At 63.9% G+C, this 57309-nt stretch carries 50 protein-coding genes (2 of these 50 cut by a window edge); 28 read left to right on the forward strand and 22 right to left on the reverse strand.

What is annotated here, in order from left to right; translation table 11 throughout:
• On the forward strand, positions 1-143 hold the 3' portion of the coding sequence (locus tag AC522E_RS17040) for an Hsp20 family protein (RefSeq protein WP_500747432.1). 319 nt of this gene lie to the left of the window's left edge; only the last 143 of its 462 coding nucleotides appear in the window; the start codon falls outside the window, past its left edge; it ends in the stop codon at positions 141-143.
• A gap of 175 nt (positions 144-318) precedes the next feature.
• Here AC522E_RS17040 and AC522E_RS17045 read toward each other — a convergent pair whose 3' ends face one another.
• Positions 319-1395, reverse strand: coding sequence for a threonine aldolase family protein (locus tag AC522E_RS17045; protein ID WP_500747433.1), 1077 nt, complete (start codon positions 1393-1395; stop codon positions 319-321).
• Between the two features lie 502 nt (positions 1396-1897).
• Between AC522E_RS17045 and gltB the strand changes: the two genes are divergently transcribed.
• Both gltB and AC522E_RS17055 read left to right on the forward strand, forming a co-directional pair.
• Positions 1898-6610: a glutamate synthase large subunit gene (gene gltB, locus AC522E_RS17050; RefSeq protein WP_500747434.1), complete on the forward strand. Its 4713-nt coding sequence runs from the start codon at positions 1898-1900 to the stop codon at positions 6608-6610.
• Positions 6611-6628: 18 nt separating this feature from the next.
• Positions 6629-8050: a glutamate synthase subunit beta gene (locus AC522E_RS17055; RefSeq protein WP_500747435.1), complete on the forward strand. Its 1422-nt coding sequence runs from the start codon at positions 6629-6631 to the stop codon at positions 8048-8050.
• Positions 8051-8185: 135 nt separating this feature from the next.
• Here the strand turns inward: AC522E_RS17055 and AC522E_RS17060 are convergent, their stop codons facing one another.
• The gene (locus tag AC522E_RS17060) at positions 8186-9457 is read right to left on the reverse strand and encodes an SGNH/GDSL hydrolase family protein (RefSeq protein WP_500747436.1); all 1272 of its coding nucleotides are present in this window, start codon (positions 9455-9457) and stop codon (positions 8186-8188) included.
• A 58-nt stretch (positions 9458-9515) separates the two neighbouring features.
• Complete coding sequence (locus AC522E_RS17065) at positions 9516-10715, reverse strand: lytic murein transglycosylase (protein ID WP_500747437.1); 1200 nt, start codon at positions 10713-10715, stop codon at positions 9516-9518.
• A 339-nt stretch (positions 10716-11054) separates the two neighbouring features.
• On the opposite strand from AC522E_RS17065, the gene galU reads away from it, so the two are divergent.
• Complete coding sequence (galU, locus tag AC522E_RS17070; RefSeq protein ID WP_500747438.1) at positions 11055-11921, forward strand: UTP--glucose-1-phosphate uridylyltransferase GalU; 867 nt, start codon at positions 11055-11057, stop codon at positions 11919-11921.
• A 50-nt stretch (positions 11922-11971) separates the two neighbouring features.
• Positions 11972-12967: a KpsF/GutQ family sugar-phosphate isomerase gene (locus AC522E_RS17075; protein WP_500747439.1), complete on the forward strand. Its 996-nt coding sequence runs from the start codon at positions 11972-11974 to the stop codon at positions 12965-12967.
• Here the strand turns inward: AC522E_RS17075 and AC522E_RS17080 are convergent.
• The 5 genes from AC522E_RS17080 to AC522E_RS17100 all read right to left on the reverse strand — a co-directional run bounded on the left by AC522E_RS17080 (position 12964) and on the right by AC522E_RS17100 (position 19759).
• Positions 12964-13413 (reverse strand): NfeD family protein, encoded by a 450-nt coding sequence (locus AC522E_RS17080; RefSeq protein ID WP_500747440.1) that lies wholly within the window; start codon positions 13411-13413, stop codon positions 12964-12966. The two genes, AC522E_RS17075 and AC522E_RS17080, sit on opposite strands and share 4 nt — an antisense overlap.
• Positions 13403-14386 carry an SPFH domain-containing protein gene (locus AC522E_RS17085; RefSeq protein WP_500750738.1) on the reverse strand — a complete coding sequence of 328 codons (984 nt, stop codon included), beginning with the start codon at positions 14384-14386 and terminating at the stop codon, positions 13403-13405. Before AC522E_RS17085 ends, AC522E_RS17080 begins: the two co-directional genes overlap by 11 nt.
• Before the next feature lie 84 nt (positions 14387-14470).
• Complete coding sequence (locus tag AC522E_RS17090; RefSeq protein WP_500747441.1) at positions 14471-16156, reverse strand: methyl-accepting chemotaxis protein; 1686 nt, start codon at positions 16154-16156, stop codon at positions 14471-14473.
• A 191-nt stretch (positions 16157-16347) separates the two neighbouring features.
• Positions 16348-17409: a ferrochelatase gene (gene hemH / locus AC522E_RS17095; protein ID WP_500747442.1), complete on the reverse strand. Its 1062-nt coding sequence runs from the start codon at positions 17407-17409 to the stop codon at positions 16348-16350.
• 133 nt (positions 17410-17542) lie between these two features.
• On the reverse strand, positions 17543-19759 hold the full coding sequence (locus AC522E_RS17100) for an HWE histidine kinase domain-containing protein (RefSeq protein WP_500747443.1): 2217 nt from the start codon (positions 19757-19759) through the stop codon (positions 17543-17545).
• Positions 19760-20181: 422 nt separating this feature from the next.
• On the opposite strand from AC522E_RS17100, the gene AC522E_RS17105 reads away from it, so the two are divergent.
• The gene (locus tag AC522E_RS17105; protein WP_500747444.1) at positions 20182-21711 is read left to right on the forward strand and encodes a bifunctional metallophosphatase/5'-nucleotidase; all 1530 of its coding nucleotides are present in this window, start codon (positions 20182-20184) and stop codon (positions 21709-21711) included.
• Positions 21712-21719: 8 nt separating this feature from the next.
• On the opposite strand, the gene AC522E_RS17110 is transcribed toward AC522E_RS17105, so the two are convergent.
• Complete coding sequence (locus AC522E_RS17110) at positions 21720-22091, reverse strand: hypothetical protein (RefSeq protein ID WP_500747445.1); 372 nt, start codon at positions 22089-22091, stop codon at positions 21720-21722.
• 247 nt (positions 22092-22338) lie between these two features.
• Between AC522E_RS17110 and ung the strand changes: the two genes are divergently transcribed.
• Together ung and AC522E_RS17120 are read left to right on the forward strand one after the other, a co-directional pair.
• The gene (ung, locus tag AC522E_RS17115; protein WP_500747446.1) at positions 22339-23076 is read left to right on the forward strand and encodes a uracil-DNA glycosylase; all 738 of its coding nucleotides are present in this window, start codon (positions 22339-22341) and stop codon (positions 23074-23076) included.
• Positions 23077-23109: 33 nt separating this feature from the next.
• Positions 23110-24039, forward strand: a complete 930-nt coding sequence (locus AC522E_RS17120) for a bifunctional helix-turn-helix transcriptional regulator/GNAT family N-acetyltransferase (protein ID WP_500747447.1) — start codon at positions 23110-23112, stop codon at positions 24037-24039.
• A gap of 15 nt (positions 24040-24054) precedes the next feature.
• Here AC522E_RS17120 and AC522E_RS17125 read toward each other — a convergent pair whose 3' ends face one another.
• A complete protein-coding gene (locus AC522E_RS17125; RefSeq protein ID WP_500747448.1) occupies positions 24055-27555 on the reverse strand; it encodes an indolepyruvate ferredoxin oxidoreductase family protein in 3501 nt (1166 codons plus the stop codon).
• A gap of 202 nt (positions 27556-27757) precedes the next feature.
• On the opposite strand from AC522E_RS17125, the gene AC522E_RS17130 reads away from it, so the two are divergent.
• Both AC522E_RS17130 and AC522E_RS17135 read left to right on the forward strand, forming a co-directional pair.
• Complete coding sequence (locus AC522E_RS17130) at positions 27758-28402, forward strand: DUF1007 family protein (protein ID WP_500747449.1); 645 nt, start codon at positions 27758-27760, stop codon at positions 28400-28402.
• Entirely contained in the window at positions 28393-29421 is a 1029-nt protein-coding gene (locus tag AC522E_RS17135) for a nickel/cobalt transporter (protein WP_500747450.1), read from the forward strand. The genes AC522E_RS17130 and AC522E_RS17135 overlap by 10 nt, the downstream gene beginning before the upstream one ends.
• A 96-nt stretch (positions 29422-29517) precedes the next feature.
• Here AC522E_RS17135 and AC522E_RS17140 read toward each other — a convergent pair whose 3' ends face one another.
• Positions 29518-31107, reverse strand: coding sequence for a gamma-glutamyltransferase family protein (locus AC522E_RS17140; protein ID WP_500747451.1), 1590 nt, complete (start codon positions 31105-31107; stop codon positions 29518-29520).
• Between the two features lie 119 nt (positions 31108-31226).
• Between AC522E_RS17140 and AC522E_RS17145 the strand changes: the two genes are divergently transcribed.
• A complete protein-coding gene (locus tag AC522E_RS17145; RefSeq protein WP_500750739.1) occupies positions 31227-31451 on the forward strand; it encodes a hypothetical protein in 225 nt (74 codons plus the stop codon).
• On the opposite strand, the gene AC522E_RS17150 is transcribed toward AC522E_RS17145, so the two are convergent.
• The 3 genes from AC522E_RS17150 to AC522E_RS17160 all read right to left on the reverse strand — a co-directional run bounded on the left by AC522E_RS17150 (position 31448) and on the right by AC522E_RS17160 (position 35181).
• On the reverse strand, positions 31448-31816 hold the full coding sequence (locus AC522E_RS17150; protein ID WP_500747452.1) for a DUF1850 domain-containing protein: 369 nt from the start codon (positions 31814-31816) through the stop codon (positions 31448-31450). The two genes, AC522E_RS17145 and AC522E_RS17150, sit on opposite strands and share 4 nt — an antisense overlap.
• Positions 31813-34107, reverse strand: coding sequence for a TRAP transporter permease (locus AC522E_RS17155; RefSeq protein WP_500747453.1), 2295 nt, complete (start codon positions 34105-34107; stop codon positions 31813-31815). The genes AC522E_RS17150 and AC522E_RS17155 overlap by 4 nt, the downstream gene beginning before the upstream one ends.
• Before the next feature lie 105 nt (positions 34108-34212).
• Complete coding sequence (locus AC522E_RS17160) at positions 34213-35181, reverse strand: TAXI family TRAP transporter solute-binding subunit (RefSeq protein ID WP_500747454.1); 969 nt, start codon at positions 35179-35181, stop codon at positions 34213-34215.
• Between the two features lie 155 nt (positions 35182-35336).
• Here AC522E_RS17160 and AC522E_RS17165 point away from each other — a divergent pair, with 155 nt between their 5' ends.
• From AC522E_RS17165 to AC522E_RS17205, 9 genes are all read left to right on the forward strand, one after another.
• Positions 35337-36914 carry an OpgD/OpgG family glucan biosynthesis protein gene (locus AC522E_RS17165; RefSeq protein ID WP_500747455.1) on the forward strand — a complete coding sequence of 526 codons (1578 nt, stop codon included), beginning with the start codon at positions 35337-35339 and terminating at the stop codon, positions 36912-36914.
• Positions 36915-37006: 92 nt separating this feature from the next.
• The gene (locus AC522E_RS17170) at positions 37007-37159 is read left to right on the forward strand and encodes a hypothetical protein (RefSeq protein WP_500747456.1); all 153 of its coding nucleotides are present in this window, start codon (positions 37007-37009) and stop codon (positions 37157-37159) included.
• Positions 37160-37166: 7 nt separating this feature from the next.
• The gene (aztA, locus tag AC522E_RS17175) at positions 37167-37913 is read left to right on the forward strand and encodes a zinc ABC transporter ATP-binding protein AztA (RefSeq protein WP_500747457.1); all 747 of its coding nucleotides are present in this window, start codon (positions 37167-37169) and stop codon (positions 37911-37913) included.
• Between the two features lie 27 nt (positions 37914-37940).
• Entirely contained in the window at positions 37941-38807 is an 867-nt protein-coding gene (aztB, locus tag AC522E_RS17180; RefSeq protein ID WP_500747458.1) for a zinc ABC transporter permease AztB, read from the forward strand.
• 56 nt (positions 38808-38863) lie between these two features.
• Positions 38864-39793 carry a metal ABC transporter substrate-binding protein gene (locus tag AC522E_RS17185; RefSeq protein ID WP_500747459.1) on the forward strand — a complete coding sequence of 310 codons (930 nt, stop codon included), beginning with the start codon at positions 38864-38866 and terminating at the stop codon, positions 39791-39793.
• A gap of 64 nt (positions 39794-39857) precedes the next feature.
• The gene (locus AC522E_RS17190) at positions 39858-40820 is read left to right on the forward strand and encodes a CobW family GTP-binding protein (protein ID WP_500747460.1); all 963 of its coding nucleotides are present in this window, start codon (positions 39858-39860) and stop codon (positions 40818-40820) included.
• A 226-nt stretch (positions 40821-41046) separates the two neighbouring features.
• Positions 41047-42051 (forward strand): WD40 repeat domain-containing protein, encoded by a 1005-nt coding sequence (locus tag AC522E_RS17195; protein ID WP_500747461.1) that lies wholly within the window; start codon positions 41047-41049, stop codon positions 42049-42051.
• Between the two features lie 7 nt (positions 42052-42058).
• Complete coding sequence (locus tag AC522E_RS17200) at positions 42059-42337, forward strand: hypothetical protein (RefSeq protein ID WP_500747462.1); 279 nt, start codon at positions 42059-42061, stop codon at positions 42335-42337.
• A gap of 25 nt (positions 42338-42362) precedes the next feature.
• A complete protein-coding gene (locus AC522E_RS17205) occupies positions 42363-42878 on the forward strand; it encodes a DUF2937 family protein (protein WP_500747463.1) in 516 nt (171 codons plus the stop codon).
• Here AC522E_RS17205 and AC522E_RS17210 read toward each other — a convergent pair whose 3' ends face one another.
• The 4 genes from AC522E_RS17210 to AC522E_RS17225 form a co-directional block, all read right to left on the reverse strand.
• The gene (locus tag AC522E_RS17210; protein WP_500747464.1) at positions 42879-43217 is read right to left on the reverse strand and encodes a hypothetical protein; all 339 of its coding nucleotides are present in this window, start codon (positions 43215-43217) and stop codon (positions 42879-42881) included.
• Positions 43218-43273: 56 nt separating this feature from the next.
• Positions 43274-44704, reverse strand: a complete 1431-nt coding sequence (locus tag AC522E_RS17215) for a homospermidine synthase (RefSeq protein WP_500747465.1) — start codon at positions 44702-44704, stop codon at positions 43274-43276.
• Positions 44705-44813: 109 nt separating this feature from the next.
• Positions 44814-45386: a GNAT family N-acetyltransferase gene (locus tag AC522E_RS17220; protein WP_500747466.1), complete on the reverse strand. Its 573-nt coding sequence runs from the start codon at positions 45384-45386 to the stop codon at positions 44814-44816.
• Between the two features lie 182 nt (positions 45387-45568).
• Positions 45569-46723, reverse strand: coding sequence for a type III PLP-dependent enzyme (locus AC522E_RS17225; RefSeq protein WP_500747467.1), 1155 nt, complete (start codon positions 46721-46723; stop codon positions 45569-45571).
• Positions 46724-47364: 641 nt separating this feature from the next.
• Here AC522E_RS17225 and AC522E_RS17230 point away from each other — a divergent pair.
• From AC522E_RS17230 to AC522E_RS17260, 7 genes are all read left to right on the forward strand, one after another.
• On the forward strand, positions 47365-48918 hold the full coding sequence (locus AC522E_RS17230; RefSeq protein ID WP_500747468.1) for an OpgD/OpgG family glucan biosynthesis protein: 1554 nt from the start codon (positions 47365-47367) through the stop codon (positions 48916-48918).
• Between the two features lie 103 nt (positions 48919-49021).
• A complete protein-coding gene (locus AC522E_RS17235; RefSeq protein ID WP_500747469.1) occupies positions 49022-50017 on the forward strand; it encodes an ABC transporter substrate-binding protein in 996 nt (331 codons plus the stop codon).
• Positions 50018-50048: 31 nt separating this feature from the next.
• Positions 50049-50819 (forward strand): ABC transporter ATP-binding protein, encoded by a 771-nt coding sequence (locus AC522E_RS17240; RefSeq protein ID WP_500747470.1) that lies wholly within the window; start codon positions 50049-50051, stop codon positions 50817-50819.
• 3 nt (positions 50820-50822) lie between these two features.
• Positions 50823-51656, forward strand: a complete 834-nt coding sequence (locus AC522E_RS17245) for an ABC transporter permease (protein ID WP_500747471.1) — start codon at positions 50823-50825, stop codon at positions 51654-51656.
• 70 nt (positions 51657-51726) lie between these two features.
• A complete protein-coding gene (locus AC522E_RS17250) occupies positions 51727-52293 on the forward strand; it encodes a MarR family winged helix-turn-helix transcriptional regulator (protein WP_500747472.1) in 567 nt (188 codons plus the stop codon).
• 101 nt (positions 52294-52394) lie between these two features.
• Positions 52395-52700, forward strand: a complete 306-nt coding sequence (locus AC522E_RS17255) for a TfoX/Sxy family DNA transformation protein (protein ID WP_500747473.1) — start codon at positions 52395-52397, stop codon at positions 52698-52700.
• Between the two features lie 21 nt (positions 52701-52721).
• The gene (locus AC522E_RS17260) at positions 52722-53693 is read left to right on the forward strand and encodes a 2-hydroxyacid dehydrogenase (RefSeq protein ID WP_500747474.1); all 972 of its coding nucleotides are present in this window, start codon (positions 52722-52724) and stop codon (positions 53691-53693) included.
• A gap of 6 nt (positions 53694-53699) precedes the next feature.
• Here the strand turns inward: AC522E_RS17260 and AC522E_RS17265 are convergent, their stop codons facing one another.
• Genes AC522E_RS17265 through AC522E_RS17275 form a run of 3 tightly spaced genes read right to left on the reverse strand, consistent with a single transcriptional unit; the run spans position 53700 to position 56398 of the window.
• Positions 53700-54722, reverse strand: coding sequence for an AraC family transcriptional regulator (locus AC522E_RS17265; RefSeq protein WP_500747475.1), 1023 nt, complete (start codon positions 54720-54722; stop codon positions 53700-53702).
• A 16-nt stretch (positions 54723-54738) separates the two neighbouring features.
• On the reverse strand, positions 54739-55806 hold the full coding sequence (locus tag AC522E_RS17270) for an AraC family transcriptional regulator (RefSeq protein WP_500747476.1): 1068 nt from the start codon (positions 55804-55806) through the stop codon (positions 54739-54741).
• Positions 55807-55813: 7 nt separating this feature from the next.
• On the reverse strand, positions 55814-56398 hold the full coding sequence (locus tag AC522E_RS17275; RefSeq protein WP_500750741.1) for an AraC-like ligand-binding domain-containing protein: 585 nt from the start codon (positions 56396-56398) through the stop codon (positions 55814-55816).
• 191 nt (positions 56399-56589) lie between these two features.
• On the opposite strand from AC522E_RS17275, the gene AC522E_RS17280 reads away from it, so the two are divergent.
• Positions 56590-56961, forward strand: coding sequence for a tetratricopeptide repeat protein (locus AC522E_RS17280; RefSeq protein ID WP_500747477.1), 372 nt, complete (start codon positions 56590-56592; stop codon positions 56959-56961).
• A 223-nt stretch (positions 56962-57184) separates the two neighbouring features.
• Here AC522E_RS17280 and AC522E_RS17285 read toward each other — a convergent pair whose 3' ends face one another.
• A protein-coding gene (locus tag AC522E_RS17285) for an IlvD/Edd family dehydratase (RefSeq protein WP_500747478.1) crosses the window boundary here: on the reverse strand, positions 57185-57309 show its 3' portion. It continues 1681 nt past the right edge of the window; 125 of the gene's 1806 nt are visible here — the last part of the coding sequence; its start codon lies off the right edge, out of view; its stop codon occupies positions 57185-57187.

Genomic DNA, 57309 nt, shown 5'->3' on the forward strand with positions numbered 1-57309 from the left:
TCCAGGTACTGGGCGCGGCTCTTGAGAACGGACTGCTCCATGTGGACCTTGTCCGGCAGATTCCGGAAGCCAAGAAGCCCAAGCTCATTCCGATCGGCACCCAGGCCGCGGCCCGGACCATCGAGGCCCAGCAGGCCGCGTAACCCCGTCACGGCTCCGACCGCACAAAAAAGCGCCCCGGCGAAGACCGGGGCGCAATATTTTTCGTTTCTTGATTTTTCAGGCCTGATCCTGTGAGTCCCGCTGGGGCTGGAGGTACCCCGTTGTTAGGTCTCGCGGGGAGGTTTCGTCAGAGAATGCGGCAGGGTTAGGGCGAGGTCATTCCGCCGCCTGGCGCGACACGGCCCCACGGGCGATGTCCAAGAACCGCCGCACGTCCTCCTCCGGGGTGGCGAAGGACGTCACGAGCCGGACCAAGGCCTCGTCGGCGCTTATCTTTTCCCCTTGGGGCAGACTCGCTTCCGTCCAGCCTCCGAACGCGGCTCCGGCTGCCTTCAGAGCCTCAGCGACTTTCTGTGGAAGGATGGGGAAAACCTCGTTCGCCTGGACCGGCCAGGGAATGCGGACACCGGGGAGTTGCTTCAGCCCGTCCGCGAGATGCGCCGCCATCCGGTTGGCGTGCCGTGCATTTCCCAGCCAATGGTCCCCCTCGAAATAGCCCTCCAGCTGCGCGGCGATGAGACGCCCCTTGGAGATGACCTGTCCCGCCCGTTTGCATCTGTAGTCCAGCCCCTCCGCCAATTCCGGCTTGAACACCACGATGACCTCCGCCATCAGGCAGCCATTCTTGGTGGCGCCGAAGGACAGGATGTCGACGCCCTGCTTCCAGGTCATTTCGGCGGGTGTACACCCGAGCGAGACCAGCGCGTTCACGAAGCGGGCTCCGTCCATGTGGAGCGCCATGCCGCGGTCGCGGCAGACGGCGCTCAGGGCCGCGATCTCATCGAGCGCGTAAACCGTGCCGCATTCCGTCACCTGGGAGATCGAGAGCGCCTTGGGCGGCATCTGCTTGATCGATTTCGGCAGGCTCTCGAGGTAGGAGCGGACCGTTCGGGGATCGAGCTTGGCGGCGACGCCCGGCAATCCGATGAGCTTGGCCCCGTGCATGAAGAATTCCGGTGCGCCGCACTCGTCGTCGATGACATGGGCCTCCTGGTGACACACGCAAAGCCCCCAGGGCGGCACGGCGGCCGACAATGCGAGCGCATTGGCAGCCGTGCCCGTCGTCACGAGGAAGACGGAGACGTCGCGTTCGAAGATTTCGGCGAAGCGGGCCTTGATGCGCAGGGTGATCTCGTCGGCGCCGTAGGCTGCCATCGATCCGGCATTGGCCCGCATGAGAGCCTGCATCACGGGCGCGCTGGCGCCCACGATATTGTCGCTCGCAAAATTCATGAATCAGCTCCTTATGCCCTGCAGCCTCCCGACAGAAGCCATCATGTCAAGGACGTTGACCCATCGGCGAAGCCTTTCGTTCCGAAAACCCCAAACCACGCCTTTGTTACATTCCGGAGGTCCGGCTTGAAACTTTTGTCTAAAACTTTTCTAAACCCTCTTGTGCAGGGCCAGGAGTTCTGGCAATTTGCCGGCATTAGGACAGCGATGCTGTCCCATCTGGGCGCCTGCGCCCTTTCGTCCCTGAGGTTTTCTTGATGCTTCGCTCGACGCGAACGAAACGAGATACCAACAAAGCTGCCCGCAAAACGTGGGCGGAACGGGCGACTCTGGGCTGAACTCGAGCCCAAGGCAGCCCGCGAGGAGCGGGCTCCCTGCCAGGACCCGACCCTCCAAGAAACGCAAGAAGCGGCGGGCTCCGGATCTTCTTCCACATCCGGCGGACCCAAATGCCGCCCTGAACGACCTTTATGACCTGTTCGCGTGGATGCGAGGACCTGGAATGACCGATGAGCCGATGAAGAGCCTGACGACCGAAGCCTCCAGCCGCGCGGCCGCCACGACGGATCCGGCCCGCGTCGTGCAGGATCCTGCACTCCCTGTCAGGCAGGGTCTCTACGATCCCGCCCAGGAGAAAGATTCCTGCGGCGTCGGTTTCATTGCCGACATGAAGAACCGCGCCTCGCACGCCATCGTCGAGCAGGGCCTGCAGATTCTTCTCAACCTCGACCATCGCGGCGCGGTCGGCGCGGATCCGAAGACCGGCGACGGCTGCGGCATCCTGGTGCAGGTGCCGCACAAGTTCTTCATGGCGGAGTGCGCCAAGCTCGGCATCTGGCTGCCGGGGGCCGGCGAGTACGGCGTCGGCCAGTTGTTCATGCCGCGCGATCCGGAAGGTGCGAAGCTCGTCGAGGAGATCGTCACAAAGGCGATCACGGACGAGGGTCTGCATGTTCTCGGCTGGCGCGACGTGCCGGTCGATTCCAGCGACCTCGGCGACAGCGTCAAGACATCCGAGCCTCTGCACCGGCAGATCTTCGTCGGCAAGGGCAAGGGGATGGACGACCAGGAGACCTTCGAGCGCCGCCTGTTCCTGGCGCGAAAGGTGATCTCCAACGCCGTATACGACATGAAGGACCCGCGCACCACGGGCTATTACCCAGTCTCGCTCTCGTCGCGGACCATCGTCTACAAGGGCATGGTTCTGGTGACGCAGCTCGGGAACTACTATCTCGACCTTCAGGACCCGCGCTTCGAGAGCGCCATTGCCTTGGTCCATCAGCGCTTCGCCACCAACACCTTCCCGACCTGGCAGCTCGCGCATCCCTATCGCATGGTTGCCCATAACGGCGAGATCAACACGCTGCGCGGCAATGTGAACTGGATGGCGGCGCGCCAGGCCTCGGTCGATTCCGAGCTGTTCGGCAACGACATCTCGAAGCTCTGGCCGATCTCCTACGAAGGCCAGTCGGACACGGCCTGTTTTGACAACGCCCTCGAATTCCTGGTGCGCGGCGGATATTCGCTGGCCCACGCCATGATGATGCTGATTCCCGAGGCCTGGGCCGGAAATCCGCTCATGGACGAGTCCCGCCGCGCCTTCTACGAGTATCATGCCGCCCTCATGGAGCCATGGGATGGCCCCGCCGCCGTGTGCTTCACCGACGGCAAGCAGATCGGCGCGACGCTCGACCGCAATGGTCTGCGGCCGGCGCGGTATCTCGTGACCGATGACGGCCTGGTGGTTCTGGCCTCCGAGATGGGCGTGCTTCCGATTCCGGAGGAGCGGATCGTCGAGAAGTGGCGCCTGCAGCCCGGCAAGATGCTCCTGATCGACCTGGTGCAGGGCCGCATCGTCTCCGATGACGAGATCAAGCGTCAGCTCTCCGAAGCGCATCCCTATAAGGACTGGCTGAAGCGGGCGCAGATCGTGCTCGAGGATCTGAAGCCCGTCCAGGCGCGCGAGTCGCGCACGGACGTGTCGCTGCTCGACCGCCAGCAGGCCTTCGGCTACACGCAGGAAGACCTGAAGCTGCTGATGCAGCCCATGGCCGTCACTGGACAGGAAGCGGTCGGCTCCATGGGATCGGATACGCCGATCTCCGCGCTCTCCAGCCGGCCGAAGCTGCTCTATACCTATTTCAAGCAGAACTTCGCCCAGGTGACGAACCCGCCGATCGATCCGATCCGCGAGGAGCTCGTCATGAGTCTCGTCTCGTTCATCGGGCCGCGCCCGAACATCCTCGACCTCGAAGGGACCTCGCGCCGCAAGCGCCTGGAAGTGCGCCAGCCGATCCTCACCAACGAGGATCTGGAGAAGATCCGCTGCATCGGCCATTTCGAGGACCGCTTCGACACCAAGACCCTCGACATCACCTACCCCGCCGAGCTCGGCGCAGCGGCGCTCGACGGCGCGCTCGACCGGCTCTGTGACCGTGCGGAGGCCGCCGTTCACGGCGGCTACAACATCATCATCCTCTCCGACCGCATGGTCGGTCCGGACCGCATTCCGATTCCGGCGCTGCTGGCGACGGCGGCGGTTCACAACTACCTCATCCGCAAGGGGCTGCGCACCTCGGTCGGTCTCGTGGTGGAGTCGGGAGAGCCACGCGAAATTCATCACTTCGCGTGTCTTGCCGGCTACGGCGCGGAGGCGATCAATCCCTATCTTGCATTCGAGACGCTCCTCTCCATCAAGGGCGAGATGCCGCCGGAAGTCGACGAGGACGAGATCGTCCATCGCTATATCAAGGCCATCGACAAGGGATTGCTGAAGGTGATGTCGAAGATGGGCATCTCCACCTACCAGTCGTATTGCGGCGCGCAGATCTTCGACGCCGTCGGCCTGAAGTCCGACTTCGTGAACCGCGATTTCTTCGGTACGGCGACGATGATCGAGGGTATCGGCATGGACGAGGTTGCAGCCGAGACTGTGCAGCGTCATCGCGATGCGTTCGGCGAGGCGCCGGTTTATCGCAACATGCTCGATGTGGGCGGCGAATACGCCTACCGCATCCGCGGCGAGGAACATGCCTGGAATCCGGACACGGTCGCGACGCTTCAGCATGCTGTGCGCCTCAACGCGCAGGATCGCTATCGCGAATTCGCTCGACTGGTGAACGAACAGGACAAGCACCTCAAGACGATCCGCGGCCTCTTCCGCATCAAGTACGCCGAGGAGACCGGGCGGACTCCCGTGCCACTCGAGGACGTCGAGTCCGCCCAGGAGATCGTGAAGCGCTTTTCGACAGGCGCCATGTCCTTCGGTTCGATCTCGAAGGAAGCGCATGAGACGCTGGCGCTCGCCATGAACACGATCGGCGGCAAGTCCAACACCGGCGAGGGCGGCGAGGAGCCCGAGCGCTTCAAGCCCCTGGCCGACGGGCGCTCCAAGCGTTCTGCGATTAAGCAGGTGGCATCGGGCCGCTTCGGCGTGACGACGGAGTATCTCGTCAACGCCGACATGATGCAGATCAAGGTGGCCCAGGGCGCAAAGCCCGGCGAGGGCGGGCAGCTTCCGGGACACAAGGTCGACGCGAAGATCGCGCGTGTGCGTCACTCGACGCCGGGCGTCGGCCTCATCTCGCCGCCGCCACACCACGACATCTATTCCATCGAAGACCTGGCGCAGCTCATCTTCGACCTGAAGAACGTCAATCCGACCGCGGACGTGTCGGTGAAGCTGGTGTCGGAGGTCGGCGTCGGCACGGTGGCCGCAGGCGTCGCCAAGGCCCGGGCCGACCACATCACCATCTCGGGCTTCGAGGGCGGGACGGGAGCCTCTCCCCTCACCTCCCTCAAGCATGCGGGTTCACCGTGGGAGATCGGACTTGCGGAAACGCAGCAAACCCTGGTGTTGAACCGCCTGCGCGGCCGCGTCGCGATCCAGGCAGACGGCGGCCTGCGCACCGGGCGCGATGTCGTGATCGCGGCCCTGCTCGGGGCCGACGAATACGGCTTCTCCACGGCGCCCCTGATCGCGGCCGGCTGCATCATGATGCGCAAATGCCATCTCAACACATGCCCGGTCGGAGTCGCGACGCAGGACCCGGTTCTTCGCAAGCGCTTCAAGGGCCTGCCCGAGCACGTCATCAACTACTTCTTCTTCGTCGCCGGGGAAGTGCGCGAAATGATGGCGGAGATGGGCTTCCGCTCCCTGGACGAGATGATCGGTCAGTCGGACCTGCTCGACAAGAACGGGGCCATCGACCACTGGAAGGCGAACGGTCTCGACTTCAGCAGGCTCTTCCATAAGCCGGAGGCCGGGCCGGGCGTCGCCATCCGCCATACGGAGCGCCAGGTCCACCCGATCGCCGACGTTCTCGACCGCACCTTCCTGGCGAAAGCCGGTCCGGCTCTGGATCACGGTGAGCCAATCGTCATCGAGGAAAAGGTCCGCAGCGCCGATCGCGCCGTCGGCGCCATGCTCTCCGGCGCGGTCGCCAAGCGCTACGGCCACGAGGGCCTGCCCGACGATACGATCACCGTGAAGCTCAAGGGCACGGCGGGGCAGAGCTTCGGCGCGTGGCTCGCGGCCGGAATAACCCTCGCCCTCGAGGGCGAGGCCAACGACTATGTCGGCAAGGGCTTGTCCGGCGGCAAGCTCATCATCAGGCCGTCCGCCGAGACGAGGGCTGCGCCGGAGCGGTCGATCATCGTCGGCAACACGGTGATGTATGGGGCCATTGCAGGCGAGGCTTACTTCCGCGGCGTCGCGGGCGAACGCTTCGCCGTGCGCAATTCCGGCGCCATCGCGGTGGTGGAAGGGACGGGCGACCACGGCTGCGAATACATGACCGGCGGTCTCGTCGTCGTTCTCGGCCAGACCGGCCGCAATTTCGCGGCAGGCATGTCGGGCGGCATCGCCTATGTCCTCGACGAGGATGGGACGTTCGGCAAGCGGTGCAACCTCTCCATGGTCGATCTCGAGCCCGTAGAGGAAGAGGAGGACCTGATGCGCCGGGTCCTGCATCATGGCGGCGACCTGGAGACCAAGGGACGGATCGACATCCTCGCCAACATGTCGGGATCGGACGAGGAGCGGCTGATGCAGCTCATCTCCAATCACCACACCTATACGGGCTCGGCGCGCGCCAAGGAGATCCTCGACAACTGGGCCACCTACCGCACGAAGTTCGTGAAGGTGATGCCCGTCGAATATCGTCGTGCGCTACAGGAAATGGATCGGCTGCGTACCTTGCAGGCGGCGGAATAAGGACTCAGGGGCATTCCAATGGGCAAGGTCACAGGCTTTCTCGAATACGACCGTCAGGAGCAGAAGTATCAGCTCGCCGGCGAGCGCGTGCGTCATTTCCGCGAGTTCACGCTGCCGCTCGACGACAACGACCTGAAGAAGCAGGCGGGGCGCTGCATGGATTGCGGCGTTCCCTTCTGCCACGGGCCGACGGGCTGCCCCGTGCACAACCAGATTCCGGACTGGAACGATCTCGTCTGGCAGAACGACTGGGAAGAGGCGGCGCGCAACCTGCATTCCACCAACAACTTCCCCGAATTCACGGGCCGGATCTGTCCGGCCCCATGCGAGGAAGCCTGCACCCTCAACCTCGAAAACCAACCGGTCACCATCAAGACCATCGAGCAGGCCATCGCCGACAAGGCCTGGGAGATGGGCTGGATCAAGCCGGAAACCATCGAGGTCTCCACCGGCAAGCGCGTCGCGGTCATCGGATCGGGCCCGGCAGGTCTCGCGGCCGCGCAGCAGCTCGCCCGCGCCGGCCACGAGGTGCATGTCTATGAGCGTCAGGCAAAGCCGGGCGGACTGCTTCGCTACGGCATTCCCGACTTTAAGATGGAAAAGTATCATATCGACCGCCGCGTGAAGCAGATGGAGGCCGAGGGCGTTGTCTTTCATTGCGGCGTCAATGTCGGCGTCGATAAGAGCTTCGCCTCGCTGCACAACGAATACGAGGCCGTGCTCTTTGCGGGAGGCGCCGAGGATCCGCGCAATCCCGATCTGCCGGGCCAGGATCTCGTGGGCGTCCATTTCGCGATGCCCTACCTGACCCAGTCGAACAAGCGGGTCGGCAACGAGGATGTCTCGAACGAGCCAATCCTGGCTGCCGGGAAGCATGTGGTCGTGATCGGCGGTGGCGATACCGCCTCGGACTGCGTCGGCACCGCCTTCCGTCAGGGCGCTCTCTCGGTGACGCAGCTCGATATCCGGCCCAAGCCTCCCGAGCGCGAGGACAAGCTGACCGTATGGCCCTATTGGCCGACCAAGATGCGCACCTCGTCCAGCCAGGCCGAGGGTGCGGAGCGTGAGTTTCAGGCGGCGACGCTGGGCATCGAGGGCAAGAAGGGCCGTGTCATCGGGGTGCAATGCGCCCGTGTCGACGAGAAGCGCCAGCCGATCGCGGGGACCGAGTTCGTGATCAAGGCGGACCTCGTGTTCCTCGCCATCGGCTTTGCCGGATCCGTGAAGGAAGGACTTCTCGAACAATCCGGCGTTGCTCTCGACCGGCGTGGCAATGTGATCGCCAGCGATCAGGACTACAAGACAACGAGCGACAAGACGTTCGTCGCGGGCGACATGCGCCGCGGCCAGTCCCTCGTGGTCTGGGCGATCCGGGAAGGTCGGCAGGCGGCGCGCGCCATCGACGAGTACCTGATGGGATCGAGCGACCTGCCGCGCTGACGCTCAGACCTGGAATCGCTCACTTGCTCGTCCGCCCGGATCCATCCGGGCGGATTTTTTGTCGACGCGCCCCGCCGGCGGTCATGGAAAGAGGGGCCGCCGCCCGGCCTGGTTCCGAAAACCCATCGAACGATCCTACAAGGGCGGCCAACGGAAATCGTCTGCGCGGCCCGGTCTGGTGCTGGGAGCGATGCCGTTCCTCAGGGCGCGCTGAATGGGATAGGCCTGATCCCCGGTGAGCTTCGGCTTGGTGGAGATGAGGGTGCCACTCGGGGTCACCTCAGGCCGATTGAGGGGAAGAACCGGCCCGATCAGGGGTTTCGACGGTAGCGAAACAGGGCTCGCCGCCTCCGGCAGGGCCGGAAGGGCCGCTTCGATCGAAGAAGGCTGGGCCGCGTCCGGCGAGCCCTCGACTGGATGCGGCAAGGCCGCGCTCGCGGCACCGCCCTGGCCGGCGGAGATGATCCGCTTGATTTCCGCATCCGCGAAATGGGCCAGCTTGCGGGCGCCCGCTTTGGTGAAGAGCACTCCGTCATTGGTCCGGAGCTTGGCCGGCTGACCGTCAATATCGGGCCCGGTCGCCGTATAGCGATTGTCCTCGTCCACGAAGCCCGGCCAGATATCCACATAGGCCCCGCCGTTACGCTGGACGCTCTCCCGGAAGATCTCGTTCATAGCGAGCAGATCCTCGGATGCGGCCTCGCTCTTCCATGGAGGCAGACCGATCCAGATCACGGGAATGCCGCGCTCCCTGAAGACGCCCATGACGGCATCGATGCGCTGGCGATAGGCCTCACGCCATGCGCGCGACAGCGGCTCGTGCTCGCCGCTCGGGTCTTTGACCGGCACTCGATCCTTTGCGCCGATCATCATCACGGCAAGACTGGCCTTCTGGCCGCCGTCGAGGACCTCGCGGATGTATTTCGGCCATTCCTCCGCGTCCGAGTGCAAGAGACCGCCATCCTCCCTGGTCTTGCGGACGACTGCGACATCGTCCGAATCCGCGTAAAGGTCGGCAATGCCCTGGCCCGCATACCCGGCAAGCGCATCGCCGAAGACAACCACCTGCGTCGCCGCATCGAGCTTGGGCTTTTCCTGTCGGGTCACGGTCACGGGCGGGGGCGCGGGCCGGCGCGGTCGGGCGACAGGCTTCCGGACGGGAGCAGGCGGCTCCTCGGGCACGCCGAACAACCGCCGCAGGCTGAACCCCGGCTGTGCAGGCTGGACAAGCTTGCCGGGATAATAGCCCGGGGGATAGGCGCGCATGTCCCTCCGGCCTGGAGGCGGCGCGGCGCCATAGGGAGCATATTGCGGCGGATAGCCCGGCTGCGCGTACGCCGCGAGGCTGCCGGCCAGGAAAAGCGGCAGCATCGTCAGCAACAGGCGAGGCACAGACATCACACGCATCGGCGGTTTCCCTCGGGAAGCGGGCCCGGCCCTTTTATAGGGCCTCGCCGAGGTCCCGTCAGCGGGCCGCGCGCAATTCTCGCAGGACGGCCAGATCGGCGTAGCCGTCCGGGACCAATCCGCGCCTCAGCTGGAAGTTCCTGACCGCTTCTCTGGTCTTCGAGCCGAACTTCCCGTCCGCATCACCCTCATAGAACCCGAGCCCGGAGAGGTGCTGTTGCAGTTCCTCGCGTTGATCCTTGTCGAGCAGGGGCTTGTGCTTTGGCCAGGTGCCCTGGATCGGCGCTCCTCCGACGATCCGATCACCGAGATAGGCGACGCCCATCGCGTAGGCATCGGAGGAATTGTAGGACTTGATCACATCGTAGTTGTCCGTGACGAGAAAACTTGGCCCGCCCGCGCCGCCGGGCAGGAAGAGGCTCGCCTCGCCGGAGCGCGGCAGCGGCTTGCCGTCCGTACGGCGCAGGCCGAGAGCAGCCCAACTGACGAAGCCTTGCCGCAGATTGCGAAAATCGAATCCCTTCGGCAGCGTCACCTCGAACCCCCATGGGAGTCCCGGCTCCCATCCCTGGCGACGCAGGTAATTGGCGGTGGACGCCAGCGCATCCGGCACGGAGGACCAGATATCACGTGTCCCATCGCGGTTGCCGTCCACGGCATATTTCATGAAGCTCGAGGGCATGAACTGGGTCTGGCCCATGGCGCCGGCCCACGAGCCCAGCATCTTCTCCCGGTCGATATGATCGTTCTCCAGGATCTCGAGCGCGGTGAGAAGCTCTTGCCTGAAGAAGTCGCCGCGGTAGCGGGTATAGGCAAGGGTCGCAAGCGCCCGAACCACGTAAATCGAACCGGTGAATCCGCCGAAATTCGTCTCCATGCCCCAGACACCGAGCACGACGGAGCGGGGAACGCCGTAGGTCCGCTCGACCAGATCGAGGGTGCGCGACCATTCCGTCGCCATCTGCCGGCCGCGTTGCAGGCGCTGCGCCGAGACGGATCCCTCGATGTACTCCCAGATCGGCCGGACGAATTCCGACTGCTTGCGGGTCAGGGCGATGATCTTCGAATCGGGCTCGACGCCACGGAAGGCCTCGCTGAACGTGGCACGGGAGACGCCCCTTGCCTTGGCCTGGGGCCAGAGCCCGTCGACGAAGGACTGAAAGTCCGTCTGCGCCTGCGCCGGTCCTGAAGACAGGACAAGGCCCAGAAGGAGAGCACCGCAAAGGAGACGGCGCGCCAGTCGGATCGGCTGCTGCATAAGGGTCGCTCACGGTCAGGACGAGAACACGGTCCTGCTATGCGACCTTATGAAGGTTAACAGCCGGTTGAAAGGGGGGCCGATGCCGCTTTGCGCGTGCCCGGCGCCCGTCCCGAGAACGGCGCCGGCTCGGCCGGAGCCCTCGTCGGGCATCGCCCTGGACAGGTGCTCCTGCAACACGTTAACCCTGACGCTTCACCCGTAATTCAGATCCGTGCCGCCAAAAGGAGCATGCCCGGTGCAACAAGACCTTCATTCGGGCGTTGTAGGATGGTCGAACCTTGACAGTTCCGTACTCCCGTTCCTCCCTAAGGTCGTCACTTGCCAATGGCTCACTCCATGAAGCGAATCCGTAAAGCAGTCCTGCCCGTTGCCGGTCTCGGCACCCGTTTCCTGCCGGCCACCAAGGCGGTCCCGAAGGAAATGCTCTGCGTGGTGGACCGTCCCGTCGTGCAGCACGTGGTGGACGACGCCCGCGCCGCCGGCATCGAGCATTTCATCTTCGTGACCGGCCGCAACAAGGCCGTCATCGAGGACCATTTCGACATCGCCTACGAGCTGAACCGGACGCTGGAGTCCCGCAACAAGACCAAGGAACTGGAATCGCTGGCCAGGGACCAGTTCGATGCCGGCCAGACGAGCTTCACCCGCCAGCAGGAGCCTTTGGGGCTCGGTCATGCCGTCTGGTGCGCCCGTGAAATCGTCGGCGACGAGCCCTTCGCGGTCATTCTGCCCGACATGCTGAGCCGCGGTTCCATGGCGCAGATGATCGGGGCATATGACAAGCATGGCGGCAACATCATCGCCGTCGAGGAGGTGCCCCACGACCAGACCCACCAATACGGCATCGTCTCGGTGGGCAAGGAATTCGGTCAGACCTTCGAGATCACCGGCATGGTGGAAAAGCCTCCGAAGGGCACCGCTCCCTCCAACTACATCATTTCCGGCCGCTATATCCTTCAGCCAGAGATCTTCGATCTGCTCTCGAACCAGGAGAGCGGCGCGGGCAACGAGATCCAGCTGACCGATTCGATGATTCGCCTCATGAAGGACCAGTCCTTCTTCGGCATGAAGTACGAGGGCAAGACCTACGATACCGGGTCGAAGATCGGCTTCCTCATGGCGAATGTGGCCTATGCCCTCGAGCGCGACGATCTTGGGCCTGATTTCCGGAAGGAGCTCGAGGCCCTCCTGCGCCAAAAATAGGCCGCCCCCGAGATTTTGCCTCGCCGCCGCTCCATGCTAGAGGGGCGGCCATGGCATCAGCAACTCTTCTCCCCGCCTCTCCCGAGCAGGCCGTCTCCTCGGCGCTGCGAACGCTTGGTACCGAACGGGATGGCCTGTCGGCCCTGATGGACGCCCTCGATAACGGTCTGGGGCCGGTCTTCACGGCTACGGTCGAGAGGATCGCGGCGGCGCAAGGCCGGGTCATCGTCACCGGCATCGGCAAATCAGGCCATATTGCCCGCAAGATCGTCGCAACCCTCGCCTCCACGGGAACACCGGCGCATTTCGTGCATCCGGCCGAGGCCAGCCACGGCGATCTCGGCATGGTGCAGCCCGACGACGTGATCGTGGCCCTGTCCTGGTCCGGCGAGACCTCGGAGCTTGCCGATATCATCGGCTATGCCAAGCGTTTCCGGGTGCCGCTGATCGCGCTGACCTCCAATGCCTCCTCTACCCTCGGCCACGCAGCCGATCTGTGCCTGACCCTGCCCAAGGCGAAGGAGGCCTGCCCCAACGGGCTGGCGCCCACCACCTCCACCACCATGCAGCTCGCCCTCGGCGACGCGCTGGCGGTCGCGCTGCTGGAGAAGCGCGGGTTCACGGCGGAACATTTCCGGGTCTTCCATCCCGGCGGCAAGCTCGGTGCCCGGCTCAAGCTCGTCCGCGACGTGATGCACAAGAATGAACGCCTTCCCATTGTCGGCGTCGAAGCGCTCATGGACGAAGCCATCGAGGAAATCGGCCGCAAGGGATTTGGGTCGGTCATCGTGGTGAACCCGGACGGGACCCTGGCCGGAATCGTCACCGACGGCGATCTGCGGCGCAACCTGAAGCCCGACCTTGGCGCTCTCCCCGTCTCGGCCGTCATGACCAGGACGCCGCGCACCATCGCTCCCGATGATCTGCTCGCCTCGGCCCTGGAGATCCAGGAAACCTCGAAGATCACCGCCCTGATCGTGGTTGAGAACAGGCGCCCCGTAGGCCTCGTGCACTACCTCGATCTGCTGCGCGCGGGCGTGGCCTAGGGGTCGTCCACCACCAGGGTCGATCCGTCGACCCGCACGACACGGACTTTGGCACCGGCGAAACGGTCGGCGCCAGTCACGCGCCATGAACTGTCGTCGACCCGGATGCGGCCTTCTCCATCCTTGATCGGTGTCTCGAGAACGAAGACGCGCCCCACCAGAGCCTGCCCCCTGCGATTGAGGAAATCGGCCTGTGTGTCTGGCTGCAGTTTCGGGCCGGTGATGGCCCGGCCGGCGAAGACCGTCGCCACGGAGAGCAGCGCAAAGACCAAAGACGACGCCTGCCAGGATAGGTCGAGAAGCGCATCGAGCACGCCGGTCGCAAAGGCCGCGAGCCCGAGCCAGATGAAGAAGACGCCTGGCGCCAGGAGTTCGACCCCCGCGAGGATGAGCCCCAGGATGATCCAGGCCCAGGCTCCGAGGCCGGCAAGGGCGCTAGCGGTCATGGACGCTCCGTTCCCCGATGACGGTGGGAACGCTGCGCGCAGGCTTGGCCACGCCATTGCCTTCGCCGAACACGGATCTCGTGAGTTCCGCGATGCCGCCCAGCGTTCCGGCAAGGCCTGCGGTCTCGATGGGAACGATCACGACCTTTTGGTTCGGGGCGGTCGCCAGCGCGCGCAGGGCGTCGATGTATTTTTCGGCCACAAGGAAGTTCGCGGCAGCGAGATCGCCGCTGGTGATCGCCTCGCTCACCATGGAAGTCGCCTTGGCCTCCGCCTCGGCCTGACGCTCGCGGGCCTCGGCATCACGGAAGGCGGCTTCCTTCCGGCCTTCCGCCGCCAGGATCTGGGATTGTTTCTGACCTTCGGCGCGCAGGATTTCGGCCTGCCGCAGGCCCTCCGCCTCGAGCACGGCGGCCCGCTTCTCGCGCTCCGCCTTCATCTGCCGGGCCATGGCGCCAGCAAGATCCGCGGGAGGAACGATGTCCTTGATCTCGACACGGGTGACCTTGGCGCCCCACGGGGACGCCGCCGCGTCCACGACGCGCAGCAGGCGCTCGTTGATCTCGTCACGGTGGGACAGGAGCTGATCGAGGTCCATCGAGCCGACCACCGTGCGGATGTTGGTCATGGCGAGCATCAGGAGGGCCTGGTTGAGGTTGGACACCTCATAGGAGGCGCGGGCGGCATCGAGGATCTGGAAGAAGGCCACGGCGTCGATGGTGACGCCCGCATTGTCGCGCGTGAAGGCCTCCTGGCTCGGAACGTCGAGCACCTGCTCCATGACGTTCACCTTCTTCCCGATCTGCTCGACATAGGGGACGATCAGGCCGAGGCCCGGGCTGAGCGTGCGGGCATAGCGCCCGAACCGCTCCACCGTATAGGCGAAGCCCTGCGGGACGGTCCTGATCCCCATCGCGATCGTCACGACGACGACGAGGACGAGAACGATCACGAAGATATCGAAACCACTCAGCACCGGCAGGCTCCAGGCAACGAAGTTGCAGAGTCTCAGCCTAACCGAAAGCGCCGGGGACGCCTAGAGCGTCCCCGGCAACCTTTAGGCCGCCTTCACGTCGGAGAGGAAATCGGCCACTTCGCGGCTGAGGTTCTCGGAATGGCGGGCAAGCTCCTGGGCCGCGCCCAGGACCTGTGAAGCAGCGGCGCCGGTCTCTCCTGCGCCGGCCTGCACGTCATCGATGCTGCCCGTGACCTGCTCGGTGCCCCGGGCGGCCTCCTGCACATTGCGCGAAATCTCGCGGGTCGCAGCGCCCTGTTCCTCGATGGCGGCGGCGATGCCGGTCGAGATCTGCGACATCTCGGTGATGGTCTCCGCGATCTCCTGGATAGCGCCGACCACGTCCTGCGTCGCCTGCTGCACGCTGACGATCTGCGCCCCGATTTCGTCCGTCGCCTTCGCCGTCTGGCTTGCAAGATCCTTCACTTCGCTTGCGACGACGGCAAAGCCGCGTCCCGCCTCGCCGGCCCGGGCCGCCTCGATGGTCGCATTGAGCGCGAGCAGGTTCGTCTGGCCCGCGATATTGTTGATGAGCGCGATGACATTGCCGATCTTCTCGGCCGTTTCAGCCAGGGCCTGGACCGTGGCGTTGGTCCGCTTCGCCCCCTCGACCGCCTGGCTGGCAATCTGCGATGACTGGGTGACCTGCGTCGCGATTTCCTGGATCGAGATCGACATTTCCTCGGTGGCTGCGGCAACGGTCTGCACATTCGCCGACGTCTGTGCTGCAGCAGAAGCGACATTCACCGATTGCCGGTTCGTCTGATCGGCGATCGCCGTCATTCCCTGCGCCGTGACCTCCATATCGCCCGCGGCACCGGACAATGCCTGGGTGAGAGCCGAAACGTTCGTTTCGAAGCGTCGTGTCAGCTCGTCGAGCCTTTGAGCACGGCGCATCTTCGCATCCGCCTCGAGCGCCGCGGCCTCGTCGACCTCCTGCTTCGCGATCAGGGCATCCTTGAAGACCTGCACCGCATCGGCAATCGTGCCGAGCTCCGTCTTTTCACCACGGAACGGGATTGCGGTCGAAAGGTCGCCCTGTGCCAGCAGACCCATGGGCCGGGTGACGGAAGCGATGCCGTGCGAGATGGAACGGATCAACAGCGTCGCGAGCGCAATGGCCAGGATCGTGCCGACGGCGAGAACACCGAGCGTCAGCTTCTGGGTGTTGGCATAGACCTCGAATGCCTGCTGACGCGCAGCGTTGGCGCTGTCGCGGTTCCACTTGGTCAGACGGCTCAGGACGTAGCTGATCTGCTCCGCGACCGGAACCGCTTTCAGCGCGTTGTGCTCCCGGGCCTTCGCAACCTCGCCGTTGCGGGAGAAGTCGAGAACCGTCTTGGCTTCCTTCTCGTACTGGGCCCACAGGTTCTGGAAATCGGCGAATTGAGTGCGGTCCTCGCTCAGAACGATGGTCTTCTCGTAAGCCTGCATGGCCTCGGCGATGTTGCCGATGCGCCATGCAATGCCACCCTCGATCTCCTGGGCCTCCTCGCTGTCGGCGAGCATGTGCCGCAGGACCACCGTCTGGAATTCCCGTACGTCGGCGTTGAGCGCCCCGATCCGCTGCGTCGAGACGAGCCAGGTATCGGCAATCCGGCTCGTCTGTTCATTGATCTGTTGCAGGCCGCGGAGCCCGAGGAAGCCCAGGGCGAGAAGCAGCAGGACGAGGAAGGAGAACGCGCCGATCAGTCTGGCACGAATGGAGAGGGATCGAAGGGCGTGCATTTCAATTCAGGGACCTGCCACATCGCCGTGGAGGCTCGCGTCGCTCTGACGCGAAGGAATCAGGCCCGTCCTTCATGCCAAGCAAGAATGAATTTTTTCTTGAAGACTTTTGAAAGACTATTCTAATTCCAAGGAGTTATGCGGCGCTGCGAGCAACGGGCAGGCAGCGGGAGCCGCGGCCCGAGCGAGCTTCAGATCCAGCCCTGGAGTTCCCGCTCCGCGATATGCCGGATGACCCGCATTCCCTCCTCGCTGTCGTTAAGGCAGGGCAGATAGGCAAACTGCTCTCCGCCGTGATGCATGAAGATCTCCCGGTTCTCTACGTCGAGTTCCTCGAGGGTCTCCAGGCAGTCGGCCGAGAAGCCCGGCGCCACGATGGCCATACGCTTGACCCCGCTCTCGGCGAGCGCCTGAACGGTCTTGTCCGTGTAGGGCTGCAGCCATTCCGCTGGGCCGAACCTGGATTGAAAGCTCATGCGGAATGTGTCGGCTGGCCAGCCGAAGGCCTCCCGCATGAGTCGCCAGGTCTTGACGCAATGGCAATGGTAGGGATCGCCCTTGAGAAGGTACTCCTTCGGCACGCCGTGGAAGGAAACGAGGATGACCTCGGGCTCGAACGGCAGCTTGGCCAGCTCCCGCTTCATCGAGGTGACGACGGCATCGATATAGACGGGATCGTCATGATAGGGCGGGGATACGCGGACGGACGGCTGCCAGCGCATGTCCATCAGGGCCCGGAAGGCATGGTCGCAGGCGGTCGCGGAGGTCGCGGCGGAATATTGCGGATAAAGCGGCACGAGAAGAATGCGGTCGCAGCCCTGGTCGAGCAGCGCCTGGATGCGTTCGCGAACCTCCGGCTTGCCGTAGCGCATCGCCCAGTCCACCGTGATCTTGTCGCCTGCGATCCCTTTCAGATGCTGGGCGAGATCCTCGGCCTGGGCACGGGTGATGGTCTTGAGCGGCCCCTCGTTGCGCTCATTGTTCCAGATCGTTGCGTAGTCCCGGCCTTTCCGGCCTGGACGGGTCGACAGGATGATCAGGTTGAGGATGGGCCACCAGAGGAGGCGCGGCGTCTCGATGACCCGGCGATCCGAGAGGAATTCCTTCAGGTAGCGGCGCATCGGCCAATAGCTGGTGCCCTCCGGCGTGCCGAGATTGAGAAGCAGCACTCCGATCCGGCCCGTCCTGATCGGCGGGTGATCCACCGGGAGGGCCCCTTGGCGGAGATCGGCAAGCTTGACAGTTTCGTTCATCGCGGAGTCCCTTGGCGCACCGATATCCAGGCGCATTGTTTGATACGGCTCTAAATAGGATTTTCCGTCCGCTCCGCCAACGGGATACCGGGCCGCGCCCCGCACAGGAACCCTGCGCGCGTTGCGCAGGAGATCACGCCGAAGGATTGACGAAGCCTCCGGGAGTCAGGACCGTGTCGATCGACACCATCAATCCCGTCGGTTCGAAATCCATTTTCACGGCAGCGTTGAGCTGCGTCGCGAGGACGCGGTGCAGCAGGCGTGATCCGAAGCCCTGTTTCTTGGGCGGCTCTACGAAGGGCCCACCCTGCTCGTGCCAAGTGAGTTTCAGACGCAGCCCGTCGGGCTCGACGGCGGAGTTCCAGCGAACGGCGACGCGGCCAGCCGCTACGGAGAGAGCGCCATATTTGGCAGCATTCGTGGTGAGCTCGTGAACCGCCATGCCGATCGGTACCGCGGCTTCGGAAGGAAGCTCCACCGGAGGGCCCTCGAAAACGACCCGCTCACCCGTGTCGTCGTTGTACGGGCTTAGCTCCTTCTCAAGGATTTCGCGTAACGAGGCCGTCTGCCACACGGCCTCCGTAAGGAGAGAATGGGTATTGGCAAGGGAGATGATGCGGCCGACGAAGGCTGCATAGAAATCCTCGATGCTCGATGTCGACCGCGCCGTCGCCCCGACCACGGCCTGCACGGTGGCGAGCGTGTTCTTGACCCGATGGTGGAGTTCCCGGATCAGCAGGGATTGCTGTGTCTGGGCCTGCCTGCGCTCCTCGATCTCGTGTTGCGCCGCCTTGTAGAGGTCGCTGTTCTCGAGGGCGATCGCCGCCTGACCGGCAAGGCCCACCGTAAGACGTTCGGACCGGGCGGTGAAGATGCCCTCCTTCTCGTGCCCGAACAGCAGCGCGCCGTGAATGGCCCCGGTTCGCGACACTACAGGCACCGCCAGGTAGCTGCGCAGGACCGGGTGCCAATCGGGCACACGACCATGAGGCGCATTCAGCCCGAAGGACGAGTCGGCGGTGATATCGTCCAGCCGGACGATCTTCCCCTGCACCAGCGTCGGCTCGAATACCGCGGCATGCCGGACCATGGCGATGTCGGCAAAGGCGTCACGCAGGGATCCCGAGACCGCATAGGGGATGGAAAGCTCGCTATCGCTCTTGCCCGCGGACCGGACATGCTCTTCCACATGGTAGAAGAAGGCGCCGATCTGGGCGCCCGTCAGTTCAACTCCGGCATCGATCACGGATTGAGCGATCTTTCGGATATCGAGCTCGGCAGCAAGGGCGCTGCCCGTCCGGTTCAGCACCTCGAGCGCTGCTGTTTCCTTGCGCAGCTCACTCGTGCGCAGGGCCACTTCGTTTTCCAGCAAGGCCGCGTTGGCCGCCTGCTCCCGGAACTGATGGGTTGCGACCGTCATGAGCGCCAGCAGCGCGATCAGGGCGAAGAGTGCGAAGGAGCCGTAGATTCGGATCTGGTCGATCCAGGGGCTCCAATATGCATCGGAGCGAACGCTGACGCGGACATAAAGGGGAAGCTGACCGACCCGGTGATAGGCGCCGATCCACTCCCTCCCATCATTCATGGACGTATAGAGGCCTGCTTCAGGATGGGCGGAGATAGCCCGGTCGAAAGCCGGTTTGTCGATCGCATCGAAAGACAAGCCGTCACCGGGAGACGGATGCTGCACAACCACCTTTCCGTCGCCGGCCCTGATCAGGGTGACCCTGCTGCGCTGGGGCAGGCGCAGCCGGGCCCAGTAATCGTTGAAATACGACAGGGAAACGGTGACGGACACGACGCCACGGAAGGACCCATCCGGGTATTGCAGCCGGCGGCTGACCATGAAGGTCGGGGCGTTGGTGACCCGCCCGACAATCGGCTCCCCGACGAAAAGGCCCCGATCAGCCGCGACCTGGGCCTGGAAGGCATCCCGGTCGGCGACATTGGAATCCGGCGTCGGGAAGCTGGCGGAGGTCAGGCGCAGCCTTCCCTCCGCATCGTTCAGCCAGATATCGTCGATATATGGCAGCGCCTCCTTGATGGCACGCACCTGATCCCACAAGTGGTGCGACCGTTCGACGGTGTACCAGTTCTCATCTGCGATCAGGGCCGCGGTTTGCCGCAAAGTAACGTCCGTAACCTCCAAGAGACGGGCGGCATGGTCAGCCAGAAAGAATGCGTTGTTCCGGATGTCGACCTGGTCGCGCTGGATCAGGTGACTGCGCTGCTCCCAGGCGACGAAGGCAAAGGTCAGGAGAATAAACGCAATCCCCAGCAGCCCCATGACGAGGGTCATCCGCCCACGGAAGAGAGAGCGCCGGCGCCTCTCCTGAGAGGGCTTTCTCATCGGGTCCCTGGAGCGAGTGAGGGTGGAAGTCGGCAAGATTGATCACTCGCTGGAGCGGGCACAGGTGGTCATGGGTGGAGGCACACGGCGCGGCTCACGGAACCGGACACCATGGATCCTATAGGGCAAGCGAACCCAAGGCAAAGGCATGGTCTCGAACGCATCGACGCTCACATAGGGGCATGAGATGTCTCTGCAAGCCGCCCTCGAGAGGAAATGTCGGTACAGATAGCCGCAAGCGCCGCCATCGGGGACACGCAGCCGGCCAAGGATTTCAAAGCGCCCTCCAGGCGGAGGCCCATGGGCCTGTACGGCCTCTTCCGCGTGCAAAAGTTGAGCTTGCCGGAAGACGCGAAACTGATCACTCTGAGGTCGCACAAGGGCCAAAGAGCCAACCAACCTGTTACGTTGCGGAAACCACAATGACGAAACTCTCACGCCGGCAAACCCTGGGTCTTGGCCTCGGAGCGGGACTCTCCGTCACGATGCTGGGGGCCGGCGACGAAGCCCAGGCCGCTTCGGCCAACGTCACCTTCAGCCTGCTTCTCGTGAACGATATCTACAAGATGTCGGACGACAAAGGCCGCGGGGGGTTCGCGAAGCTCGCGGCCGTGGTGAAGGCCGAGCGGGCGCGCGGCGTGCCCATGCTTTTCTGCCACGCGGGCGACACCTTCTCACCCTCCCTGATGTCCGGTTTCGACCAGGGGGCGCACATCGTCGAGATCACCAACATGATCAAGCCCGACGTCTTTGTGCCGGGCAACCACGAATTCGACTTCGGCAAGGATGTCTATCTCAAGCGCATGAGCGAGGCAAAATTCCCCTTTTTCGCCGCCAATATGCGCCAGGCCGACGGCTCGCCGATACCGGGAATGAAGGACGCGGCGATCTTCGATCTCGGCCCGGTCAAGGTCGGCGTCATCGGCCTTATCCTTGCCGACGTGCCGCACATGTCGTCCCCGGGCGACCTGAGGTTCCTGCCGGAACTCGATACGCTGAAGAAGCAGGCCGCCGACCTGCGCAAGCAGGGAGCCGATTTTCTCGTGGTAGTGACCCATACGGATCGCGAGATGGACAACGCCATGGTCCGCTCACGCCTCGTCGATGTGGTCCTTTCCGGCCACGATCACGACCTGGCGATCGGCTATGACGGCAAGACCGTCCTGGTCGAATCGAGCGAGGAAGGCAATTTCGTCACCGCCATCGATTTCATGGCCAAGGTCTCGGGCGAGGGCAAGGACCGTAAGGTGACCTGGGCGCCGAGCTTCCGCGTGCACGATTCTGCGACCATCGATCCGGACCCGGAAGTGCTTGCGGTGGTGAAGCGCTACGAAGACGCTCTCTCGAAGGAGCTCGATGTCGAAATCGGCACCTCGAAATACGAACTCGACAGCCGCTCCGCCATCGTCCGGTCCCAGGAGGCCGCCATCGGCAACCTGATCGCCGACGCGATCAAGGCATCCACGGAGGGCGATGTCGCCATCACCAACGGCGGCGGCATCCGCGCCAACAAGCAGTATCCGGCAGGCGCCAAGCTGACCCGTCGCGATATCCTCTCCGAACTGCCCTTCGGCAATTCCACCTCCCTCGTCGAGGTCACGGGCACGGATATCATGGCTGCTTTGGAAAACGGCGTTTCCCAGATTGAAAATCGGGCCGGCCGCTTCCCACAGGTTTCCGGCCTGAAATTCGAAGTCGACCCGAAGGCCCCGGTCGGGTCGCGGGTCAGCAAGGTCGAGGTCAATGGCGAGGCGCTCGATCCGGCCAAGCGCTACAAGGTGGCGACCAACAACTTCATGCTCACCGGTGGCGACGGCTATTCCTCCTTCGCCAATGGCAAAGTGCTGATCGGCGTGACCGATGGAAAGCTGATGGCGAACGAAGTGATGTCGTATGTGCGCAAGCTCGGCACGGTTGAGGCAAAGGTCGAAGGCCGCATCACGGTTCGATGAGAGCCGGGCTATCCAGCCCGCACAAGCCAGATTCCGGCCATGAGGACCACGGCGGCAACCCCGATGAAGCCGACATAAAGGCCCGGGAAGCCGTCATGCTGGTGGTGGGCGGCGCCCGCGGCATGCGCACCCTTCGACCAGCGCGCGACGCTCTCCTGCGTGCGGGCCAGTGCCACCTGGAACGGAGAGGCCGGTGTACCGGCCGCTTCATCGTCTGCGCCGAGCGGCGCCATGGCTGGATCGAAGAGGGGATTTTTGTCCCCCGTCCGGCCACTGTCGATATCGGCCCTGAGCATTTCCACCGTCGGATCGTCGGAGGGCGGCGGCCGATCGATGGGCTTGATCGTGTGTGTCGGAGGACGTTCCGAACGGTCGGTCACCGAAGCCTCCCCTCACAATCTGTACCGATGAGCGCTGCCGATGGAGCTGGCTCATCCCTCCTCTGTACCTTAATGAACTGCCTCGGCACGACAGCGTTCCTGGGGGGCATCTCTCCAGTGATCCTCGACAATCGTCACAGGGCGATGCTACGCCACGGCATCACGATCCCTCCATTGACTGCAAGGCACCGGCAGATTGCGGGCCGCATGATCGAATCCGCTGCGGCGGAATGAGGATGCCCGACCGATGACAGGTCCCATCAGCGATGCTCTTGCGGCTTTCCGCGCGGATCCCCGGGCGGCCTCTTGGCTCGTGCTGCCGTTCTTTGGGGAAAAGCATGCTGACAGGATCGCCGCACGGATCGACGCTGCAGTTGCCGACGGTGCCCACGTGCTGCCGCCTCCGGAAAAAATCTTCAATAGCCTGGTTCTTACGCCCCTGGAGAGCGTCAAGGTCGTGATTCTCGGCCAGGATCCCTATCCGACTCCGGGCGATGCCCACGGGCTTGCATTCTCCTACGCCGGCGGACGCCGGTTGCCGGCGTCTCTGCGCACGATTCTGGCCGAGATGGCAGCGGATCTCGGGGTTCCGATGCCGCTGAAGGGCGACCTGACCCGGTGGGCCGAACAGGGCGTGCTGCTTCTCAACACCTCCCTGACGGTGGAAGCCGGCAAGGCGGGGGCGCATCTGAAGTTCGGCTGGTCGGCTCTTGTCGACCAGGCGGTGTCAGCCGTCTCGGAGCAGCGCCCCGCCGCCGTCTTTCTGCTCTGGGGCGCCCAGGCTCGGAAGTGCGCCGCCCTTGTCGACAGGAAGAAGCATCTCGTGATCGAGGCGGGACACCCCTCGCCCCTGAACCGCCTTAGGGATTTCAGGGGGACGAAGCCTTTCAGCCAGGCCAATACCTGGCTCGTAGCCAAGGGTCTGACGCCCATCGTCTGGCGGCTGGACCAAGGCGCCGGGAATTTAGTTGACTTAGTCAACTAACCGCCGCAAGCTTCCCTAAATGGGAGCATCGTCATGCTGCACTCCGTCCCTGCCGAAGACCGCGTCGCTGCGGTCCGCCGTTTCACACGCTTCTATACGAAACAGCTCGGCGTCCTGAGGGAAGGGCTGCTGGACAGCCCCTTCTCCCTGACGGAAGCCCGGATCCTGTATGAACTCGCTCACCGGCCCGCCGCGACGGCGGGGGAACTCTGCCAGGACCTCGACCTCGATCCCGGCTATCTCAGCCGCATCCTGAAGCGGTTCGAGGACCAGGGCCTCGTCAAGCGAGCGCGCTCCGAGAGCGATGCGCGGCAGCATCACCTCACTCTGACCGAAGAGGGACGTGAGGCCTTTGCACCCCTCGACCGCCAGTCGCGCGAACAGATCGCCGCGCTTCTTGCGCCTGTCTCCGAAGCCGACCAGAGCCGCCTCGTCGCAGCCATGCGCCTCATCGAGGCGCAGCTCGACCGACGCACGAAGAGGCGCTCCTTCACGCTGCGCGCTCACCGCCCCGGCGATATGGGCTGGATCACCCATCGGCATGGCATACTCTATGCGCAGGAATATGGATGGGACGAAACGTTCGAGGCCCTGGTTGCGGAGATTGTCGCCGGCTTCATCAAGACCTTCGCCCCGGAAAAGGAGCGTTGCTGGGTCGCGGAATGCGACGGCGACATCCTCGGCTCCATCTTCATCGTCCGGCAATCGGACGAGGTCGCGAAGCTGCGGCTCCTCTATGTGGAACCGCATGCGCGCGGGCTTGGCGTCGGCAAGCGTCTCGTGGATGAGGCCATTCGTTTCTCGCGAGAGCGTGGCTACCGGCAGATCACCCTCTGGACGAACGACATCCTTCATGCCGCGCGCGGGATCTATGCCAAGGCTGGCTTCCGGCTCGTCAGCGCGGAAGCGCACCATAGCTTCGGGCACGATCTCGTCGGCGAGAACTGGATCCTCGACCTCTGACGTTCTGCGAAGCGACTACTCCGCCGCCAGCGGCAGCGGCCGCTCTTCCGAGCGGAAACGAACGAGAAGCTCGGCCTCTTCCGCTTTCGCCGCCTTGAGATTGCGCTCCTTCACATGCCCGAAGCCGCGGATCTTCTGCGGCAGGGAGGCAAGGCCGACGGCCGTGGCATGGTTGGCTGGATTGAGCCTCGACAGGAGCTCCTGAAGCAGGGCCTCGTACTCGCGAACGAGCCTGCGCTCCGTGCGGCGCTCATGCGTGTAGCCGAACATGTCGAGGGGGGTGCCCCGCAGAACCCTGAAGTGAGCCAGTACCCGAAAAGCCGTCAGCATCCAGGGGCCGAAGCTCATCTTACGCGGCAGGCCCGTGGCCGGGTCCTTCCGCGCCAGGAGCGGAGGCGCAAGGTGGAACTCAAAGCGGAGATTGTCGCCTTCGAAGGTCGATGCCACCTGCTTCTCGAAGCCGCCACTCGTGTAGAGACGCGCGACTTCATACTCATCCTTGTAGGCCATCAGCTTGAAGAGCGAACGGGCCACCGCTTCGGCAAGAGTACTCGATCCCGGAACCGCCTTGGCCTCCGCCGCGCGCACGCGGTCCACGATCTTACGATAGCGATGACCATAACGGGCACTCTGGTAATCCGTCAGGAATCGCACGCGTCGATCGATGGTCTCGTCGAGCGTCCCGGATAGCGCGCGGGATTCGGTCGGCGCCTTCGTTTCGCTCACCAGGGATGTCAGCGTGTCCGGTGCTGCCGCCGCGCGGCGGCCCCAGGCGAAAGCCGAGAGATTCATCTTCACCGCCTCACCATTGAGCTCGATCGCCTTCTCGATGGCGGCGCCGGAGAGCGGCACGCGGCCCTTCTGGTAGGCAAAGCCCAGCATGAACATGTTCGCCGCGATCGCATTGCCGAGAAGAGCAGTGGCGATCGCCGTCGCGTCGATGAAATCGACGCTGCTCTCCCCGGCGGCCGAGGCGACGGAGCGCTTCAGCCGTTCCGTCGGCAGCGAGAAATCCGCATTGCGCGTAAAGTCGCCTGGCATGACCTCGGCGGTGTTCACCACGAGAGCCGTCTGGCCCTTTCGGACCGATGCCAGCACCTTCTTGGTGCCGGTGACGACCAGGTCGCAGCCGAGAACGAGATGTGCCGCCTCGGCGGTCACGCGGATGGCATGGATGTCGTCCTGCGTATTGGCGAGACGCACATGGCTGTAAACGGCGCCACCCTTCTGTGCGAGGCCTGCCATGTCGATCATGCCGAGGCCCTTGCCTTCGAGATGAGCAGCCATGCCGAGGATCGCGCCGATGGTCACGACGCCGGTCCCACCGACGCCGGTCACGATGATGTTGAAGGTCCGATCGATGGCGGGAACGACCGGCTCCGGCAGCGGCGCGAGCGCCAAGCCGTCTGTGGCGACGGTCTCGGGTGCAGCCTTCCTCACCTTCGCGCCATGCACGGTGACGAAGGATGGGCAGAAACCCGAGACACAGGAAAAGTCCTTGTTGCAATTCGACTGGTCGATCTGCCGCTTGCGGCCGAACTCGGTCTCCAGCGGCTGCACCGAGACGCAGTTCGATTGCACAGAGCAATCGCCGCATCCTTCGCAGACCAGCTCATTGATGATGACGCGCTTGTCGGGATCCGGGTACTCGCCGCGCTTGCGGCGGCGGCGCTTTTCGGAGGCGCAGGTCTGATCGTAGATCATCACCGTGACGCCGGGGACAGCTGCGAGTTCGCGCTGCACGGCCTCGAGCGACGTGCGGTGGTGGATCGTCATCCCCTCCGGCCAGCGCACGGATTTGGGGTACTTGTGCGGCTCGTCGGTGACAAGGGCGATGCGCTCGACGCCCTCCTCCCGCACCTGCCGGGCGATCATGTCGACGGTCAGACCACCCTCGTGCTTCTGGCCGCCGGTCATGGCCACCGCGTCATTGAAGAGGATCTTGTAGGTGATGTTGGTCTTGGTATCGATAGCCCAGCGCAGAGCCAGTATGCCGGAATGATTGTAGGTACCGTCGCCGAGATTCTGGAACACATGGCCGCGATTCGAGAACGGCGCCTCGCCGATCCAGTTCGCGCCCTCGCCGCCCATCTGCGTGAAACCGTCGGTTTCCCGATCCATCCACTGCACCATGTAGTGGCAGCCGATTCCCGCGTAGGCGCGCATGCCCTCGGGCACCTTTGTCGAGGTGTTATGTGGGCAGCCCGAGCAGAAATGCGGCACACGTGTTGCCACATCCGCTGTCGTCGCCAGGATCTGCTGTGCATCGCGCAGGCGCTGCACACGGCCGCGCAGATCGTCGTTGTTGTGATAGGCGAGGAGGCGCTCGCCGATGACGATGGCGATGTCATTGGGATCGAGCGCGCCCTTGACCGGAAAGAGCCAGTTGCCGCGCTCGTCCTTCTTGCCGATGCAGAGAGGCTGGTTGGCGGTCCCGTAGAGTTCCTCGCGCAGCTGCACCTCGATCAGGGATCGCTTCTCCTCGACGACGATGACAAGGTCGAGCCCGCGGGCGAAATCGAGAAGCTCACGCTGGGAGAGCGGCCACGGACAGGCGACCTTGTAGAGGCGCAAGCCCATGTCGTTTGCCTTGACCTCGTCGAGACCAAGTTCGTTCAGAGCCTGACGCACATCGAGATAGGACTTGCCGACCGTAATGACGCCGACCTTCGGCTGGCGGCCGCCGGAGAGGACGATGCGATTGAGGCTGTTGGCACGCACGAAGGCCATCATGGCGTCGCGCTTGTAGTCCTGAAGGCGGGCTTCCTGATCGAGCACGCCGTCCCGGGTGCGGATGTTGAGGCCACCGGGAGGCATCGCGAAATCGTCGGGATGGACGATCTTCACCCGGTCGAGGGAGCCGTCGACGGAGGCGGTCGACTCGATGTTCTCCTTGACGCATTTGAACGCGACCCAGGTGCCGCAGAAGCGGCTCATGGCATAGCCGTAGAGGCCGTAATCGAGAATTTCCTGAACGCCGGCCGGATTCAGGATCGGCATCATCACATCGACGAAATGGAATTCCGACTGATGGGCGACCGTCGAGGATTCCGCCGTATGGTCGTCGCCCATGAGGGCGAGTACGCCGCCATGGCGGGATGAACCGGCCATGTTGGCGTGGCGGAACACGTCGCCGGAGCGGTCGACGCCCGGGCCCTTGCCGTACCAGAGGCCAAAAACGCCATCATATTTTCCCTCGCCGCGGATCTCGGCCTGCTGCGAGCCCCAGACGGCGGTGGCGGCAAGTTCCTCGTTGAGGCCGGGCTGGAAAAGAATGTTTGCCTGTTCAAGCCAGCGCCGGGCCCGCCACAGGTTCTGATCCATGCCGCCGAGAGGTGAACCGCGATAGCCCGAGACGAATCCCGCCGTGCTCAATCCGGCGAGCCTGTCGCGCTCGCGCTGCATGAGCAGCATGCGCACCACCGCCTGCGTGCCGGTGATGAAGATCCGCTCCTTCGTCAGATCGTATTTGTCGTCGAGCGAGACCTGACGGAGTGCTGCATGCCCTTCGGCCATCGTTCGTTCCCCTCCTGGAGCCTTGCCACGCTGCGGGATGTCAGCCGTATTCTTCCAGAAATTATGTCAGCAATGCTGACATATGCCCCGGGCCCCGTCAATGAATCGCGCCCCCGTTTCGCCTCCATTAACCATCATGCCTCAGAATGGAAGACAACCGACCTGGCGGCGCCCATCGGGTCCCGCGCTTCACGATGAGTTCATGACCGGCCTTGTTCCAAAGACCCTTGCCGTGGCGGCCATGGCCGCTTTCGCTTCACCGGCTTTCGCCCATCCCCATGTCTGGGTCACGGCAAAGGCGGAGATCGTCTATGACGGCGATGGCCGGATTGCCGGTATTCGTCATGCCTGGACCTTCGACAAAGCCTACTCCGCCTTCGTGACCCAGGGACTCGACAAGAATGGCGACGGCAGGCTGACGCCGGAGGAATTGCAGGATCTCGCCAAGGAAAACACTGAATCGCTGGTAGAATTCGACTATTTCACCGTGCTCAAGGGCAACGGGAAGAAACAAGACTTTGCTGCGCCCCGCGACTACCGCATGGCTTTTGCGGATGAGGCGGTGACGATGTCCTACTTTCTGCCGCTGAGGGCCCCAGTGACGGCGAAGACGATCTCCCTCGAAGTCTACGATCCCACCTATTTCGTCTCCTTCAGCCTGGCAGACGGCGACGCGGTGACGCTGGCCGGCGCCCCGCACGGTTGCGCGACGAACATCTCCCGGCCCAAGAATACCGATACGCCGTCCCCGGTTCAGCCCATGTCGGAGGCCTTCTTCCAGACCCTCACGGCAGCCTCCGCGTTCGGTGGCCAATTCGCCAACAAGGCGATCGTCGCATGTCCGTGACCGCCGGAGCGTTCGGATCGTCGGCTATGTCGAAGGATGGGATCTGGCTGCGTCTCGGCCTGGCCGTTGGCGCGGTCGCCCTCGTCTCCCTCGTCCTGGCGCTCCTTGCCTGGCTGCTCTCCCCCGGAGCCGCCCCGCCGGCGCGCAATCCCTTCGGCATGGGCCTGCGGGAAGCGGCTCCGACAGGCGATCTCGGCGCCTACATCCTGGCTGTCCAGAGCAGCTTCTACAGAAGCCTGCAACAGGCCGTCACGGCCTTGAAGGACGACAGCGCGGCGATCTGGACCCTCGTCCTGATCGGCTTCGCCTACGGCGTCTTCCATGCTGCAGGACCGGGCCACGGCAAGGGCGTGATCGCCGCCTATCTCGTCGCCGATGAGCGGGCGCTGGCCAAAGGCTTCGGACTCAGCCTCGCCGCGGCTCTCGTTCAGGCTATGGTTGCCATCCTGGTCGTGAGTCTTGTCGCCCTCCTCTTTCGGGCGACCGCGGCAACCATGACCCGTGTCACGACCGGGGTCGAATGGATGAGCTTCGCGGCGGTGGCGCTCGTCGGGGCCGTCGTCACCTGGCGCAAGGCGGGCACGCTGATCGGCACCATTGTCCTTGCCCGCGACCCGCTGGCCGCTCCTCGAGACATGAACTGCGACCATGTGCATATGCCCGAACCCGGGGAGCTTGGCCGCATGACGCGCTGGCGCGACATGGCGGGCGTGGCGCTGGCCGCCGGCATGCGTCCCTGCGCGGGCGCGCTGGTGGTGCTGGTTTTCGCCCTGTCTCAGGGTCTCTTCGCGGCCGGAATCGCGGCGACGCTTGCAATGGCTCTGGGAACGGCCCTCACGACAGGGGCCATCGCGGCGCTGGCGGTGTTCGCCAAGTCCGCCGCCCTCACGCTCGCCGGAGGGCGCGGCGCCGCAGGTGCGGTAGCCATCGCTTTCCTTGAGCTTCTCGCTGCGGCCTTCGTGGCCGTCCTGGGCGGGAGCCTGCTCTTCGGCCTGTGGACGTCAGGCCTGGCGAGCTGAGCCGCCTGCACTCCGACAGGCCCGTGAAGTGCTTCTCAACGTCTTCGCCTGCCGCATTCCGGGAGCGAACCGGTCCCCACTTCGCCGGAAAATGCTCTAAAGCCCAAGGACAGTCCCGTCCGAGCGCGGGTCGCCGGCGGCTTCCACGCGCCCCTTCCGTAGGTGCCTGACCAGCATTCCTGCCTCGCCGAACGCTTCCGCGGGAGTCTGCCCTGCCTCCTCCATGCGATGCCCCAGACGAGACAAATCGCGCGCGAGGCCGGGATCGAAGCTCTCCTCCAACCGAAGCAGGGCAGGCTCCTGGCCCTGCCCAGCCGCCAGCGCCCAGCGTGGCATGCCCACGGCATCGGCAGGGGACATGGCCGCATCCGCATAGCGTGCGAAGACCTGTGCCAAAGCCTGAGGTTCGTCGCCGCCGGCACCATGAACGAGGACACGCCCGTCCTCGAACGCAGCCAGAGCAGGCGCGAGGGTGTGGAACGGCTTTCGTCCCGGTCCCAGTGGGTTCCAGCCGGAAGGAACCAATGAAAAGCCCATTCCCCGTGCATGCCAGAGAATTCCGGTCGCGGGGAGGACACAGCCCGATCCGAAGGCATGGCCCAGGGACTGGACATAGGAGACGGCGAGTCCATCCCGGTCGATGCAGCCGATCCATACGGAGCTGCCCTGGGGTGGAGCGGCAGTCGAAAACGGTGCCGCCCGGGCACTGATGACGCTCGCCTCGCGCTCCCACCAGCCTGCTTCCAGGAAGACCGACGGATCCTGGGTCGCTTCGCGCGGGTCGGTCACGACCTCGTCCCGGGTCGCATAGGCACGCTTCACAGCCTCGATGAGGGCGTGATGATGCTCGACGCTCTCCGCGCGCCGGACATCCATGCGATCGAGGATGCCTGCGACGATCAGCGCCGCCAGTCCCTGGCTCGGGAGGGGCGGCGCATAGAGGGTCGCGGCACGGAGCCTCGCTGCCAGGGGCTCGGCCGCACGGGCGCGATAGGTCTCCAGGTCCCGCCGCTGAACGGGGCTGCCGAGCCGTTCGAGATCCGCCGAGATCTCGCGTCCGACATCCCCGCGATAGAGATCATGGAGACCCGCACGGGCCAAGTGATCGAGGGTATCGGCCAGCATAGGCATACGCCTGATGCTGCCGGGAGCCGGGGCCTTGCCCTCCTCGGCCAGGAAGATCTCGGCAAATCCAGGCGCGGTTCGGAGAGCCTCCTCGACGGGGAACCGCCCGGCTTCCGCGGCGCTCGTCATATGACCTTCCCGGGCCAGGCGGATGGCGTCGCCGAGAAGCAGGTCGAGGGGCAGCCGCCCGCCGACGGACTTCGCGAGATCGAGGGCGAGAGACCATCCCGCCACCGCGCCCGCCACCGTGACGAGGCTGTCGGCCCCGCGGAGCGGGAGAGCGTCGAAGCCCCCGTCCCGATAGCGTCGGAGGGAGGCCAACGCACCGGCCGGACCCGATGCGTCGATCGCATGAACCCTGCCGCCGGGGGTGCGTACCAGCCAGAAACCGTCACCGCCGAGGCCGGCGGCATGGGGGCAGACGACGGCGGCGCTCGCTGCCATGGCGACCACCGCCTCGACCGCGTTGCCTCCGGAGGCGAGGATCGTCAGCCCGGTCTCCGCGGCGGAGCGATGGGGAGCGGCGACGGCGGCGGTGGCAAAGGTGGGTGTTTCGGACATGGACGTGATGGATGGGCCTATCGGGCGGAGACGGTGCAACTTGCACCGGAGGGGGCTTTTAGGGTAGTGCCTGCCCTATTGAAATGAAGGAAGACGCGACCGTGGCCCAGCCGAAACGCATGAACACGCGCAATCTCGTGACGATCCTCAGCATCATGATCCTTGTGGGGACGGAAGTGTTCGGCGTCGCGATCGCCGGCGGATGGGCCATTGCTGGACTGTTCGAGCTCGGCCATGTGGTCGGCTACGTCCTCATGGGTCTCTTCAGCCTGTTCGCGCTCTATATCCTGGTGGTCCTCTGGAAGCGCTGCATCGCCGTGGAGCCGATCGTCGGACGCGCCTAAGGCGCATCGCAGGCCTTCATGACGATCGGATCGGAGTCCGGCGGCACATAGTCGCTCATGGGACGACACTGGCCCTCGACACAGATCCGCCAATCCGCCGTGGCGCCTGAGCGCCGCAGCACGACCTCGTTCAGGGGCGGCACATGCGGCTGCCATGTCCATACGCCGCCGCTGAAACGCGCCTCCGATGGCGGGTCCATGCCTGCGCCGGACCCGCGGACCCTCGCCTCCACCAATTCGAGGCCGGCGGGACCCGAACGCCAAACCTCTTCCCAGAGGATCTTCTCGACGGAATGAGTCCAGGCCAGGGTGATCGCGCCGGCGAGGAGCGGCACGACCTTCGAGCCTGCAACGAGGCAGATCATCGGTTCGTGACGGCGCCGGCGGCGCGGCGCGACCGCCAGAAGTGGAAGCCGAGGACCATGGCTGCCAGCAGGAAGCCCACCTCATCGGTCACCGGAAGGGCAATGGCCAGGAACACCGCCGCCACAGCCGCGGCCACGCGCTCCCACCATGGCATCCGCGCCGCGAGATAGCCCACAGAGGCCGCGCCCCACAGCAGGATCGCAAGCCCTGCCTTGACGACGATGTAGGCGACATTCGCCCAATAAGCGCCACCTTCGAGGCCGGGGACGGGCTGAAGCATCAGGGTGGGGTCGTAGACAGCCATATAGGGAATGACGAAACCCGGCAGCGCGATACGCAATGCCTGGAAGCCGATCTTGAAACCGGAGGCCTTTGCGATGGGAGCCGCAGCGAAGGCGGCAAGCGCCACCGGCGGTGTCAGGTCCGCCATGATGCCGAAATAGAAGACGAACATGTGCGAGATGACGAGCGGCACATTGAGCGTCAGAAGAGCCGGCGCGGCGAGCGACGAGGTGATGATGTAGTTCGGGATTGTCGGGATGCCCATGCCAAGCACGAGGCTGACGAACATCGTCAGCACCAGCGAAGTGATGAGCGAGTCCTTGCCGATGGAGACCACCCAGTTTCCGAAGATCGTCCCGATGCCCGTCAGGGTCATGGTGCCGATGACGATGCCGACGACGGCGCAGGCAAGGCCGACGGGCAGCGCCTGGCGGGCGCCGTCGGCGAGGGCGTCGCGGCAGGCAGCCAGTGTCTCAGGACCGCCACGCACGAACAGGCTCAGGATGACCAGGGCGAGAACCAGCAGCAGGACAAGCGTCACGCCGGCCCACAGGAATGCCGCAGCCAGAAGGCCGAGCCCGACCCAAAAGACGAGCCGGACGGTTTCGTTCACGAGACCGAGGGCAAGGGCGCCCGCCAGGATCAGGACGACGGTAAGGGCAAGGCCGATAGAGCCCGCGAAGAGCGGCGTGTAGCCGGCGAAGAGCAGATAGACGAGAACTGCGAGCGGCAGGATAAGATGCCATTTCTCCTTCAGCGCCTGCAGGGCGCTCGGCAGCTCCGAGCGCTTCAGGCCCGTGAGACCGGACTTCCCGGCTTCCAGATGCACCGCCAGGAAGGCCGAGGCATAGTAGAGAATGGCCGGTATGATGGCGGCCTTGACGATCTCCACGTAGGGCATGTCGATGGTTTCGGCCATGATGAAGGCAACCGCGCCCATGACCGGCGGCATGATTTGGCCGCCCATGGAGGCCGTCGCCTCGACTCCGCCGGCGAATTCGGATCTGTAGCCGAAGCGTTTCATGAGCGGGATGGTGAACTGGCCGGTCGACACGACGTTGGCGACGCCTGACCCCGAGATCGTGCCCATGAGCGCGGAGGAGAAGACCGCGACTTTGGCCGGCCCGCCTTTCGCGCCGCCGAAGAGGCCCATGGCGACGTCGGTAAAAAGTTGGATCATCCCGGCCCGTTCGAGGAAGGACCCGAACAGGATGAACAGGAAGATATAGGTGGCCGAGACCAGCGTCGGCGTCGCGTAGAGCCCTTCCGTTCCGAACGACATGTGTTCGATCACCTGCTCGAGGGTGTAGCCCCGGTGGTCGAAAGGCGCGGGGAGATAGTTTCCGAACAGGCAATAGGCCAGGAAGATGCCTGCGACGATGGGAAGGGCCGGCCCCATGACGCGCCAGACGAGATAGAAAAGGATCGCGATGGCGGCGATACCGACGATCAGATCGGCTTGGGTCAGCTCCCCCGCACGGCTCACGAGATCGTTGTAGAAGCCCCACTGATAGAGGCCGACCGCGAAGCCGGCCAGGCCGACGATCCAGCCTGCTACGCGCGCAGCCTGGGTATGGGCCTTGTGGTTGGCGAGCATTCCCCCCGCGACGAGGCACAGAAAGCCGACATGGAGCGCCCGGACCACCTGGCTCGGCAGGCCTCCGGGAAACTCGAGAATGAGCCCATAGGTCACAGCCAGGGTCAGCAGGGCCATTATCCCAGTGGCGACGCCGTGCCCCGCCAGACGCCGATAAGCGAGCCATGCAGCCCAGGCGATGAAAGCAGCGCCAATGATGTGGATGGCGGAAACTCCGGCGGCAAACGGGCGATCGAGGGGAATGCCGAAGGCAGTCACCACCTGGAAGGTGGAGAAGGACACCGCGATCCAGAACAGCAGGCTCCCAAGCAACCCCTCACCGAAGTTCTCAGGCAGGCCATGCTCCGGGTTCGCCGGTGCGGAGGGGGCCTCCAGTTCGGCGATCTCGGATGCGTTGACGCCATGGCTCATGGTGGGTCCCTTCCTGTTCGGCTCTTGGGTTCTTGTTGGCTGATCGCGTGAAAAAGCCGGAGCAGTTCACCCACCCCGGCTTCAATGTCAAATAGGCCGAAGGATTTAGGAACCCTGTTTCTTCACGCCCTTCTCGGTGAAGTAGCGCTGCGCGCCGGGATGGACGGGGACCGGCATGCCGGAAAGGGCGTTCTCCAGCTTGATCTCTTTGGCGGCCGCGTGGGCCGCGGCCAGCTCCGGCAGGCTCTCGTAGATCGCCTTCGTCATCTTGTAGACCGTATCGTCGCTGACGCCCTCGTGGGTCACGAGGTAGTTGACGACGGCTGCCGTCTGCACGGGAGCTGTCTGGCCTTCATAGGTATTGGCCGGGATCGTGGCCTTGACGTAAGGGGAGCCGACCTTGTCCACCATGGCCGCGGGGATCTCGACCACGACGATATCGACCGAGGTCGCGAGATCGCGGATCGACGACACGCCGAGGCCCGCCGATTGCAGGGTTGCATCCAGCTGGCGGTTCTTCATCAACTCGACGGATTCGCCAAAGGGCAGGTACTCGACCTTGCCGAGGTCCTTGTAGGTCAGGCCCGCACCCGCGAGGACCGCCCGGGCATTGAGCTCGGTGCCGGATTTCGGCGCGCCGACCGACAGGCGCTTGCCCTTCAGGTCCGCCAGAGTCTTGATGCCGGAATCCTTGGACGCCACCACCTGGATGTAGTTGGGATAGATCGCGGTGATGCCGCGAAGCTTGCCGAGCTTCGCCTTGAAGCCGGCCTCCTCGTCGCCCGCCCAGCCCATGGCGAGGCTGTCGCCGAGGGTGAAGGCGACCTCGCCCTTGCCCTGCTGGAGCAGGTTCAGGTTCTCGACCGAGGCCTTCGTCGCCTGGACCGAGGGACGGCTGCCCGGCATTTTGTCGGTGAAGACTTTCGATAAGGCGACGCCGAGCGGATAATAGACTCCGGAGGTGCCTCCCGTCAGGATGTTGATGAAATCCTGCGCCTGCGCGGGCAGGCTGGCGCCGGCCAGAGCAAGCGCTGCCGCTGCTCCGACGAGGCGACGGGTGAATGGTTTCCGCATGACGTAACTCCCTAAATTGCGGCGCTTGTCTGACAGCGCCTGTGAGTGGCGCCAGTTTGGCGGCTGACGCGGATTTCTCAAGAGGATAAGAGTGACTTAATCCTGCCACCTTGGTCGGTAGGGGTCTTCTCTCCACAGTCGAAGTGCAGCCCTTCATGTTCAATCGTCGTCAGTTTCTGGAATACGCCGGAGCAACGGCGGGCCTTGCCGCCACCGGCTTCGCAGGTCCTGCCATGGCCCAGCAGGGATTGAAGTTCGGACCGTCCGCGCCCTTTTCCTTCGATGCCCTGAAGGCCCGGGCGAAGGACATGGCGCAGCGACCCTACATGGCGCCGGCCCAGCCCCCCGCCGACGTGCTCTACCAGATCGACTACGATGCCCACGGGAAGATCAAGTTCAGGACCGACCTGGCCCTCTGGGCCAATGGTCCGAGCGAATTCCCGGTTACGTTCTTCCATCTGGGGCGCTACTTCCAGAAGCCCGTGCGGATGCACGTGGTTGAAAACGGCCAGGCGCGCGAGATCGTCTACGACGACGCCTATTTCGACATGCCGGCGGACTCGCCGGCTCACAAGCTGCCGGTCAATTCGGGCTTTGCGGGGTTCCGGTTCCAGGAGTCGCGCAACGGTCCGCTCGATTGGCGCAAGAACGACTGGGTCGCCTTCCTCGGGGCATCCTATTTCCGTGCCATCGGCGAACTCTATCAATATGGCCTTTCGGCCCGGGGCCTGGCGGTGGACGTGGCCGTCTTCGGCAAGAACGAGGAATTCCCCGACTTCACCCACGTTTATTTCGATACGCCCCAGCCAGGATCGGACACGGTCACGGTCTATGCGCTTCTCGATGGCCCCAGCGTTTCGGGCGCCTATCGCTTCGTGATGCGGCGGACGAAGTCCGTCATTATGGATATCGAATGCGCCGTGTTCATGCGCCAGGATGTCAGCCGCCTCGGCATCTCACCGCTGACCTCGATGTACTGGTATTCGGAGAAATCCAAGCCCACCGCTATCGACTGGCGCCCGGAAATTCATGACTCCGACGGCCTCGCCATGTGGACTGGAACCGGAGAGCGCATCTGGCGCCCGCTCAACAATCCGCCTCGCATCATCACCTCGGCCTTCTCCGAGGAGAATCCGAAAGGGTACGGCCTCCTTCAGCGCGATCGCAACTTCGACCACTACCTCGATGGCGTCTATTACGATCGCAGGCCCTCTCTGTGGATCGAGCCTCTGGGAAGCTGGGGCAAGGGAACGATCCAGCTCGTCGAGATCCCGACCGATGACGAGATCCACGACAATATCGTCGTCATGTGGGTTCCGGCGGAGCCCGCGCGCGCCGGGCAATCCTTCGATCTGCGCTACCGGATGTACTGGACCGCGGACGAGCCTTTCCCGACGCCTCTCGCCCGCGTTGTGGCGACCCGCTTCGGCAATGGCGGCCAGGCCGGCACGGCACGCCCGAAGGGGGTGCGCAAGTTCATGATCGAGTTCAAGGGCGAGCCGCTGACCCGCCTTCCGGCCGGCGTGATTCCGCGTCCGGTCCTCACCGCTTCCAGGGGCGAGTTCTCGAACATCCTCACCGAAGCGGTGCCGAACGATGTGCCCGGCCATTGGCGCACCCAGTTCGATCTGTCCGTGACGGGAACCGACCCTGTGGAAATGCGCTGTTATCTCCGTCAGGGCGATGAGGTTCTGAGTGAGACCTGGCTCTACCAGTATCACCCGCCGTTCTGAGGTTGCAGGACTTATATCCTGCAACCAAAAAATGCGTATAAAATACTATACTCCCTCTGGAACGTGAGACTTTTTCCCGATACTAGAGGCATATGAAGCATCACGACCACGCCCATGGACCGCACCACGCGGTGGCGGCTGCGCCGACTTTCTCGCTCCTGCGGCTTTCGGCCTGGCAGCGGATGGCCGGGGCGGGCATCATGCTCGTGGGTCTCTGGCTTCTCGTTGTTCTGGTCATGGGGTGACGGGGCGATGCAGGGAACGTCCATCCGCTTCGACGAAGTCACCCTCGGCTATGGTCGGCATCCTGCCGTTCATCACCTGAACGGTGAGATCGCCGCCGGCAGCCTGATCGCCCTCGTCGGGCCGAACGGGGCCGGCAAATCGACCCTGCTCAAGGGGATCGTCGGGACTCTGCCGCCCCTCGACGGCCGGATCAGCCTCGGTGCCCCCGACCATGGCACCATCGCCTATCTGCCTCAGGCCGCAGAGATCGACCGCTCCTTTCCGTTGTCGGTCTTCGATCTGGTCGCGATGGGCCTCTGGTCCCGCTCCGGTCTTTTCGGTGGGATCGGTCGCCAGGATCGGACACGGATCGAGGCGGCTCTCGCAGCGGTCGGTCTGACCGGCTTCGAGAGGCGGCCCATCTCGACCCTGTCCGGCGGCCAGATGCAGCGCGCCCTGTTCGCCCGCCTGCTGCTCCAGGATGCGCCCCTGATCCTGCTCGACGAGCCCTTCACGGCCATCGACGCGAAGACCACCGCCGACCTCCTCGATCTCGTCCGCCGCTGGCACGACGAGAAGCGGACTGTCATTGCCGTGCTGCACGATCTCGACATGGTGCGACGGGTCTTTCCGCAGACCCTCCTGATCGCTCGCGAGCCGGTCGCCTGGGGCGCGACGCGTGACGTCCTGAGCCCGGAGAACCTGCTGAGCGCCCGCCGGATGGTCGAGGCCTACGATCCCCATGCCGCGCCGTGCCGGCGCAGCGCGGCCTGAAGTCCGCGCCATTGAAAGCCTGACAGCATGGCCGATCTCCTTATCAACCCCTTCTCGGAATTCGAGTTCATGCAACGCGCCCTCGTGGGCGTCATTGCCATCGCCCTCGGTGGCGGCCCGGTCGGCGTCTTCCTCATGCTCCGGCGCATGAGCCTGACCGGCGATGCCATGGCCCATGCCATCCTTCCCGGCGCCGCGATAGGCTATCTCATGGCCGGCCTTTCGCTTCCGGCCATGACGATCGGCGGCCTGGCCGCCGGCGTCCTTGTCGCGGTGGCGGCGGGCCTCGTATCGCGTCTGACCGCGCTCAAGGAGGACGCGTCGCTCGCGGCTTTCTACCTGCTGTCGCTGGCGCTCGGCGTCACCATCGTGTCCTTGCGCGGGTCGAACGTGGACCTGCTGCACGTGCTGTTCGGCACGGTCCTCGCTCTCGACGATCAGACCCTAGTGCTGCTCGCTTCCATCTCCACGGTCACGGTGCTGACGCTGGCGCTCCTCTACCGCCCCCTGGTGCTCGAATGCGTCGATCCGATCTTCCTGCGCTCGGTGAGTCGCTCGGGAACGCCCACACATCTCGCCTTCGTAGGGCTCGTGGTCCTGAACCTCGTGGGCGGCTTTCACGCGCTCGGCACGCTGCTCGCGGTGGGCATGATGATGCTGCCGGCAGCAGCATCACGCTTCTGGAGCAACGATATCACGATGATGATGTTCATCTCCATCGCGATCGGGATCGTGTCCGGAATCGGCGGCCTTCTCCTGTCGTTCCATGCCGAATTGCCGGCCGGCCCGGCCATCATCCTGACGGCAGGCGGCCTTTATGCTCTGTCCCTCGCCGTCGGCCGCGAGGGCGGCCTGTTATGGCTCGCCTGGCCCGGCAGGCACCTTGAAGCCTGAGAAGGCAGCCTGGGCCAGTTCCGCCGATCCGACCCAGCCAACATGAAGGAGTTGCCATGCTGACGAGACGACGCACCCTTTCGCTGCTATTCGGCACGCTCATCCTGGCGTCCATGCCCCTCGGTGCCAGAGCCCAGGCCGCCGACAGGCTCAGCGTGGTGGCGACCTTCTCGATCCTGGGAGATCTCGTGAGACAGATCGGCGGAGACCGTGTCGCGGTCACGACCCTCGTCGGGCCCAATGGCGATGCCCATGTCTATTCGCCGACCCCGGCCGACGGACGTCGCCTCGCGGACGCGAAGGTCGTTTTCGTCAACGGACTCAGGTTCGAGGGCTGGATCGACCGGCTCATCACATCGTCAGGCACAAAAGCCATCACGATCGAGGCAGCCAAGGGGGTGAAGACGCTCGAGGGCGACGGCGAGCACGGCCAGGGGCACGACCATGATCATCACGGCGGTCCCGATCCCCATGCCTGGCAGAACATTGCCAATACCAGGATTTACGCCGTCAACATACGGGATGCCCTGATCGGCGCCGATCCAGCGGGGAAAGCGGCCTACGAGGCCCAGGCAGCGACCTATATCGCCAAGCTCGACGGCCTCGAGGCGGAGGTGAAGGACACCGTGTCCCGCATTCCGAAGGATCGCCGCCGGCTGATCACGTCCCATGACGCGTTCCGCTACTTCGAGGCTGCCTATGGCATCACGTTCGTCGCACCCCAGGGCGTCTCGACCGACGCCGAGGCCTCGGCGAAGGACGTGGCCAAGATCATCCAGCAGATCAGGCGCGAGAAGATCAAGGCCGTGTTCGTGGAGAACGTGTCGGATCCCCGCCTCATGGAGCGGATTGCCAAGGAGACCGGCGCCCGGATCGGCGACCGCGTCTTTTCCGACGCCCTCTCAGAGCCCGGCGGCCCGGCGGGCACTTACATTGATATGATGCGACACAATATAAGAGCCTTCAGCGCGGCTCTGTCGAGCTGAGCGATTTTCCCGCACCCCCGGCGTGAGCCTGGGATGCCCGTTTCATCCCCTTCTGGAATATCCGATGACCGACAAGATCCCCGTTACCGTTCTCACAGGCTACCTCGGCGCCGGAAAGACGACGCTTCTGAACCGCATCCTCACCGAGCAGCACGGCAAGAGATACGCCGTCATCGTCAACGAATTCGGCGAGATCGGCATCGACAACGAACTCGTTGTCGGCGCCGATGAAGAAGTATTCGAGATGAACAACGGCTGCATCTGCTGCACGGTGCGCGGCGATCTGATCCGCATTCTCGATGGCCTGATGAAGCGCAAGGGCAAGTTCGACGCCATCATCGTCGAGACCACCGGCCTTGCCGACCCCGCCCCCGTGGCCCAGACGTTCTTCATGGACCAGGACGTGTCGGACACGGCACGGCTCGACGCCGTGGTGACGGTCGCCGATGCCAAGTGGCTGTCGGACCGGCTCAAGGATGCTCCCGAAGCCAAGAATCAGATCGCCTTCGCGGATGTCATCATCCTCAATAAGACCGATCTCGTGACGCCCGAGGAGCTGGACGCCGTCGAGGCGCGCATCCGGGCTATCAACCCCTATGCCAAGCTCCATCGCACGCAGAACTGCGCTATTCCGATTGCCGAAGTCCTCGACCGAAAGGCCTTCGATCTCGATCGGATCATCGAGCTCGAGCCCGATTTCCTCGAAGAGGGCCACCACCATCACCATGACGAGGACATGCAGTCGATCTCCGTCCGTGTCGACGGCGAGGTCGATCCAGAGAAGTTCATGCCCTGGATTTCCAATCTCACCCAGGCGGAAGGCCCCAACATCCTGCGCTGCAAGGGTATCGTCGCCTTCCCGAATGAGCCGAAGCGCTTCGTTTTCCAGGGCGTTCACATGATTCTCGACGGCGACGTCCAGGGTGATTGGAAACCGGGTGAAAAACGTGATTCCAAGGTCGTTTTCATCGGCCGCGACCTGAACGAGAAGGCGATCACGGAAGGGTTCCTGGCCTGCGCGGTCTAGGAAATGAACCTCCTGTCATTCCGGGGCTGCCGATAGTCGGGTCCGGAATCCATGACCGAGACATCGCAGGAAAAGGAGCGGCAGCTATCGCAGCGTCCCATTCCTGAGGCGCTGACGTCCATTGGCTCCCGGCCCGCACCTCCGGTGCGTCCCGGAACGATAGTGCGGAGGCTCTTGCCTTCCATCCGCCAACCTATGCTATCGCTCCCCGAAAGGGATTGCTTCGATGACCGCTGGAACCGCTCCTTCACTCACCGAGAACATCGTCCCCGTCGAGACCGGGGCGCATGTGACGGCCCTTGCCTGGCTCAAGGGCACGGTCGCGTTCGGCCTGGGCGACGGCGGCGTGCTTTTGGCCAAGGATGGCGAGACCCATCGGGTCGAGGCCCATCCCGATGCCGGGATTCTCGTGGGCATCGGTGATGGCGAGCGGCTTTTGACCGGTGGCGATGACGGACGCGTCGCGGTGACGGGGGCCGACGGTTCCACGCGGACGCTCGCCGAGACGAAGGGTGCCTGGATCGACTCCCTCGCCGTCAGCGCCGGAGGCGCCTTTGCCTTTGGGGTGGGCAAGCGCGTCATTGCCCGCGACGACAAGGGCCGGGAGAAGGCACTGGAGGTTCCTTCGACCGCGCGCGGCCTCGCTTTTGCGCCGAAGGGCTACCGGCTCGCCATCGCCCACTACAACGGCGCCACGCTGTGGTTTCCGAACGTGGACGCCAAGCCCGAGCAGCTCGAATGGAAGGGCTCGCATCTGGACGTGACCTGGTCTCCGGATGCCCGCTTCGTCATTACCTCCATGCAGGAAAACGCCCTTCACGGCTGGCGGCTCGTGCCCGACAAGGGTCACATGCGCATGAGCGGCTATCCGTCGAAGACCCGCTCCCTGTCCTGGTCCCATGACGGCAAGTGGCTCGCGACGTCCGGAGCGGAGGCCGCCATCATCTGGCCTTTCGAGTCCAGGGAGGGCCCGATGGGCAAGGCGCCGCGGGAATGCGGCGTACGACCGGCCAAGGTCAGCCGCGTCGCTTTCCATCCAAACGCCTATGTCCTCGCGGTCGGCTACGAGGACGGCTGCATCCTGCTGATCCGCCTGAGCGACGCCTCGGAATTGCTCGTGCGTGCGAGCATGCCGGAAAGCGGGATCAGCGCGCTCGCCTGGGACAAGGCCGGCCGCCACCTCGCCTTCGGCTGCGAGGATGGGAAGGCCGGCATCCTGACCTTGCCTTGAGGTTTCCATGCCCCGCTTCGGCACGTTCCTGCGAGGAGCGTTCGGCATTCCGAAACCGGACCGTGACGCCATCGACCGGGTGAAGGCTGCGGTTCGCGCAACAGGCAGATTTGCCCCCGACACGGCCATTGCCGTCAACGAAATCGCCTGCACCGACCCCGCCTGCCCAGGCATCGAAACCGTGATCCTCATCATGGAGCCCGGCGTGAAGACCCGGGCCTGCAAGATCCCCAAGCCGCTGGACCAGGTGGCGGAACAAGATATCGTCGACGCTCTTGGAGATTGACGAGCTCAATATCGGGAGAGGCTGCTTGTTTCGGATTGCGCGCATCGTTGCCTTCGGCTTTGGCCTGCTCGGCGGGGTCCTGGCCTCGCAGCTTCCCGAATTTTCCCAGCAGTACCGGCAACGTCTCGGCGGCTCCATCGACAGCCTGACCCGCATCCTTCAGCGTTTCGACGCGGATGCCAGCGGCAACGGCGAGACACGGGACAGCGCCATTCTCCGCCTGCGCAGCAACAGCGACGATCTGATCAGTCGGCAGGGTGCCGCCATGCAGGCCAATGCGGAGCGGCTGGCTCGTCTCGAGGCCCATCGCCGGGCGATGGTCGAGGCCGGCCCCTTCATGCGGGTGGCCCTGATGATGCGTGACGGCGACACGGATGTGATGGAGGCCGCCTATGGCGATTTCGAGCCTGCGGTTCCGGTCACCGAGGAGGGCATCCTCGCCGCTGCCCTGGGCTTCGTCGCCGGCTGGGGCGGATGCATGGTTCTGGCGGGGTTCGTGCGAAGTCTCCGGCGTCCCCGGCACCGGCCGGCGCGGGCCTGATCAGGGAGGACTTTCGGGCTTCCCCGCAAGGACGACGTAGAAGCCCAGGCCGTCCTGTGCCGGAAGAGTCTGGAGCCGGTCGATCCAGCCGCGCTTCTTGGCCTCCAGCAATGCCTTGCCGACGGGCTGGAACAAAGTTTCCCCGCCGCCCTCAGTCGGCGGGGACAAGCGGATGGCAACAGTCTTTCCCTGCGCGAACCGGCTGCGCTCCAGCATGTCTTGGAGCGAGCCGACGGCCTGCGCATGGGATGCGCCGCGCAGATCGAGCACGGCTTCCGCGTCCACCACGCCCAGCGCGCCGCGGAGCTTGTCGGCATAGAACGGCTCGAAATGCGGCATCAGAGCTTCTCCGTTATCATCCCCGGCCCATGTGCCGGGGATGACGCCTCAGGGCCTTATCGGACCAGCACGTTCCTGAACTGCCAGGGGTCGGACGTATCGATATCCTCCGGGAAGAAGCCCGGACGGCCGTCGAGCGGCGTCCAGTCCGTATAGACGCCGACGACAGGACCGAGATAGGGCATCTGCACTTCGAGGCAGCGGCGGAAATCGAGATCGTCCGCCTCCACGATGCCCGCATTCGGGTTCTCCAGCGCCCAGACCATGCCGGCAAGCACGGCGGAGGTGACCTGGAGGCCCGTGGCGTTCTGGTAGGGCGCCAGCATGCGCGTCTCGTCAATGGAGAGCTGCGAGCCGTACCAATAGGCGTTCTTGGCATGGCCGTAGAGAAGCACACCGAGTTCATCGATGCCGTCGACGATCTCGCTCTCGGTGAGAATATGCTGCTCCTCTTGCGCCTTTCCGGCCTTGCCGAACATCTCATGCAATGACAGCACCGCCTCGTTGCAGGGATGGTAGGCATAATGGCAGGTCGGGCGATAGGTGACCTTGTCGCCCTCGCGGACGGTGAAAAAGTCGGCGATCGAAATCGACTCGTTATGCGTCACCAGATAGCCGAATTGCGCCTGGGCGGTCGGCGTCCAGGAGCGCACGCGGGTATCGGCGCCTGGCTGCAGCAGATAGATCGCGGCCTGGGACCCTTCCTTGTGGGTCCCGGCATTCTGCGGCATCCACTTTTCATGGGTGCCCCAGCCGAGTTCGGCTGGCTGCAGGCCTTCCGACACGAAGCCTTCCACGGACCAGGTGTTCACGAACACGCCCATGGGCTTCTCGGCCTTGGCACGCTGCGTGTCGCGCTCGGCAATGTGAATGCCCTTGACTCCCGCCCGGCTCATCAGGCGCGCCCAGTCCTCGCGCGATTTCGGTTCCTCGTGCTCGAGCCCGAGATCCTGCGCCAGATTGAGCAGAGCCTGCTTCACGAACCAGGACACCATGCCTGGATTGGCGCCGCAGCAGGACACGGCGGTCGTGCCGCCGGGATTCCTGCGCCGTGCATCAAGAATGATCTCGCGCAGGGCATAGTTGGTCCGGGCCTCCGGGCCCGCGCTCTTGTCGAAATAGAAGCCCGCCCAGGGTTCCGCGACCGTATCGATGTAGAGCGCGCCGATCTCCCGGCACAGCTCCAGAATATCCCGCGAGGACGTGTCGACCGACAGGTTCACGCAGAAGCCCTGGCCGCCGCCCTCCGTCAGCAGCGGCTGGAGGAGATGGCGGTAATTGTCAGGCGTCAAACCCTGATGCACGAAACGGATTCCGCGATCGTCCAGCATCTTGCGGTCTGCATCGTTCGGATCGACGACCACGAAGCGGCTCTTGTCGAACTCGAAATGGCGTTCGATCAGGGGCAGCATGCCTTTACCGATCGAGCCGAAGCCGATCATCACGATCGGGCCGGTGATACGGCCATGGACGGGCCAGTTGGTCATCGATGTTACTCCTTCGTCACGAACGCGACGGGTTGGGGGGTGATCGGTGGCAAACGGAAGCGCGCCGCACCATTCCTTCCGGTGCGGCGCGCGTCAACTCCTGAGAAATTTATGCGGCGCGGTTGAACCCGGGCATGACGCCTTGGGCGGCTGCCGCGACGAGCGCAGCGAGATCCGGCTTGTCCTCGAAGCGGCCCGTGGCCGAGACAAGCCCCCGCGCATCCTCGAGAGAACCGGCCGTCAGTTCCAGCGCGAGGAAACGATCCTGCTCGTAGGGGCCAGGCAGCCAGAGAGAGCCGGTCCTCGCCGAGGTGAAGCCGAAGCGCTCGTAATAGGGAGCATCGCCCACGAGCAGCACGGCCTTGTGGCCGCGGGCTGTCGCACGCTGGAGCGCCTCGCGCATCAGCTTCCCTCCGAGGCCGAGGCCCTGCAGGCTCGGATCGATGGCGATCGGCCCCAGCATCAATGCCGGACGGTCCGGGCCTGCACAGACGTGCCACAGGCGCACGGTTCCTGCGATCCGGCCCGCCTGTTCGACGATGAGCGCGAGCCCGTCGGCCGGCAGGCGGCCCTCGCGCAGGCGCTCGCAGGTCTTCTGGAAGCGGGCGGGGCCGAAGCAGGCGTCGAGAAGCGCCTCGCGCGCCTCGACATCGCGGTGGTCTTCCTCTCTGATCGTGATCATGGCCGTGGCCTCCCAGGCAAGGGGTGAGCGACAGCCCTCGCACCTGCTCGCAGCCCTCGGCGCACGGGCGAATGCCGCGTTGGCGGCGACCCGATGCGTCCTCTGGAGCCTGAGCAGGCCGTCCGGGACAACTTTTCAGGGGTTGGTGCCTGCCTCGTACCTCGAGGCAGGCGGGACGTGCATCAGATCACGTAGGACTTCAGGGGCGGGAAGCCGTTGAACGCGACCGCCGAGTAGGTGGTCGTGTAGGCGCCCGTGCCCTCGATCAGCACCTTGTCGCCGATCTCCAGCGAGATGGGGAGCGGGTAAGGCTCCTTCTCGTAGAGAACGTCCGCCGAATCGCAGGTCGGACCGGCGAGAACGCACGGCACCTTGCGATCATGGTCGCGCTCGCTGCGGATCGGGTAGCGGATCGACTCGTCCATCGTCTCGGCGAGACCGCCGAACTTGCCGATGTCGAGATAGACCCAGCGCACCTCGTCCTCGTCCTGGCTCTTCTTGGACACGAGAACGACCTCGGCCTCGATGATGCCGGCATTGCCGACCATGCCGCGGCCCGGTTCGATGATCGTCTCGGGGATACGGTTGCCGAAGTGCTTCGAGAGCGCCCGGAAGATCGACTCGCCATAGGCTTCCACCTGCGGGATCGACTTCAGGTACTTCGTCGGGAACCCGCCGCCGAGATTGACCATCGACAGGTGGATGCCCCGCCGCGCGCACTCGCGGAAAATCGCGGATGCGGACGCAAGCGCCTGATCCCAGGCTTCCGTGTTGCTCTGCTGCGAGCCGACATGGAAGGAGACGCCATAAGCCTCCAAGCCGTTGCGATAGGCATGCTCGAGCACGTCCACGGCCATCTCGGGCACGCAGCCGAACTTGCGCGACAGGGGCCATTCGGCGCCTGCGCCATCGCAAAGGATGCGGCAGAAGACCTTCACGTCGGACGAAGCGACGCCGACCAGAGCGGCCGCACGCACGATCTTCTCCACCTCGGCTTCGCAATCGACCGCGTAGAGGCGCACGCCGAGCTCGAGAGCCCGCGCGATATCGCGCTCCTTCTTGATCGTGTTGCCGAAGGAAATCCGCTCGGGCGTGGCACCCGCATCGAGGGCGAGCTGGATCTCGACGACCGACGCCGTGTCGAAGCACGAGCCGAGAGCGGCAAGAGCCTTCAGAACCTCCGGCGCGGGATTGGCCTTCACCGCGTAGAAGACACGCGTATCAGGAAGCGCCCGGGCAAATTTCGAGTAGTTGTCGCGCACCACGTCGAGATCGACGACCACGCAGGGGCCGTCCTCACGTCGGTTACGCAGGAATTCACGAATGCGCTGAGTCATGGCGCTCTCCCCACCAAAGGTTCAATGGAGGTCTTCAAGCCTCCGGATTGAAGTTCAGACGTCGCGGATTTCCTGGAGGAAGCCCGGCGCGTCCGGCGTCAGCGAGGGAAGATGGCATCCCGCTTCGTGCGATGGAGACACGAGTGGCGCGATGGGCTCTTCACCCGACGATGCTGCCTTGGATTGGATGGGGAATTCCCGTCCGCACGCCTGGCAATGATAAACAAGCCTCTTCGGTGCTGACCTGTGGAGGGCCAACGAGACCAAAAAAGCCCGTTCGTCGTTGCTTTAAGCCACGTCCCCCGTTGAGAGCGGGGTACGCCGGTTTCGCCTCCGGCTGCCGGTTAGGGGTTTCGAGAACTAGGTCGTTCTCGGGCGGCTGTCCGGCCTCTTGTCCGGATGCCCACCAACCGGCACGCGACCACAGGCACGTGCGAAATTGGGCAAGCAGTGAGATAGGCGCAATGGCCCCGGATCACAATACCTTTTTAGCCTTTCCCAGGGATTTTTTCGGGATCGGCCCTTCCCGGGCCGCTGCCCGTGCATTGTTCAGCTTTTATTAAGCGGGACCGATGGACGGAGACGGGCTGCGACCCCATTTTCCCGTCTCGGTCTCCCGCCCAAGAAGAACAGCATCGCTTATGATGAATCCAACGCGTCGAATCGTCCTCCAGAGCCTCCTTGCCGGCGTCGCCCTGCCCGCCCTGGCGCAGCAGAACGGAATCCCCGCGCCCAATCCCTTCCGATTCGAGGATGTCGTCCGCCGGGCAAGGGAACTGGCCGCGAAGCCCTACGAGCCCATGCCGGCGCAGCTGCCGGAGCCCTTGAACCGGCTCAGCTTCGACGACTATCGGGATATCCGATTCCGTCCGGACAAGGCGCTCCTGGCCACGAGCGGCAGTTCCTTCCGGATGCAGCTCTTCCATCTCGGCTTCCTGTATCAGCGTCCGGTAACGGTGAACGTCCTGCGCGATGGCGTGCCGACGCCGGTTCCTTACCAGAAGGAATTGTTTGATTACGGACATAACAAGATCGACAAGCCGCTGCCCGTGAATTTGGGCTTCGCGGGCTTCCGCCTGCACTACCCGATCAATACGCCCAAGGTCTTTGACGAGGTCATCGCCTTCCTCGGAGCCAGCTATTTCCGCTTTCTTGGGGCCGACCAGAAATACGGCGCCTCGGCGCGAGGCCTGGCCATCAACGTGGACGGTGGCGACGGGGAGGAGTTTCCGCATTTCCGCGAATTCTGGATCGAGATGCCGAAGCCGGACAGCGACCAGGCGACGATCTATGCCCTCCTGGACAGCCCCTCGATCGCCGGCGCGTACCGGTTCGTCCTGTATCCCTCGAGGGAGACCGCCCTCGACGTGACGGCAACGCTGTTCCCACGCCGGAGCATCCCCAATGTGGGGCTCGCGCCGCTCACCTCCATGTTCTTCGAAGGCGAGAACGAGCGCCGGCGAACGGACGATTTCCGACCGGAACTGCACGATTCCGATGGCCTGCTGATGCAGTCGGGAGCGGGCGAGTGGATCTGGCGGCCGCTCCGCAACCCGACCCGCAAGGCCATCTCCTCGTTCAGCGACAAGAATCCGCGGGGCTTCGGGCTCATGCAGCGAGATCGCGTGTTCGAGAATTACCAGGACCTCGAGACGTCCTACCACAAGCGGCCGAGCTATTGGGTCGAGCCGGTAGGGGAATGGGGTGAGGGACGGGTCGAACTGGTCGAGCTTCCTACTGCGGATGAGACCCACGACAACATCGTGGCCTATTGGCAGCCGGGTCGCCCATTCGAGGCGGGCCAGGAGGTGACGGTCACCTATCGGTTGCGAGCCCTGACCAGCTCGAACAGCATGCATCCGGGCGCGAAGGCGATCAACACGTTCCAGTCCCCGGCCCGGAACAGCGGATCCAACAGTCCGAGCGACCCGACCCATCGTCGCTTCATCATCGATTTCGCGGGAGGCGATCTGGCCTATTACCTGGCCGATCCCGGCCAGGTGGAGCTGATCCCCACCACCTCGGCCGGCACCATCACCCACACCTTCGTCGTCCCGAACGAGCATACCAGGGGCTTCAGGGTGGCCATCGACGTGAAGCTCGAACCGGGCCAGTCCGCGGATCTCCGTGCCTTCCTCCGCGCCGGCAACAAGACATTGACGGAAACCTGGACTTATCCCTGGGCCGTGGAATGATGCCCGCCTGAGCGGGCCGCCCGTCTTGCCAAGCTTCCCGCGTGCCTGCAGAGAGAGGCGCCGAGATAACGTGTCGAGGTGGCTTGGAATGATGAGATCGTGGATGGCCATGGCTCTGGGAGTCTGGATGGGCTGGAGCCTGGCTCCAGCGCAGGCGCAGCAGCCTGCGACGGATGTGACCTTCGGCACCAACTGGCTCGCGCAGGCCGAGCACGGCGGTTATTATCAGGCCCTGGCGGACGGCACTTATGAGAAATATGGCCTCAGGGTGACCATCGTCCCCGGCGGCCCTCGCGCCAACAACCGGATGTTGATGACGGTCGGCAAGCTCGACTTCTATATGGGCGGCAGCCTGATCCAGGCGTTCTCGGCGGTGGAGAAGGACATCCCGACGCTCGTGGTCGCGGCCCATTTCCAGAAAGAGCCCCAGGTCCTGCTCAGCCATCCCGGCCAGGGGCTCGACAGCTTCGAATCCCTGGCGACCTCGAACGACATTCTCCTGTCGAAAGACGGCATCGCTACGTTCTTCCAATGGATGAAGGCGGAATACGGGTTCAAGGACGAGCAGGTGAAGCCATACGGCTTCACCCCTGCCCCCTTCATTGCCAATCCCCGTGCCGTTCAGCAGGGCTACGTAACCGCAGAGCCCCTGACCATCGAGAAGGCCGCCGGCTTCAGGCCGAACGTTTTTCTCCTCGCCGACCACGGCTTCAGCACCTACTCGACCACGATCGAGACGCGGCGCGAGACGGTCGAGACGAATCCTGACCTCGTACAGCGCTTCGTCGACGCCTCGACCCTAGGTTGGTATCATTATCTCTATGGCGACAATGCGAAGGCCAACGCCCTCATCAAGCACGACAATCCCGAAATGACAGACGAGTTGCTCGCCTATTCGGTCGCGAAAATGAAGGAATACGGCATCGTCGATTCCGGCGATGCCGCAACGCTCGGCATCGGCGCAATGACCGACGAGCGCATGAAGGACTTCTTTGACAAGATGGTGAAGGCAGGCCTCTTCAAGGCTGGTCTCGACTATCGTCGCGCCTACACGCTCCAGTTCGTGAACAAGGGCGTGGGTGTGAACCTCAGGAAGTAGGAGAGCCGGCTGCTCCGGCCCGGCCGCACCCATGGCAGACGCCCCCCTCGTTGCCCTCAATGGCGTGACCAAGGCCTTCGCCAATGGCGTAATGGCCTTGTCGGGCTTCACACTCCGCGTTGCGCCAGGGGAGTTCGTTACCCTGCTCGGGCCTTCAGGATGCGGAAAATCGACTGCCTTGCGGCTCCTCGCCGGGCTCACCGGCCCGACAAGGGGCAGCGTCGTCTGGCCAGGCTCGACAGCTCCCGACCATCGCCATGAGATCGGCTTCGTTTTCCAGGAGCCGACCTTGATGCCTTGGGCCAGCGTCACCGATAATGTCTGGCTTCCCTTGCGGTTGCGCGGCTTCTCGCGGCGCGAGGCGCAAGGCCGCATTGCGGAGAGTCTGGCTCTTGTCGGATTGACGGACTTCGCGAAAGCCTATCCCCGCGAGCTGTCCGGCGGCATGAAGATGCGGGTGTCCATCGCCCGAGCCTTGAGCGTCAAGCCGAGGCTTCTCCTGTTGGACGAGCCCTTCGGCGCCCTCGACGAGATTACCCGCTTCCGGCTCAACGACGACCTGTTGCGGTTGCGGCGGGATCTCGGCTGGACGGTGGTCTTCGTGACCCATTCGGTCTTCGAAAGCGTCGCCCTTTCAGACCGGATCATCGTGATGTCGCAGCGCCCGGGCACCGTCGTGGCCGACATCGGAATCGATGCACCGGGCGGACGCGGTGCCGGTTTCCGCACGAGCCGCCGCTATGCCGAACTCTGCCGGGATGTCTCCGGCGTTCTGGCAGGCATCACCGACGGGGAGGCCTGACCCATGGCGAAAGAACTTTTGCAACAGCGCGGCCTCCTTAAAATCACGCTGCCGCTTGCCGTCGTCCTTGCCGCCGTCTCGGCCTGGGAGCTCTCCGTCCGGCTCGCCGCCGTCCCCCCTTATATCCTTCCCGCCCCGAGCCTGATCGCCCGGACCATCATCGCGGACTGGCCGATTCTTTCAGCCTCCCTCGTCGTGACGCTGAAGACGACGTTTTTAGGCCTTGTCCTCGCGGTTCTCGGCGGCGTGACGCTGGCAGTGATCTTCAGCCTGTCCCGCGTCGTGGAGTATTCCCTCTATCCTTTCGCGGTGGCGACGCAGGTGACCCCTGTGATCGCGATCGCGCCACTTCTCCTCATCTATATGCCCCAGGACACGGCTGTTCTCGCCTGCGCCTGGATCGTCGCCTTCTTCCCCATTCTCTCGAACACGATGCTCGGCCTCCAATCCGTCGACCGTGGCCTTCTGGAACTGTTCGCTCTTTATGGAGCCGCACCGGGGACGAGCCCGGCAGCGCGGCTCCGGTCGAGGATCAAGGTCCTCTGGCATCTGCGTCGCCCGGCGGCGCTTCCCGCTTTCCTCGGCGGTCTGCGGATCGCCGTGGGGCTCTCACTTATCGGGGCGGTCGTCGCAGAAATGGCGGCAGGTTCCGCAGGCGCGGGCTCCGGCCTCGCCTATCGGATCGTCGAGAGCCAGTACAGGCTCAACATTCCTCGCCTGTTTGCAGCCCTGGTCCTCCTGGCCCTGACGGGCATCGTACTGTTTCTCCTTGCGGCGGCACTGTCGCATGCCCTTCTCAGACGCTGGCATGAAAGCGCTCTTGTCGGGGAATCCTGATCTCTTCTACGATTCGATGCCTTGGCCCTGATGCAATGAAACTGTCATCGAACCGTCACGAGTTGCGCTCATGGTGGCGGCGCCGAAGCTTTCAAAGGCGGGGAATGGGATGGAAACCGATATCAAGCATCCTGGCGTGAAGAGCGTCGGGTGGTCTCTGGTTCAAGCCGCGCGCCTCCATCGCAGCCGCACCGGAGATAAGCTCTCCGAGCTCGGCCTTTTCGCTGGGCAGGAGCAGGTCCTTCAAGCGCTCGCCCATTCCGGCCCGATGACCATGGGCGACCTCGCGCTCATCCTGCGTGTCCGTCCGCCGACCGCGTCCAAGACCATCTCCCGCCTGTCCTCCCTGAAGTTGGTCGAACGCCACACGGAGCCGGGGGACGCTCGGATCGTGCGCGTAAGGCTGACGCGGGAAGGGAAGAAGAAGGCCGCCGCGATCGACGCCCTGTGGGACGAAGTCGAAGGCGAACTTCTGGCCGGCTTCGACAACAAGGATCGAAAGCGCCTCAGGAAACTCCTGCGCCGTGTGGCGAAGAATCTCGCGAGCATCACGGGGGCCGATCCCAGCGGCTTCGAGAACGACGACGACCTCGAGGAGCAGGCAGTCCTCGACGAGCCCGTGGCCGCCACTGCCTGAGCGATAAATGCCCGGACAGAGTGGAGAGGCCCGATCCGGGCCTCGCCTTCGCATGCGACCCGCTCTATCGTGAGACGAATGTCTTCGCTGGAGTCTTGCCGATGGACGATGCTGCGACCAGCACCCTTTTCGGCCTGGGTAACGTGACACAAGGCCGACTGGCCGAGGTTGGAATCAGCACGGTCGGCGCACTGCGCGCGACCGGGTCGGTCGAGGCTTACAGGCGCCTCAAATTCATGTTTCCCCGTCAGGTCACCTTGACTGCCCTCTATGCGTTGGAGGCCGCCCTGCGGGGATGCCACTGGAACGATCTGCCGCCGTCGGTTAAGACCGTACTTCGGCGCGAAGCCACAGCGATTGACGAAGCGCTGCGCGGGGGTCTGTCCCCCCGCTGCAGGCGCAACTGAGAGCATCGAACAGGACAAGCCATGACCGGAACGGACATTCTGATGACCGGGCGAATGCTGCCGAGTGTCATCGAGGCGCTGGAGAAGAGCTTCACCCTTCACCGCATGTGGGAGGCTCCGGACCGGGAGGCTTACCTTCGCGAGATCGGCCCTCGCATCCGTGGCATGGCCACGAGCACGATGACAGGGCGTGCAGATGCCGCCTTTCTAAAGCATTTCCCCAATGTGGAAATCATCGCCAGCTTCGGCGTCGGCTACGACAATGTCGACGTCCACGCGGCAGCAGAGCGCGGGATCATCGTCACCAATACGCCCGACGTCCTGAATGACGAGGTCGCCGATCTGACCATCGGCCTGCTCATCGCAACGCTCCGCCGGATTCCCCAGGCCGACCGTTATCTTCGCGCCGGCGAATGGCGGAAGGCGCCGTTTCCACTGTCGCCAAGCCTTCGGAGCCGCAAGGTCGGCATTGTCGGTCTCGGACGCATCGGGAAAGCCATCGGTCGGCGTCTCGAGGGATTTGGTGTCGAGATCGCCTATCATGGCCGGACCCGGCAGGAGAACGTCGCTTACTCCTATTATCCGACGCTGAGGGGAATGGCGGAGGCGGTCGACGTCCTGATTGCGATCACGCCGGGCGGCGCCGGTACACGGCACCTGATCAATGCCGACATCCTGAAAGCACTCGGTTCGAACGGCGTCGTCATCAATGTCGCCCGCGGCAGCGTCGTGGACGAGAAGGCTCTGATCGAGGCCCTGCGCGATGGAACCATTCTCGCTGCCGGCCTCGACGTCTTCGAGGATGAGCCGCGCGTGCCGCAGGAGCTGATCGACATGGACAATGTCGTTCTTCTGCCGCACATCGCGTCCGGGTCCATTCACACCCGCAAGGCCATGGGTCAGCTTGTCGTCGACAATCTCGTCTCATGGTTTTCCGGCAAGGGGCCGCTCACGCCCGTCCCGGAGACACCCTATGAGGCTCGCCCCGTGTGAGGCATCCTATCCACGCTTGAGCAGTGTCTGCCTCGGCGTCATGCCAAAGGTACGCTTGTAGAGGCTGCCGAATTCCCCCAGGTGCGTGAAGCCGCACATGAGAGCGATCTCCGTCACGGAGGACATCACCGGGTCCGCCATGGTCAATGCGCGATGGGCATGGCGCAGCCGAGTCGTGCGCAAGAAGGCCATCGGCGTCATGCCGCGGAAACTCTGGAAGCCATTCTGCAGGCTCCTCGCGCTGACCCCGGCATGGGCGGCAATGTCGGCCAATGACAGCGGTTCGGTAAAGTGCGCCTCGATGAAGGCTTCCGCTCGCCTGACATACACCGGATCAGCCGAAGCCTGAGGTGCGAGCAGCGCTTCCGAATACGTATGGCGATGGGAGAGGAGGAAGCCTGTCAGCAGCGACTGCTCGAATTGTCGCCACGCTGTCGGAGATTGCCTGATCATGGCCCCCGGTTCCGAGAGTTCCGCCTCCGCATAGTCCAACAGCCTGAGCCAGCTGCTCCCAGAAGGGACGTCGAGATCGACGCCGACGTCGAATTCGATGAATCCCGGGATGTCGTAACCGAGCAGCTTGGTGCAGCACTCCACAATCTTGTGGCGGCTCATGATGAGAACGTTGTGCTCCGTACCCTTCGGAAGGGTGATGATCCGCTGCGGACCGGATGGGAAAACGACAGCGCGCTGCCGTGAAATAGAAAAAGCCTTGCCTTTGATCCTGAGCTGGCTGGGCTCCGCTAGACCCGTGACGAAGGCCATTCGATCATTGGCATCCTCGGGGACCTGGTTGATTTCCACGTCCCGTTCGACCTGAACCCGGAAGATCCCGAGGTCGGCCTGTCCGCGATACCCAAACATGCCGCCGGCAGGCCTATCCCGTGAAATCGGGGTGAGGCGCTGGGGAGACACGAAAGTGTTGAGAGCATTCTCCAGTTCTTCGAGCCTGGTCGACCGCCATGTTCGGTCGATGATGAGGCTGCTTTGCGGTACTGGATCGGCTTCCGGATCTGGCAGTTCCTTCATAGTGACGGACAACCATTCATGGCCTGACGGACCGCTGCAGTGTTCGCCCCGGTGTCTCGCCGAAGACCCGCCGGTAGGCTGTCCCGAATTCTCCCAAATGCGTGAAACCGCAGGCCAGCGCGATCTGCGTTACCGTAACGGTCGAGGGATCCGCCACCAGCAATGCCCGGTGAACTCGGTGCAGTCGCGTCGAGCGCAAAAAGGCCATCGGTGTCATGCCGCGGAAGCTCTGGAAGCCGTGCTGCAAGCTTCTCGCGCTGACCCCCGCGTGGGCGGCAATGTCCGCCAATGACAGTGGCTCCGTACAATGTGCCTCGATAAAGGCCTCCGCCCTCTTCACATAGAACGGCGCCGCCGCCGATTGCGGACGCAGCAGCGCATCGGTGTAATTGTGCCGGTGGCTCAGCAGGAAACCGGTGATCACCATCTGCTCGAGTTGCTGCTGGACAGCCGGAACATTGCGGATCAGCGATTGGGGCGCGCTGATCTCGGCGGAGGCGTATTGAAACAGTCTCAGCCAGGCCTGCCCATTCGCGCTGGCCAGATCGAATTCACCTTCAAATGCCACTTGGCCAGAAACGTCACGCCCCAGGAGCTTCGCGCAATATGACGCGACCTTTCGATGATCCAGCACCAGAACCCGCGTGCAGCATTCCTCGCTGTACTGCAGAGCCTTGGCCTCGCCAGCTGTGAAGACGACGCCCTGCCGATCCGACACCGGCAAGCGCCTGGGCCCCAGCTCAAGCTGACCTGTCCCCTGTGGAGCCATTACAAAAGCGATGCGGTCGCCTGGCTGATCGTGATATTGAACGGAAAGCTCACGCCTGTAGCCGACATCGAAGATCGCCAGGTCCGCCATTCCATGGAACCCGAAGCTGCCGTCAATGACATTGCCGCGCGTGACAGGCACGAGCGTATGGGGCGCTGCAATGAAATTTACGACGGTATCTTCGATCTCGTCGAGCCTCGAGGACTTATAGATGACATCGAGGATGCCGCCGGCCCGGAACCGCAGGGATTGAGCCCCGTCGGGTTCCCCAACGGAAGAGGCATCATCCGGAAATGGTGCCGCGGGCTTCGTCATGCCTATTTCAACATGGCTTTGCTCGGTGTGACAGTCTCAACCAAGCTTGCCCGGCGTCATCAGTAGGATCGAAACCGGTCTCGAATTCACCATCGCCGACCCTGTCATGCTCCAGGAGGATGGCACCGCACGACGAGATCTTCCGGCATTCCAACGCGAGGGTCGAGAATTCGCAATCAGACAAATGATAAATTCTTTTCGGTGACGTGGATGCAAACACAACGGCACCTTGGGGAGAGACAGCGGACTCGCATTGTTCCCGGACGAGCCTCCCTCGCCCTCGATGGGCAATGGTGCAAGGAGGCCGGCTGTGTTCATTCTCACAGGAGAGCCGACTGCTGTTTTCGCGCTCAAACGCTGCATTAAAAATAGCCCGGCTGCCAACATGGCGCAGCTGGAATTGAGCATCGAACGCTCGATCGCGCCCTGACGCCATGCGCATATCGCTTTTGGACACAAGAACGCTCGTCAGGTGTTCAGGTTCTTCGATATTCGGTGCTTTGAAACTTACGGTAGTAGTGCCTCCTTGAATGCCGACTTCCGGAGAAGGGTTCCCGTTCTTTAGGCCTCGATCATTTCCGCCTGGGACCATCAACACCGCCGACAAGCTGCAGAGCTTGGTAAAACGCTACGATTTCTGCGCAATTCCGACAAGTCGTGCGGGTTTCCGATTTTCGTAGGGGGAGGACGGGTTCACTCTTCACTCATGGAAACAAGGCTTTTGCAAAGCTTCCTTGAAGGAAGGCTTCCAACAAGTCGAAAGTCTATTCGCCGGACACCCAAATGACCAACAACTTCTCCAGCGTCATTACCTCGGATACCTTCCAATCAGTGAAGTACACTGGAAATTTTACGACTCGTTCTTCTTTTGCGACGTCTCTTCTAATCCTCATGACTCATTATTATCGCGTTCAGCTCCATTTGAAGCGTGGGCAGATTTTATATCATTTAGGCCAATATGACGCTGCACTTCAGGACTTTCGAGCAGCCCTGCGCCTGAACTGGCGGAGCGAAACTGCGATGTCCTGGATCGACCAAGCGCGAAGGGCCGGCAAGCGAAGCGAACTTCCGTCAATCGCGCCGAGGAAGGACTACTCTTCCGATGTTGAGGCTCATTGCCTCGTCGCCGCCAAAGCCATCACTTCTTTCCTTTAGAGCGACTCTTAGAGCGACGCACCCTCTGGGAAGAATGGCCAGCTCTCATTTTGTCTTCGAACGACGAAATGGATCAGGCGTGGATTTTCGCAACCCACGCCTGATCCCCTGTCTGCCGCGATGTTTCTGTCCATCCTCGGCCCTATAGCGGAATGGATGTCACCGCAATCTGCCGCAACGGAAGCTCCTTCCGGCCAGTCCGATCGCTGACCTCGATCCCATTCTAATGGTTATCGCGGGGCGTGTATTTCTGCGCGACGCGCTGGAACTTCACGGCGGGCTTGAGGGTCATCCCTTCCGAAAGCTGATCCACCATTGCCCGCTGGATCTCCTGCCAGGGTGTCTGGC

It is taken from the genome of Microvirga sp. BF8 (genome assembly GCF_059888585.1).

Bases quoted from the DNA above. Each gene is read 5' to 3' on its own strand.
- AC522E_RS17045 (WP_500747433.1), bottom strand. From the start codon at position 1,395: ATGAATTTTGCGAGCGACAATATCGTGGGCGCCAGCGCGCCCGTGATG.
- gltB (WP_500747434.1), top strand. From the start codon at position 1,898: ATGACCGATGAGCCGATGAAGAGCCTGACGACCGAAGCCTCCAGCCGC.
- AC522E_RS17055 (WP_500747435.1), top strand. From the start codon at position 6,629: ATGGGCAAGGTCACAGGCTTTCTCGAATACGACCGTCAGGAGCAGAAG.
- AC522E_RS17060 (WP_500747436.1), bottom strand. From the start codon at position 9,457: ATGCGTGTGATGTCTGTGCCTCGCCTGTTGCTGACGATGCTGCCGCTT.
- AC522E_RS17065 (WP_500747437.1), bottom strand. From the start codon at position 10,715: ATGCAGCAGCCGATCCGACTGGCGCGCCGTCTCCTTTGCGGTGCTCTC.
- galU (WP_500747438.1), top strand. From the start codon at position 11,055: ATGAAGCGAATCCGTAAAGCAGTCCTGCCCGTTGCCGGTCTCGGCACC.
- AC522E_RS17075 (WP_500747439.1), top strand. From the start codon at position 11,972: ATGGCATCAGCAACTCTTCTCCCCGCCTCTCCCGAGCAGGCCGTCTCC.
- AC522E_RS17080 (WP_500747440.1), bottom strand. From the start codon at position 13,413: ATGACCGCTAGCGCCCTTGCCGGCCTCGGAGCCTGGGCCTGGATCATC.
- AC522E_RS17090 (WP_500747441.1), bottom strand. From the start codon at position 16,156: ATGCACGCCCTTCGATCCCTCTCCATTCGTGCCAGACTGATCGGCGCG.
- hemH (WP_500747442.1), bottom strand. From the start codon at position 17,409: ATGAACGAAACTGTCAAGCTTGCCGATCTCCGCCAAGGGGCCCTCCCG.
- AC522E_RS17100 (WP_500747443.1), bottom strand. From the start codon at position 19,759: ATGAGAAAGCCCTCTCAGGAGAGGCGCCGGCGCTCTCTCTTCCGTGGG.
- AC522E_RS17105 (WP_500747444.1), top strand. From the start codon at position 20,182: ATGACGAAACTCTCACGCCGGCAAACCCTGGGTCTTGGCCTCGGAGCG.
- ung (WP_500747446.1), top strand. From the start codon at position 22,339: ATGACAGGTCCCATCAGCGATGCTCTTGCGGCTTTCCGCGCGGATCCC.
- AC522E_RS17120 (WP_500747447.1), top strand. From the start codon at position 23,110: ATGCTGCACTCCGTCCCTGCCGAAGACCGCGTCGCTGCGGTCCGCCGT.
- AC522E_RS17125 (WP_500747448.1), bottom strand. From the start codon at position 27,555: ATGGCCGAAGGGCATGCAGCACTCCGTCAGGTCTCGCTCGACGACAAA.
- AC522E_RS17130 (WP_500747449.1), top strand. From the start codon at position 27,758: ATGACCGGCCTTGTTCCAAAGACCCTTGCCGTGGCGGCCATGGCCGCT.
- AC522E_RS17135 (WP_500747450.1), top strand. From the start codon at position 28,393: ATGTCCGTGACCGCCGGAGCGTTCGGATCGTCGGCTATGTCGAAGGAT.
- AC522E_RS17140 (WP_500747451.1), bottom strand. From the start codon at position 31,107: ATGTCCGAAACACCCACCTTTGCCACCGCCGCCGTCGCCGCTCCCCAT.
- AC522E_RS17145 (WP_500750739.1), top strand. From the start codon at position 31,227: ATGAACACGCGCAATCTCGTGACGATCCTCAGCATCATGATCCTTGTG.
- AC522E_RS17150 (WP_500747452.1), bottom strand. From the start codon at position 31,816: ATGATCTGCCTCGTTGCAGGCTCGAAGGTCGTGCCGCTCCTCGCCGGC.
- AC522E_RS17155 (WP_500747453.1), bottom strand. From the start codon at position 34,107: ATGAGCCATGGCGTCAACGCATCCGAGATCGCCGAACTGGAGGCCCCC.
- AC522E_RS17160 (WP_500747454.1), bottom strand. From the start codon at position 35,181: ATGCGGAAACCATTCACCCGTCGCCTCGTCGGAGCAGCGGCAGCGCTT.
- AC522E_RS17165 (WP_500747455.1), top strand. From the start codon at position 35,337: ATGTTCAATCGTCGTCAGTTTCTGGAATACGCCGGAGCAACGGCGGGC.
- AC522E_RS17170 (WP_500747456.1), top strand. From the start codon at position 37,007: ATGAAGCATCACGACCACGCCCATGGACCGCACCACGCGGTGGCGGCT.
- aztA (WP_500747457.1), top strand. From the start codon at position 37,167: ATGCAGGGAACGTCCATCCGCTTCGACGAAGTCACCCTCGGCTATGGT.
- aztB (WP_500747458.1), top strand. From the start codon at position 37,941: ATGGCCGATCTCCTTATCAACCCCTTCTCGGAATTCGAGTTCATGCAA.
- AC522E_RS17185 (WP_500747459.1), top strand. From the start codon at position 38,864: ATGCTGACGAGACGACGCACCCTTTCGCTGCTATTCGGCACGCTCATC.
- AC522E_RS17190 (WP_500747460.1), top strand. From the start codon at position 39,858: ATGACCGACAAGATCCCCGTTACCGTTCTCACAGGCTACCTCGGCGCC.
- AC522E_RS17195 (WP_500747461.1), top strand. From the start codon at position 41,047: ATGACCGCTGGAACCGCTCCTTCACTCACCGAGAACATCGTCCCCGTC.
- AC522E_RS17200 (WP_500747462.1), top strand. From the start codon at position 42,059: ATGCCCCGCTTCGGCACGTTCCTGCGAGGAGCGTTCGGCATTCCGAAA.
- AC522E_RS17210 (WP_500747464.1), bottom strand. From the start codon at position 43,217: ATGCCGCATTTCGAGCCGTTCTATGCCGACAAGCTCCGCGGCGCGCTG.
- AC522E_RS17215 (WP_500747465.1), bottom strand. From the start codon at position 44,704: ATGACCAACTGGCCCGTCCATGGCCGTATCACCGGCCCGATCGTGATG.
- AC522E_RS17220 (WP_500747466.1), bottom strand. From the start codon at position 45,386: ATGATCACGATCAGAGAGGAAGACCACCGCGATGTCGAGGCGCGCGAG.
- AC522E_RS17225 (WP_500747467.1), bottom strand. From the start codon at position 46,723: ATGACTCAGCGCATTCGTGAATTCCTGCGTAACCGACGTGAGGACGGC.
- AC522E_RS17230 (WP_500747468.1), top strand. From the start codon at position 47,365: ATGATGAATCCAACGCGTCGAATCGTCCTCCAGAGCCTCCTTGCCGGC.
- AC522E_RS17235 (WP_500747469.1), top strand. From the start codon at position 49,022: ATGGCCATGGCTCTGGGAGTCTGGATGGGCTGGAGCCTGGCTCCAGCG.
- AC522E_RS17240 (WP_500747470.1), top strand. From the start codon at position 50,049: ATGGCAGACGCCCCCCTCGTTGCCCTCAATGGCGTGACCAAGGCCTTC.
- AC522E_RS17245 (WP_500747471.1), top strand. From the start codon at position 50,823: ATGGCGAAAGAACTTTTGCAACAGCGCGGCCTCCTTAAAATCACGCTG.
- AC522E_RS17250 (WP_500747472.1), top strand. From the start codon at position 51,727: ATGGTGGCGGCGCCGAAGCTTTCAAAGGCGGGGAATGGGATGGAAACC.
- AC522E_RS17255 (WP_500747473.1), top strand. From the start codon at position 52,395: ATGGACGATGCTGCGACCAGCACCCTTTTCGGCCTGGGTAACGTGACA.
- AC522E_RS17260 (WP_500747474.1), top strand. From the start codon at position 52,722: ATGACCGGAACGGACATTCTGATGACCGGGCGAATGCTGCCGAGTGTC.
- AC522E_RS17265 (WP_500747475.1), bottom strand. From the start codon at position 54,722: ATGAAGGAACTGCCAGATCCGGAAGCCGATCCAGTACCGCAAAGCAGC.
- AC522E_RS17270 (WP_500747476.1), bottom strand. From the start codon at position 55,806: ATGACGAAGCCCGCGGCACCATTTCCGGATGATGCCTCTTCCGTTGGG.
- AC522E_RS17275 (WP_500750741.1), bottom strand. From the start codon at position 56,398: ATGGTCCCAGGCGGAAATGATCGAGGCCTAAAGAACGGGAACCCTTCT.
- AC522E_RS17280 (WP_500747477.1), top strand. From the start codon at position 56,590: ATGACCAACAACTTCTCCAGCGTCATTACCTCGGATACCTTCCAATCA.